The 57671-nt window shown below is 73.4% G+C and carries 45 protein-coding genes, 1 tRNA gene and 1 pseudogene (1 of these 47 running past the window's edge); 15 read left to right on the forward strand and 32 right to left on the reverse strand.

Features of this window, described 5'->3' with window-relative positions; all coding sequences use genetic code 11:
* Positions 1 to 36: 36 nt before the first annotated feature.
* Complete coding sequence (gene ggt / locus KUM39_RS14955) at positions 37 to 1827, reverse strand: gamma-glutamyltransferase (protein ID WP_217786118.1); 1791 nt, start codon at positions 1825 to 1827, stop codon at positions 37 to 39.
* Between the two features lie 147 nt (positions 1828 to 1974).
* Here ggt and KUM39_RS14960 point away from each other — a divergent pair, with 147 nt between their 5' ends.
* Positions 1975 to 2727 (forward strand): hypothetical protein, encoded by a 753-nt coding sequence (locus tag KUM39_RS14960; RefSeq protein ID WP_217786119.1) that lies wholly within the window; start codon positions 1975 to 1977, stop codon positions 2725 to 2727.
* Between the two features lie 239 nt (positions 2728 to 2966).
* Here KUM39_RS14960 and KUM39_RS14965 read toward each other — a convergent pair whose 3' ends face one another.
* The 8 genes from KUM39_RS14965 to pcaDC form a co-directional block, all read right to left on the reverse strand.
* Entirely contained in the window at positions 2967 to 3845 is an 879-nt protein-coding gene (locus KUM39_RS14965) for an amino acid ABC transporter permease (protein WP_217786120.1), read from the reverse strand.
* A complete protein-coding gene (locus KUM39_RS14970; protein WP_217786121.1) occupies positions 3842 to 4486 on the reverse strand; it encodes an amino acid ABC transporter permease in 645 nt (214 codons plus the stop codon). The genes KUM39_RS14965 and KUM39_RS14970 overlap by 4 nt, the downstream gene beginning before the upstream one ends.
* Positions 4487 to 4499: 13 nt before the next feature.
* A complete protein-coding gene (locus KUM39_RS14975) occupies positions 4500 to 5360 on the reverse strand; it encodes a glutamate ABC transporter substrate-binding protein (RefSeq protein ID WP_246620168.1) in 861 nt (286 codons plus the stop codon).
* A 131-nt stretch (positions 5361 to 5491) separates the two neighbouring features.
* Positions 5492 to 6235, reverse strand: a complete 744-nt coding sequence (locus KUM39_RS14980; RefSeq protein ID WP_217786123.1) for an amino acid ABC transporter ATP-binding protein — start codon at positions 6233 to 6235, stop codon at positions 5492 to 5494.
* 137 nt (positions 6236 to 6372) lie between these two features.
* Positions 6373 to 6789 (reverse strand): DUF6278 family protein, encoded by a 417-nt coding sequence (locus tag KUM39_RS14985; RefSeq protein ID WP_217786124.1) that lies wholly within the window; start codon positions 6787 to 6789, stop codon positions 6373 to 6375.
* 15 nt (positions 6790 to 6804) lie between these two features.
* The gene (locus tag KUM39_RS14990) at positions 6805 to 7584 is read right to left on the reverse strand and encodes an exodeoxyribonuclease III (RefSeq protein ID WP_217786125.1); all 780 of its coding nucleotides are present in this window, start codon (positions 7582 to 7584) and stop codon (positions 6805 to 6807) included.
* A 45-nt stretch (positions 7585 to 7629) separates the two neighbouring features.
* The gene (locus tag KUM39_RS14995) at positions 7630 to 8265 is read right to left on the reverse strand and encodes an MBL fold metallo-hydrolase (protein WP_217786126.1); all 636 of its coding nucleotides are present in this window, start codon (positions 8263 to 8265) and stop codon (positions 7630 to 7632) included.
* A 70-nt stretch (positions 8266 to 8335) separates the two neighbouring features.
* Positions 8336 to 9610: a bifunctional 3-oxoadipate enol-lactonase/4-carboxymuconolactone decarboxylase PcaDC gene (pcaDC, locus tag KUM39_RS15000; protein WP_217786191.1), complete on the reverse strand. Its 1275-nt coding sequence runs from the start codon at positions 9608 to 9610 to the stop codon at positions 8336 to 8338.
* A gap of 668 nt (positions 9611 to 10278) precedes the next feature.
* Between pcaDC and KUM39_RS15005 the strand changes: the two genes are divergently transcribed.
* The 5 genes and pseudogenes from KUM39_RS15005 to nrfD all read left to right on the forward strand — a co-directional run bounded on the left by KUM39_RS15005 (position 10279) and on the right by nrfD (position 20938).
* Positions 10279 to 13986 carry a S8 family serine peptidase gene (locus KUM39_RS15005; protein ID WP_246620162.1) on the forward strand — a complete coding sequence of 1236 codons (3708 nt, stop codon included), beginning with the start codon at positions 10279 to 10281 and terminating at the stop codon, positions 13984 to 13986.
* Positions 13987 to 14219: 233 nt separating this feature from the next.
* Positions 14220 to 15413, forward strand: coding sequence for a cysteine desulfurase family protein (locus KUM39_RS15010; protein WP_217786128.1), 1194 nt, complete (start codon positions 14220 to 14222; stop codon positions 15411 to 15413).
* Between the two features lie 88 nt (positions 15414 to 15501).
* Positions 15502 to 18726, forward strand: a pseudogene (gene fdh / locus KUM39_RS15020) (formate dehydrogenase); the annotation flags it as partial.
* Positions 18727 to 18803: 77 nt separating this feature from the next.
* Positions 18804 to 19826: a 4Fe-4S dicluster domain-containing protein gene (locus KUM39_RS15025; RefSeq protein WP_308288138.1), complete on the forward strand. Its 1023-nt coding sequence runs from the start codon at positions 18804 to 18806 to the stop codon at positions 19824 to 19826.
* On the forward strand, positions 19823 to 20938 hold the full coding sequence (gene nrfD, locus KUM39_RS15030; RefSeq protein WP_217786130.1) for an NrfD/PsrC family molybdoenzyme membrane anchor subunit: 1116 nt from the start codon (positions 19823 to 19825) through the stop codon (positions 20936 to 20938). Before KUM39_RS15025 ends, nrfD begins: the two co-directional genes overlap by 4 nt.
* Before the next feature lie 46 nt (positions 20939 to 20984).
* Here nrfD and KUM39_RS15035 read toward each other — a convergent pair.
* The 9 genes from KUM39_RS15035 to KUM39_RS15075 form a co-directional block, all read right to left on the reverse strand.
* A tRNA-Sec gene (locus KUM39_RS15035) sits at positions 20985 to 21077 on the reverse strand.
* Positions 21078 to 21129: 52 nt separating this feature from the next.
* The gene (locus KUM39_RS15040; RefSeq protein WP_217786131.1) at positions 21130 to 23187 is read right to left on the reverse strand and encodes an SWIM zinc finger family protein; all 2058 of its coding nucleotides are present in this window, start codon (positions 23185 to 23187) and stop codon (positions 21130 to 21132) included.
* Positions 23184 to 26060 carry an SCO1167/SCO6262 family helicase gene (locus KUM39_RS15045; RefSeq protein ID WP_217786132.1) on the reverse strand — a complete coding sequence of 959 codons (2877 nt, stop codon included), beginning with the start codon at positions 26058 to 26060 and terminating at the stop codon, positions 23184 to 23186. The genes KUM39_RS15040 and KUM39_RS15045 overlap by 4 nt, the downstream gene beginning before the upstream one ends.
* Before the next feature lie 160 nt (positions 26061 to 26220).
* Positions 26221 to 26820: a sugar kinase gene (locus tag KUM39_RS15050; protein ID WP_217786133.1), complete on the reverse strand. Its 600-nt coding sequence runs from the start codon at positions 26818 to 26820 to the stop codon at positions 26221 to 26223.
* Complete coding sequence (locus KUM39_RS15055; protein WP_217786134.1) at positions 26817 to 27962, reverse strand: ROK family glucokinase; 1146 nt, start codon at positions 27960 to 27962, stop codon at positions 26817 to 26819. The genes KUM39_RS15050 and KUM39_RS15055 overlap by 4 nt, the downstream gene beginning before the upstream one ends.
* Before the next feature lie 149 nt (positions 27963 to 28111).
* Complete coding sequence (locus tag KUM39_RS15060; RefSeq protein WP_246620164.1) at positions 28112 to 29011, reverse strand: ATP-binding cassette domain-containing protein; 900 nt, start codon at positions 29009 to 29011, stop codon at positions 28112 to 28114.
* Positions 29008 to 30048 (reverse strand): ABC transporter permease, encoded by a 1041-nt coding sequence (locus KUM39_RS15065; protein WP_217786135.1) that lies wholly within the window; start codon positions 30046 to 30048, stop codon positions 29008 to 29010. The genes KUM39_RS15060 and KUM39_RS15065 overlap by 4 nt, the downstream gene beginning before the upstream one ends.
* Entirely contained in the window at positions 30045 to 31046 is a 1002-nt protein-coding gene (locus tag KUM39_RS15070) for a sugar ABC transporter substrate-binding protein (protein ID WP_217786136.1), read from the reverse strand. The genes KUM39_RS15065 and KUM39_RS15070 overlap by 4 nt, the downstream gene beginning before the upstream one ends.
* A gap of 318 nt (positions 31047 to 31364) precedes the next feature.
* Positions 31365 to 32102, reverse strand: coding sequence for a GntR family transcriptional regulator (locus KUM39_RS15075; protein ID WP_217786195.1), 738 nt, complete (start codon positions 32100 to 32102; stop codon positions 31365 to 31367).
* Between the two features lie 129 nt (positions 32103 to 32231).
* Here KUM39_RS15075 and KUM39_RS15080 point away from each other — a divergent pair, with 129 nt between their 5' ends.
* Entirely contained in the window at positions 32232 to 33248 is a 1017-nt protein-coding gene (locus tag KUM39_RS15080) for a Gfo/Idh/MocA family protein (protein ID WP_217786137.1), read from the forward strand.
* A gap of 142 nt (positions 33249 to 33390) precedes the next feature.
* Here the strand turns inward: KUM39_RS15080 and KUM39_RS15085 are convergent, their stop codons facing one another.
* From KUM39_RS15085 to allB, 6 genes are all read right to left on the reverse strand, one after another.
* Positions 33391 to 34581 carry a cytochrome P450 family protein gene (locus KUM39_RS15085; protein ID WP_217786138.1) on the reverse strand — a complete coding sequence of 397 codons (1191 nt, stop codon included), beginning with the start codon at positions 34579 to 34581 and terminating at the stop codon, positions 33391 to 33393.
* A 241-nt stretch (positions 34582 to 34822) separates the two neighbouring features.
* A complete protein-coding gene (locus tag KUM39_RS15090; RefSeq protein WP_217786139.1) occupies positions 34823 to 35227 on the reverse strand; it encodes a guanyl-specific ribonuclease in 405 nt (134 codons plus the stop codon).
* 147 nt (positions 35228 to 35374) lie between these two features.
* A complete protein-coding gene (locus KUM39_RS15095; protein ID WP_217786140.1) occupies positions 35375 to 36001 on the reverse strand; it encodes a dihydrofolate reductase family protein in 627 nt (208 codons plus the stop codon).
* Positions 36002 to 36168: 167 nt separating this feature from the next.
* Positions 36169 to 36984: an AIM24 family protein gene (locus KUM39_RS15100; protein WP_217786141.1), complete on the reverse strand. Its 816-nt coding sequence runs from the start codon at positions 36982 to 36984 to the stop codon at positions 36169 to 36171.
* A 156-nt stretch (positions 36985 to 37140) separates the two neighbouring features.
* Positions 37141 to 38271 (reverse strand): allantoicase, encoded by a 1131-nt coding sequence (alc, locus tag KUM39_RS15105; RefSeq protein WP_217786142.1) that lies wholly within the window; start codon positions 38269 to 38271, stop codon positions 37141 to 37143.
* Between the two features lie 105 nt (positions 38272 to 38376).
* On the reverse strand, positions 38377 to 39714 hold the full coding sequence (gene allB, locus KUM39_RS15110) for an allantoinase AllB (protein WP_217786143.1): 1338 nt from the start codon (positions 39712 to 39714) through the stop codon (positions 38377 to 38379).
* Between the two features lie 420 nt (positions 39715 to 40134).
* Here allB and KUM39_RS15115 point away from each other — a divergent pair, with 420 nt between their 5' ends.
* Positions 40135 to 40926 carry an IclR family transcriptional regulator gene (locus tag KUM39_RS15115; protein WP_217786144.1) on the forward strand — a complete coding sequence of 264 codons (792 nt, stop codon included), beginning with the start codon at positions 40135 to 40137 and terminating at the stop codon, positions 40924 to 40926.
* A gap of 116 nt (positions 40927 to 41042) precedes the next feature.
* On the opposite strand, the gene KUM39_RS15120 is transcribed toward KUM39_RS15115, so the two are convergent.
* Positions 41043 to 41330, reverse strand: coding sequence for a DUF5955 family protein (locus KUM39_RS15120; protein WP_217786196.1), 288 nt, complete (start codon positions 41328 to 41330; stop codon positions 41043 to 41045).
* A 158-nt stretch (positions 41331 to 41488) separates the two neighbouring features.
* Between KUM39_RS15120 and KUM39_RS15125 the strand changes: the two genes are divergently transcribed.
* Together KUM39_RS15125 and aceB are read left to right on the forward strand one after the other, a co-directional pair.
* On the forward strand, positions 41489 to 42163 hold the full coding sequence (locus KUM39_RS15125; protein WP_217786145.1) for a nucleotidyltransferase family protein: 675 nt from the start codon (positions 41489 to 41491) through the stop codon (positions 42161 to 42163).
* Between the two features lie 224 nt (positions 42164 to 42387).
* On the forward strand, positions 42388 to 44013 hold the full coding sequence (gene aceB / locus KUM39_RS15130; protein ID WP_217786146.1) for a malate synthase A: 1626 nt from the start codon (positions 42388 to 42390) through the stop codon (positions 44011 to 44013).
* 23 nt (positions 44014 to 44036) lie between these two features.
* Here the strand turns inward: aceB and KUM39_RS15135 are convergent, their stop codons facing one another.
* The gene (locus KUM39_RS15135; protein WP_217786147.1) at positions 44037 to 44951 is read right to left on the reverse strand and encodes a HipA family kinase; all 915 of its coding nucleotides are present in this window, start codon (positions 44949 to 44951) and stop codon (positions 44037 to 44039) included.
* A 51-nt stretch (positions 44952 to 45002) separates the two neighbouring features.
* On the reverse strand, positions 45003 to 45635 hold the full coding sequence (locus KUM39_RS15140; RefSeq protein WP_217786148.1) for a TetR/AcrR family transcriptional regulator: 633 nt from the start codon (positions 45633 to 45635) through the stop codon (positions 45003 to 45005).
* A gap of 151 nt (positions 45636 to 45786) precedes the next feature.
* On the opposite strand from KUM39_RS15140, the gene KUM39_RS15145 reads away from it, so the two are divergent.
* Entirely contained in the window at positions 45787 to 46527 is a 741-nt protein-coding gene (locus KUM39_RS15145) for an SDR family NAD(P)-dependent oxidoreductase (protein WP_217786149.1), read from the forward strand.
* A gap of 120 nt (positions 46528 to 46647) precedes the next feature.
* Here KUM39_RS15145 and KUM39_RS15150 read toward each other — a convergent pair whose 3' ends face one another.
* The 4 genes from KUM39_RS15150 to KUM39_RS15165 form a co-directional block, all read right to left on the reverse strand.
* Positions 46648 to 47904, reverse strand: a complete 1257-nt coding sequence (locus KUM39_RS15150; protein ID WP_217786150.1) for a ferritin-like domain-containing protein — start codon at positions 47902 to 47904, stop codon at positions 46648 to 46650.
* The gene (locus KUM39_RS15155; RefSeq protein ID WP_217786151.1) at positions 47901 to 48758 is read right to left on the reverse strand and encodes a phosphate/phosphite/phosphonate ABC transporter substrate-binding protein; all 858 of its coding nucleotides are present in this window, start codon (positions 48756 to 48758) and stop codon (positions 47901 to 47903) included. The genes KUM39_RS15150 and KUM39_RS15155 overlap by 4 nt, the downstream gene beginning before the upstream one ends.
* The gene (locus KUM39_RS15160) at positions 48758 to 49900 is read right to left on the reverse strand and encodes an acyl-CoA dehydrogenase family protein (protein ID WP_308288139.1); all 1143 of its coding nucleotides are present in this window, start codon (positions 49898 to 49900) and stop codon (positions 48758 to 48760) included. The genes KUM39_RS15155 and KUM39_RS15160 overlap by 1 nt, the downstream gene beginning before the upstream one ends.
* 174 nt (positions 49901 to 50074) lie before the next feature.
* Positions 50075 to 51592, reverse strand: coding sequence for an IucA/IucC family protein (locus KUM39_RS15165; protein WP_217786153.1), 1518 nt, complete (start codon positions 51590 to 51592; stop codon positions 50075 to 50077).
* Positions 51593 to 51780: 188 nt separating this feature from the next.
* Between KUM39_RS15165 and KUM39_RS15170 the strand changes: the two genes are divergently transcribed.
* The 4 genes from KUM39_RS15170 (at position 51781) to KUM39_RS15185 (ending at position 56381) form a co-directional block, all read left to right on the forward strand.
* Entirely contained in the window at positions 51781 to 53418 is a 1638-nt protein-coding gene (locus KUM39_RS15170) for an IucA/IucC family protein (RefSeq protein ID WP_372455762.1), read from the forward strand.
* Positions 53419 to 53427: 9 nt separating this feature from the next.
* Positions 53428 to 54690, forward strand: a complete 1263-nt coding sequence (locus tag KUM39_RS15175; protein ID WP_217786154.1) for a VWA domain-containing protein — start codon at positions 53428 to 53430, stop codon at positions 54688 to 54690.
* Positions 54690 to 55511, forward strand: coding sequence for a hypothetical protein (locus KUM39_RS15180; RefSeq protein ID WP_217786155.1), 822 nt, complete (start codon positions 54690 to 54692; stop codon positions 55509 to 55511). Before KUM39_RS15175 ends, KUM39_RS15180 begins: the two co-directional genes overlap by 1 nt.
* Before the next feature lie 225 nt (positions 55512 to 55736).
* Positions 55737 to 56381 carry a hypothetical protein gene (locus tag KUM39_RS15185; protein ID WP_217786156.1) on the forward strand — a complete coding sequence of 215 codons (645 nt, stop codon included), beginning with the start codon at positions 55737 to 55739 and terminating at the stop codon, positions 56379 to 56381.
* Positions 56382 to 56618: 237 nt separating this feature from the next.
* On the opposite strand, the gene KUM39_RS15190 is transcribed toward KUM39_RS15185, so the two are convergent.
* Positions 56619 to 57671 carry the 3' portion of an 8-oxoguanine deaminase gene (locus KUM39_RS15190; RefSeq protein ID WP_217786157.1) on the reverse strand. The gene runs 327 nt beyond the window's last position, so 1053 of the gene's 1380 nt are visible here — the last part of the coding sequence; its start codon lies beyond the right edge, outside the window; it ends in the stop codon at positions 56619 to 56621.

Consider the following 57671-nt stretch of genomic DNA (forward strand, 5'->3'; position numbering starts at 1 on the left):
GCCCGCCAGCCGGTGGGCGCCGCTCGGCGCGTGCGCTCAGCGGGTCGGGTCCACCACCATCGCGGACCCGCCGCCCCGCCGGGTGGTCTCGGCGGCGGCCAGCCACTTGCCGCCGGGCAGCCGCTGGACGCCGGTGGCCGCGCCGATCTCGGGGTTCTCCGAGAAGGAGTGGCCGAGCGCTTCGAGGCGGGCGCGCAACGGGCTGTCGTAGAGGGCGGGTTCGAGTTCGGTCTTCGCCGCGTTGCGCTGGCTGGCGCGGGGTGCGGCGATGGCGTCCACGAGGCGCATGTGGCGGTCGAGGACGTTGGTGAGGGTCTGGAGGACGGTGGTGATGATGGTCGCGCCGCCGGGCGAGCCGAGCGCGAGGACCGGCCGGTGCTGCCGGTCCAGGACGATCGTCGGGGAGATCGAGGAGCGCGGGCGCTTTCCCGGACCGGGCAGGTTGGGGTCGTGGACGGCCGGGTCGGCGGGGGCGAAGGAGAAGTCGGTCAGCTCGTTGTTGAGCAGGAAGCCGCGCCCCGGCACGGTGATGCCGCTGCCGCCGGTCTGCTCGATGGTGAGCGTGTAGGAGACGACGTTGCCCCACTTGTCGGCGGTGGTCAGGTGGGTGGTGTTCTCGCCCTCGTAGGTCGTCGGCGCGGCCTTCCCCGCGGTGCCGCACGCGGCGGGGTGCCGGGGGTCGCCGGGGGCGAGCGGGCTGGTCAGCACGGAGGTCGGCTTGATCAGGCAGGCCCGCGAGTCCGCGAACCGCTGCGAGAGCAGGCCCTTGGTGGGGACGTCCTCGAAGGCGGGGTCACCGACCCAGCGCCCCCGGTCCGCGAACGCGATCCGGCTGGCCTCGATGTACCGGTGCAGGTACTGCGTCTCGCTCAGGCGTGAGAGGTCGCTGTCCTCAAGGATGTTGAGCGCTTCCCCGACCGTGGTCCCGCCGGAGGAGGACGGCGCGATGGAGTAGACGTTCAGGCCCCGGTACGACGTCTCGGTGGGCCGCTGGAGTTTGGCGCGGTAGGCGGCGAGGTCACGCGCGGAGAGCTTGCCGGGGCGGGCGTTCCAGCCCGAACCGGGGTCCACGGGCGGCTTGTTGACCGTGTTGACGATGTCCCGGCCGAGATCGCCCCGGTAGATCACGCCGACGCCCTCGCGGGCCAGTTCGGCGTAGGTCCGGGCCAGATCGGGGTTCTTGAAGGTGGAGCCCACCACCGGGAGCCGCCCGCCGGGCAGGAAGAGCTTCGCGGTGTCGGGGAAGAAACGGAACCGTGCCTCGTTGGACGCGGTCTGGGACCGGAACGTGTCGTCCACGGTGAAGCCGTCCCGCGCCAGCCGCTCGGCGGGCTTCAGTACGGTCCCCAGCCGCCGGGTGCCCCAGGAGTCGAGCGCGGTCCGCCAGGTGGCGGGGGTGCCGGGGGTGCCGACAGCGAGCCCGCTGGTGACGGCGTCCGCGAAGGCCAGCGGCTTGCCGTTCTCGGTGAACAGGTGCGCGTCCGCCGTGAGCGGCGCGGTCTCCCGGCCGTCCACGGTGTGCACGGTGCGGGTCCGGGCGTCGTAGTAGACGAAGTAGCCGCCCCCGCCGACCCCGGCCGAGTAGGGCTCGGTGACGCCGAGCGCGGCGGCCGTGGCGACGGCCGCGTCCACCGCGTTGCCGCCGTCGCGCAGCACCCGGATTCCGGCGGCGGTGGCATCGGCGTCCACGCTGGAGACGGCACCGCCGTAGCCGACGGCGACCGGTGATTTCGCCGGGCTCAAGGGCGGTGGCGCCCCCGCTCCCACCAAGGTCACGGCGGCAGCCACCGCGACCACCGCCAGTTTCCACGTCCCGGAGCGCTGCATGCGTACCTCCCCGTCGAAGCCGTCCGCGCAGCCTAGCCAGACCTCGGGAACCCCGACAGTACGCCTCGCGTTCCCCACCCCCCGCGCCGTCACACATCGAACACGAGTACGCCCGGGCGGCGGGTGGTGGCGCTAGGCTGCCCCGCCATGAACGACGACGTGCGGAACATCGTCCTGGGGGTCGCGGCGACCGGTGTCAGTGCCGCGCTCGGCTGGCTCGCCCGTACCTTCGTGTGGCGGCGCAGGCTCCGCCGCAAGCAGGCGTTCTTCGGGCTGCCCGAACACGCGGAGTCGCTGCTGGTGGTGAACCGGAACATGGGCGGACCGGAGCTGGCGGTGACGCGGAACGACGTGTTCGCGCTGCTGGAGCTGTCGGCGCTGATCAAGGACTGTCACGCGCACGCGCAGGTGGTGGCGCACGACGCCACCCGGCAGGGGTTCGGGGAGCGCACCGAGTTCTGCCTCGGCGGGCCCTCGTCCAATCGCCGGATGGCGGCGCATCTCTCCTCGCTGCTGCCGGGGGTGCGGGTCAACACGGAGGCGGAGTCCGGGCCGGACGTGGGCGCGTTCCGGATAGGCGGGCAGGACTACCGCATGGAGAGCGGCACCAGTGAGTACGTGCTGCTCGCCCGCCTCACCACCGGCGGGCGGCGCGACATGCGGCCGGTGTTCCTGTTCTGCGGGCAGCGGGCCATCACCAACCAGGCGGCGACCCGGTATCTGGCCCGCGAGCACGAACGGCTGGCGCGCAAGCACGGCACGGGGTCGTTCGTCCTGCTGCTGAAGGTGGTCAACTCGCAGGCGTACGGCCCGGACGTGGTCGAGCTGGTGGCGGACGTGACGCGGGCGGCGCGCACCCCGCTGCCGGAACCCGCGCCGGAAGGGGCGGTGGGCGCGTGACGGGAGGGGCGGTGGGCGCGTGAAGGGAGGAACCGGGGGCACATGACGGGAGGGGCGGGTGGTGCGTGGGAGCACAACCCGCCCGGCGGTAGCTGACCTCCCGCTCGCCTCCGGACGACCCGTCGTACGTGTCCGTCCCCGTGTGCGAGCGGTGATCTCCGGCAACCGCCGGACGAGCCTGGCCCGTAGGGCCTGCCCTTCGGATCTCGCCGGGGGTCGCAGGCCCTGGCCGCCGCCCGCTACGGTCGCGGTGCGGTGGGGGGTTCCCCACCCGGCAGCAGTGCCCCAGGACCGGCCTCGGCGACCGCCACGGCCTCCGTCTTGGGGCTGTGCCGCTCTCTGCGGGACACCCAGCCGGCGAACCACGAGAGCAGCATGCACATCCCGATGTAGATCGGCGAGATCACCATCACCACGGGGATGAACGGCAAATCGTAGTCGAGGTTCGACGCGATGAGCTTCCCGGCGTGGAGGAACTCCTCGTAGGTGATGAGGTAGCCGAGCGAGGTGTCCTTCAGCGCGACCACCAACTGGCTGATGATGGCGGGCAGCATCGCGCGGACCGCCTGCGGGACGAGGACGTGCGTCATGACCTGCGTCTTGCGCATCCCGAGCGCGAACGCGGCCTCCCGCTGGCCGCGTTCGACGGCGGCGACACCGGAGCGGAACACCTCGGCGAGCACCGAGCCGTTGTAGAGGGTGAGTCCCGCGACGAGCGCGACGAGCGGCTGGGCCTTGAGTGCCACGAAGATGAAGAAGATCATCACCAGGACGGGCATCGCGCGGAAGAACTCGACCACGGCGGTGGCCGCCCAGCGCACCCCGCGATGGTCCGACAGCCGTCCGGCGGCGAGGAGTCCGCCGAGCGCGAGGGAGAACACGGCGGCCAGCGCGAACGCCTTGAGGGTGTTGCCGAGCCCGCGCAGCAGCAGTTCCTGGATGCCGGTGTACTCGAACGGCATCCACTTGGTGTACGTGAACTGACCCGTCGAGAACAGCAGATACAGCAGCCAGGCGACGATCCCCGCGAGCACGGCGGTGGACAGCACGCCGTAGAGGAGGTGCCGTCTGCGGGTGAGCGGGCCGGGGACGTCGTAGAGCGCGGTGGCGTCGGTCATCGGGCGACCCCCCAGGTGCGTTCCAGGAAGTTGAACAGGGCGCTGATGGCGAGCGTGACGATCAGATAGCCGACCGCGATCCAGACGAACGTCCAGACGATGTTGTAGCCGAGTTCGCTGATCGTGCGGTAGGTGCCGAGGAGTTCGGTCACGCTGAACGCGCCCGCGATGGCGGAGTTCTTGGCGAGCGCGATGAGCGTGGAGCCGACCGGCGGGATGACGGAGCGGAACGCCTGCGGCAGCACGACCACGGAGAGCACCTGCCCGAAGGACATGCCGAGACTGCGGGCGGCCTCGCCCTGGCCGCGCGGCACGGTGTTGATGCCGGAGCGCAGCGCCTCGCAGATGAACGCCGAGGTGTAGCAGCCGAGGGCGAGGACCGCGAACAGCTTGAAGGGCAGCACCAGTCCGAACCGGGGCAGCCCCAGGAGCACCGCGAAGAACAGCAGCGTCAGCGGGGTGTTGCGCAGCACGGTCACCCACGCGGTGCCGAAGACGCGCAGCGAGCCGACCGGGGCGACCCGGAAGGACGCCATCAGGAAGCCGAGTGCCAGCGCCAGCAGGGAGGCGAACACGGTGAGTTCGACCGTGCCGAGGAAACCCTCCCAGAACACGGACCAGTTCTCTGTCAGTACGTTCATGCCGTCCTCGCGCTCAGGTGGCCGGGTAGCGGTCGATGGCGGGCGGGGTGGGCGCCGGGACACCGGACAGGCCGAGCGTCGCCTCGTACGCCCGTTTCCAGTCGCCGTTCTTCTCGCGGGCCGCGAGGGCGTCGTCCAGGGCGAAGCGCAGCGCGTCGTCGTCGCGCGGCACACCGATGCCGTACGGCTCCTGGGAGAACGGCCTGCCGACGACCTTGAGATCGTCGGGGGCCTTGGCCGCGTAGCCGATGAGGATGGCGTCGTCGGTGGTCACCGCGTCCACCTGATAGGTGAGCAGGTTGTCCACGCACACCGAGTACGTGTCGTAGGAGACGAGGACCGCCTTCGGGTAGTCGTCCTTGATCCGCTGGTACGGCGTCGAACCGGCCGCCGAGCAGACGCGTTTGCCCGCGAGGTCCTGCGGTCCGTGGATGTCGTTCTCGTCCGCGCGCACCAGCAGCGACTGGCCGGCCATGTAGTACGGCCCGGCGAAGCCGACGAGCTTCTTGCGGTTGTCGTTGATGGTGTAGGTGCCGACGTAGTAGTCGATCTGCCCGTTCTGCAGCGCGGTCTCGCGGTTCGCGGAGGCGATGGTGCGGAAGCGGATGCGCTCCGGGGGCAGGCCAAGGGAGGCGGACATCATCCGGGCGATCTCGATGTCGAACCCGGCGTACGCGCCCGTCGCCGGGTCCCGTTCGCCGAGGTAGGGCTGGTCCTCCTTGACGCCGACGGTGAAATGGCCGCGCTTCTTCGCCCGGCGCCAGGTCGGGGAGTCCGGGAGGCTGAAGTTCCGCGCCACCGCGTACTCGGGGAGCCGGTCGGCCGCCGGGCCCTTGGTGGGCGGGCTGCCGGGCTTGCCGCAGCCGGTGACCAGGGCGAGGAGGGCGAGGAGTACGGCGCAGAGGGCGGTGAGGGTCGTACGGCGAGGCCTGCGCGGGGGCGCGCCGGTGGCGCGGGACGTGCGGGACGTGCGGGCGGTACGGAACACGGGTCGCGCTCCCCCGGTCAGTGCTTGAGGATCTTGGACAGGAAGTCCTTGGCCCGCTCGCTGCGCGGCGCGGTGAAGAACTCCTCGGGGCTGCGGTCCTCCACCACGGTGCCGTCGGCCATGAACACGACGCGGTTGGCGGCGGAGCGGGCGAAGCCCATCTCGTGGGTGACGACGACCATCGTCATGCCGTCGCGGGCGAGCTGCCGCATGACCTCCAGCACCTCGTTGATCATCTCCGGGTCGAGGGCGGAGGTGGGTTCGTCGAACAGGAGCGCCTTGGGGTCCATCGCCAGGGCGCGGGCGATGGCGACGCGCTGCTGCTGGCCGCCGGAGAGCTGCGCCGGGTACTTGTCGGCCTGTGCGGCGAGGCCGACGCGGGCGAGGAGTTCACGGGAGCGCCGGTCGGCCTCGTCGCGCTTCCGGCCGCGCACCTTGACCTGGGCGAGGGAGACGTTCTGCAGAACGGTCTTGTGCGCGAAGAGGTTGAACGACTGGAAGACCATGCCGACTTCGGCACGGAGCCGGGCAAGTGCCCTGCCCTCGGCGGGCAGTGGGGTGCCGTCGATGAGGATCGTGCCGGATTCGACGGTCTCCAGCCGGTTGACCGTACGGCACAGCGTGGACTTGCCGGAGCCGGAGGGGCCGATGACGACGACCACCTCGCCCCTGCCGACCGTGAGGTCGATGTCGCGCAGGACGTGCAGCTCTCCGAAGTGCTTGTTGACGCCCCGCAGTTCGATCAACGGATCGACGGTCATCCCCTGCCCCACCCACTCTCCACCGGTGCTGTGCGGGCAGCAAACTATCGGGGCGGAAGCGGACTTGAGGGACGACACGCACCGGAACGCGGGTTACGGACATTAGCCGTATTTACGCTCCGGCTCCGCTCCCGGCGTCAGTCCTCGGCCAGTTCGGCGTAGAGCTGGGAGAGTTCGGGCACTCCGCCCGCCGCCCACTGCCGTCCGGGCTCGGTCACCTCGGCCTCGCGGCCGGAGGCGAGGCGTACGACGGGTTCGCCGTCCGGGCGGATCTCCCAGACGGCGCCGGGCACGGTGCGCACGACCACCGTGCCGAGATACAGCCCCGCGTCGGTGCCGAGCCAGGGCAGCGTCTCGGTGTCGTCCCGCCAGCGGGGCACCAGCTGGTCCAGCGCCTCCAGGGAGGCCGGGGTGTCGTCCAGCCGGACCCCGGCGCGCGCCGCCTGGTCGCGCAGCAGCTCGCACTCGGAGAGGAGTTCCGCGATGGACTCGGGATCGGCGGGCGGGCGCCTGGTCGCTGGGTGCCGGTCGCGGCCCGTGAACGGAATGCGCATGGGCTCAGCGTGGCATCACACGTCGAGATCGACCACCACCGGCGCGTGGTCGGAGGCGCCCTTGCCCTTGCGCTCCTCGCGGTCCACGTAGGCGTCCTTGGCGGCCGACGCGAACGCCTCGTTGCCGTAGACCAGGTCGATGCGCATGCCCCGGTTCTTGGGGAAGCAGAGCTGGCGGTAGTCCCAGTAGGTGTACGGGCGGTCGTACTTCAGGGGGCGCGGGACGACATCGGTGAGCCCGGTCTCCCGGAGGTCGGCCAGGGCGGCGCGCTCGGCGGGGGTGACATGGGTGAGGCCCTCGAAGGCGGCCGTGTCGTACACGTCCTCGTCGGTCGGCGCCACGTTGTAGTCGCCCAGGACGGCGAACGGGCGCCCGCCCGCCGCGTCACCGGCGACCGCGGTGCGCAGCGCGTCCAGCCACTGGAGTTTGTACGCGTAGTGCGGGTGGCCGACCTCGCGTCCGTTGGGGACATACACCGACCAGACGCGGACCGGGCCGCAGGTGGCGGAGACGGCGCGGGGCTCGGTGGCGCCCTCGTAGCCCGGGTCGCCGGGCAGGCCCCTGACCACGTCGTTCAGGCCGACGCGCGAGAGCACCGCCACGCCGTTCCACCGGCCGGTGGCGTTCACCGCCGCCTCGTACCCCAGCTCGCGCAGCTCGGCGGTGGGGAACTGCGCCTCGGCGACCTTGGCCTCCTGGAGGCAGAGCACGTCGGTGCCGCTGCTCTCCAGCCAGGCCAGCAGCCTCGGGAGGCGGGCGGTGATCGAGTTCACGTTCCAGGTGGCGATGCGCATGTGCTCCAACCTACCCGCCGGGTACGACAACCCCGGCGGCCCCGCTCACAGCGCCGCCGACTCCCCCGGCGCGAGCCGCAGGTGCTCGGCGCCGCTCAGGTTGCCGAGGTGGGTGTCGTACAGCGGGCGGGCCAGGTCGGCGAGCAGGGCGTCGTGCACGTCGTAGACCCGGACCGGCCGGACCTCGCGGACGTAGTCGATGACCTCCGCGATCTTGTTCCAGGGGGCCTGCACGGGCGCGAGCAGCGTCTCCACGGCGGTGTCCGGGACGGTGAGGGCGTCACCGGGGTGGAAGACCCGGCCGCCGCCGATCAGATAGCCGACGTTGGTGACGCGCGGGATGTCCGGGTGGATCACGGCGTGCAGCTCCCCGTGGACCTGCACGTCGAACCCGGCGGCGGTGAACGTGTCGCCGTTGCCGACGGTGTGCACCCGGCCGGGAAAGGCGGGCGCGATCCGCTCCGCGACCGAACGCGGCGCCCAGACCTCGGCGGCCGGACTCGCCTCCAGCGCGGTGCGCAGCCGACCCTCGTCGAAGTGGTCGGGGTGCTCGTGGGTCACGAGGACCGCCTCGGCGCCGAGCGCGGCGTCGGGTTCGGTGAAACCGCCGGGATCGAGCACGAGCGTCCGCCCGCCCCGCTCCAGCCGGACACAGGCGTGGGACATCTTGGTGAGCCTCATGCCGACCCATCCTGCCGGGTACGGGGCGGCCACGCCCCGTACCCCGTGCACCCCGACGCGCGCACCGCCCTCACTCCGCCGGAGTCGTCTCCTCCTGTATCACCCGCTGGGCCACCCGGAAGGCGCTGTTGGCGGCGGGGACGCCGCAGTAGACGGCGGCCTGGAGGAGGACCTCCTTGATCTCGGCCGGGGTGAGGCCGTTGCGGAGGGCGGCCCGGGTGTGGAAGGCGAGTTCGTCGAGGTGTCCGCCCGCGACCAGGGCGGTGAGGGTGACGCAGCTGCGCGCACGGCGGTCCAGGCCCGGGCGGTCCCAGATCTCGCCCCAGGCGTAGCGGGTGACGAACTCCTGGAAGTCGCCGGAGAACTCGTCGGCGGCGGCGAGCGCCCGGTCCACGTGGGCGTCCCCGAGGACCTCGCGGCGGACCTTGAGCCCGGCCTCGAACCGGTCGGGCGCGCCGCTCCGCGGGGGTACGACGGCCGGGGCGATCTCGGCGAGCGGCGCGAGCGGCATCGGCGAGGGTGCGACGGCGGGGAGGTGCGGGACGGCGGGCAGCGCGCTCTGCCCGGTGTCGTGCGGCTGCTGCCAGGCGGTGGAGAAGTGCCGGACCAGCAGGTCGGTGACGGCGCCGGGCTGCTCGACGGGGACGAGGTGCGAGGCACCGGGCACGACCGCGAGCCGGGCGTCGGGGATACCGGCGACCAGGGTGCGGGCCTGGGCCGGGCCGGTGAGCTGGTCGTCGGAGCCGACGAGGACCAGGGTGGGCACGCCGACGCGGCCGAGTTCCGAGCGGACGTCGAAGCCCGCGAGGGCCTCGCAGGCGGCGATGTAGCAGCCGGGGTCGGTGGTGCGGACCATCTGCACGGCCCACTCGGTGATGGCGGGCTGGGCGGCGGCGAACCCGCCGGTGAACCAGCGTTCGGGGGCGGTCCGGGCGATCGGGTCGAGCCCGTTGGTGCGGACGATCACCCCGCGCTGGCGGAACTCGTCGGGCGTACCGAACCGGGGCGAGGTGGCGACCAGCGCGAGGGACGCCATCCGCGCGGGCTGCCGCAGCGCGAGTTCCATGCCGACGGCGCCGCCGAGGGCGCAGCCCACGTAGCCGAAGCGCTGCACGCCGAGAGAGTCGAGGGTGGCGAGCAGCCGGTCGGCGATGTCGGAGACGGACCCGGCGGGGTGGGCGGGCGCGCCGCCGTGGCCGGGCAGGTCGTAGCGGAAGACCCGCCACTGCTTCATCAGCTCCGGCACCTGGCGGTCGAACATGTGCCAGGTGGTGCCGAGCGAGGGCCCGAGGACGAGCACGGGGAGGTGTTCCGGTCCGTCAAAGCGGTACTGCAGCGTTTCCATCCTGGCCTCGGTCACGGGTTCACACCTTCATCTGTCACGATCTGTCACACACCCCCACGAGACCTCCCCCTGCCTCCTCCGTCGGAAGCGGGCTCGCCACGTCCGCTTCACAACCCTCGCCACATCGGCACACCGCTTCCCCGTCGGCGGGGGTGCGGCACCCCGTTGACGGCGAGTGACCGTCGGCAGGACGCCCGAGCATCGTACAGAGGGAGTTCCGGCGGGCGTCCGGGTGCGCGGGGCGGCCGGTGGCCGGGAGGACCACGACGGCCGGGCGGCCTCCGCCGGTGCGGTGCGGAAGCCTCCGCCGAACAGTGGGGACGGCCGAGGCGACAGAGGCGGACGCCGGTCACCGCCGGTTCCGGGGACCGGTGCCGCGACCCGGACGGCCCGCGCACGCCCGACGGCTCCGGCCCTGTCCGCGGCCTGCCGGACCGGTCCGCAACACGACGGAAACGACGAGGCAACTTCCCTTTAAAAGAGCGCAGTTGACGCACCATCGGAGTCCGGACGCGACTCCGTGTGAGGTGGATCACCAACCCTCTCCGGCGGCGCTCCGCGCCCGTATGTTCGTCGCGACCGCCCGCCAGGGACCCCACGGGCCCCGCCGGGCGGCAGCCGTCCAGGGGACCACCGTCCCCACCTCGCCAACGGACACGGGAACCACATTGAACCCACGTCACAGACGCAGGCGCGGCCTGCTCGTCGCCGCGCTGTCCCTCCTCGCCCTCTCCACTCCCGCCCTCTCGGCCAGGGCGACCGCCGCCGCCACTCCGACGGGCGGCACACCGGCCGACGTGGCGCGCGTGCCGTCGGGCACCCACTCCGTCACCCTGATCACCGGGGACGTCGTGACCACGCGCGCCGAGGGGACCGGGGGCACCGTGTCGGTCACCGGCCCGGACGGCTCGGCCGCACGGGCCCGCGTCATTGAGGCCGGTGACCATCTGTACGTCTATCCCGACGCCGCCCTGCCGTACGTGGCCCGGAAGGTGCTGGACCGGCGCCTGTTCGACATCACCGGTCTCGTCGCGGACGGCTACGACGACTCCGGCCGGGACGGCCTTCCGCTGATCGTCTCCTACGACGGTGCCGCCTCCCTGTCGGCCGCGCGGAGGTCCCTGCCGGGAGCCACGGTGCGCCGCGCTCTGGACAGCGTGGACGGGGCGGCCCTCACCGCGTCGCGCTCACGTGCGGCCGACTTCTGGACCGCGCTCACCGCGCCCTCCACCGGCACCGCGCTCTCGCGCGGCACGGCCGCCTCCCCGCTGTTCAGCGGCGGGGTCACCCACGTCTGGCTCGACGGCCGGGTGCACGCCGACCTCGCCGAGAGCACCGCGCAGATCGGCGTCCCGGCCGCCAGGGCGGGCGGAAACACCGGGCGCGGTGTGGACGTGGCCGTGCTCGACAGCGGCGCCGACAGCCGTCACCCGGACCTGGCGACGGGGATCGTCGCGGCCCGGAGTTTCGTACCGGGCCAGGACGCGGAGGACCGCAACGGGCACGGCACGCACGTCGCCTCCACCATCGCGGGGACCGGTGCGGCCTCCGGCGGCCGGGAGCAGGGGGTGGCACCCGGCGCCTCGCTGCACATCGGGAAGGTGCTGGACGACACCGGGTCGGGGCAGGACTCCTGGGTGCTCGCCGGGATGGAGTGGGCGGCCGTGGACCAGCGGGCCGCGGTGATCAACATGAGCCTGGGGAGCGACACCCCCTCGGACGGCACGGACCCGGTGAGCGCGGCCGTCAACCGGCTCAGCGCGCAGACCGGGGCGCTGTTCGTGGTGGCGGCCGGGAACACCGGTACGCCCGGCTCGATCGGGGGGCCGGGTGCGGCCGACGCCGCGCTCACGGTCGGCGCGGTGGACGCCGATGACAACGTTGCCTTCTTCTCCAGCCAGGGCCCGCGCGTGGGCGACGGCGCGGTGAAGCCCGAGATCACCGCGCCCGGTGTGGACATCCTCGCGGCCCGCGCGCACCTGTCCCCGGAGGGCCAGGGGGACTACCTGACGCTCAGCGGCACGTCGATGGCGACCCCGCACGTCGCGGGCGTCGCCGCGCTCGCCGCCGCCGCGCATCCGGGGCTGACCGGCGGCGAGCTGCGCTCCCTGCTGACCAGTACCTCCGTCCGCACCCCTCACTACGACGCCTTCCAGGGCGGCAGCGGGCGGGTGGACGCCGCGGCGGCGGCACGCTCCTCGGTGTTCGCCACCGCCACCGCCTGGGCCGGGCACGAGGGCACCTCGCCCGTCACCCGCCCGCTGACGTACACCAACCTCTCCGCCGCCCCGGTCGTGCTCTCCCTCTCGGTGGACGCGCCCGGCGCTCCCGCCGGGCTCTTCCGGCTCCAGGCGGACCGGGTGACCGTCCCCGCGCACGGCACGGCACGGGCGACGCTCACCATCGACCCCTCCAGGGGTGCCGTCCGCGAACGGTTCAGCGGGCAGGTCGTCGCCGCGCGGGCGGACGGAACGGTCGCCGCGCACACCGCCGTCGGCCTGGGCGACGTCAACCACAAGCTCACGCTGGTCCTCAAGGACGGCGACGGCAGGCCCATGTCCGGCGTGGTGGAGGTGCTGGCGTCCGGCCGGTACGAGCCCGACTTCTACGTCGTGGACGAGACCGGCACCGCTCAGGCGTTCCTGCCGGACACCGTGTACTCGGTGCTCTCCTTCAAGGACGTCCGGGGCGCCCACGGTCCGCGCTCCCTCGGCATGGCGCTGCTCGGCGACCCGGACGTGACACTCGACCGCGACAGGACGGTCACCCTGGACGCCTCGAAGGTCACCCGGATCGACATGACGACTCCGCTGCCGACCGAGACCACGTACCAGCGGCTGGAGTACAACCGGTCGATGGGCGGCGCCCGCTGGCGGGACTTCATGGAGACGCAGACCGCGTACGACAGCCTGTGGGCGCAGCCGCAGGCCGGGCGCGTCTCCCACGGCGACTTCCACCTGGCCGCCCGCTGGCGCAAGGAGAAGCCGGGGCTCGCCGTCTCCACCCCGGCCGGTGCCTTCACCGACGTGCTCCGGCAGGGAGCCGTGACCCCGCTGCCCGAGGGCCGTCACCGGCTGCCGCTGCGGTACGCCGGCTCCGGCCGGTCCGCCGACTACACCGGGCTGGACGCCCGGGGCGCGGCGGTGGTCGTCCGGCGCGATCCCGGTGTGGGCGACGCGGCGCAGGCGGCGGCAGCGGCGCGGGCGGGCGCCCGGCTGATGCTGGTGGTGAACGACCAGCCGGGCCGACGGTTCACCGGCTACGGCGACGGGCCGGGGAAGCGGGCCGCCGTGGACGTGGGCCTGCTGAGCCCCGACGAGGGCGACCGGCTGGCACGGCAGGCCGCGGCGCGTGGCGCCGCGGTGACCGTGGATTCCTCGACGGCGAGCCCGTACGTGTACGACCTCATGCGCACCTGGCACAACGAGGTGCCGCGCGATCTGGTCGTCCGGGGTTCCGAGCGGAACCTGGCGCGGATCGACGAGGTCTTCGCCTCGCCGGACAGCACGCGGGGCGGCGGGGAGTTCCGCTTCGACTGGCCGTCGTACTCGCAGTGGGCGATCGGGACGACCATGCGGCTGCCGGTCAACTCCGGGCGCGTGGACTGGGTGTCCACGGACGGGGAGTACACGTGGGGCCAGGAGGCCTATGTGGACTCCCTGCTCTACGAGATCGCGCCCCGGACCTCGTACCGGCCGGGCGAACGGCGGGAGCAGCAGTGGTTCACGCCGGTGGCGCGCCCGTACCTCAACAACAACTACCACTCCCCGGCCCGCACCGGTGACCGGCTGTCCTTCGACATACCCGGCTACGGGGGCGGTGACCGGGTCGGTATGTCGATGGACTACGAGCGCGGTCGGCAGACCCTGACGCTGTACCAGGGCGGGGCGCGCATCGCCCAGGGCACCGGGACCGTCCTCGCCGCGACCGCGCCCTCCGCCGGACCGCTGCCGTACCGGCTGGTGGTGGACACCGGGCGGGACGCGTCGTTCAGCCCGTACTCGTCGGCCACGAGCACCGAGTGGACGTTCACCTCCGGTGCCCCGGGCGACGGCGGGCCGGGGGTCCTCCCGCTGCTCCAGGCGGACTGGCGGCTCGCCACGGACACGGCCGGCCGCGCGGCGCGCGACTCCCGCTTCCGGGTCGGCCTGGAGCACCCGGCCGGTGCGGTGGGCGCGGGCCGTCCGGAGGCGCCGGTGGTGGAGGTCTCGTACGACGACGGGCGCGGCTGGCAGCGGCTGCGGCCGGAGCACGACGGCGGGTTCCGGCTGGACGCGCCGCGCCGGACGTCGTTCGTGTCGCTGCGGGTCTCGGCGCGCGACTCGGCCGGGAACGGGATACGGCAGACGATCGTCCGGGCGGCGGGGCTGCGCTGACGGAAGGAGCGGCTCCGCTCGGGAGCCGTGCCCCGGCCCCGTCCGGACGGCTCTGGTGAGCGTCCGGACGGGGCCGCGCCGCGTCCGCGTCCGCGTACGACCGGGCGGGTTTCCATGACACATGCGTCGAAAATGTTCAAAACCCGCGAACGGGACACTCTGGCTACTGTGGCCGTGCCGCCACGGCGGGCTCCGTGACCCGCCTTCCCCACCCGAACGAATGCGATGACCCCATGAACGACCCGGTGAGCCCCATCCCGAAGGACGGTCCGGTGTATCTGGACCACAACGCCACCACCCCGGTCGATCCGCGGGTGGTGGACGCGCTGCTCCCCTTCCTGGCGGGCGGCTTCGGCAACCCGTCCAGCACGCACGCGTACGGCGCGGCGCCCCGCGCGGCCCTGGCGCGCGCCCGGCGGCAGGTGGCCGCGCTGATCGGGGCGGCACCGGAGGAGATCGTCCTCACCGGGTCGGGGTCGGAGGCGAACGCGCTGGCGCTGCGCGGCGCGCTGCTCGCGGCGGGCGCGGGCCGGAACCGGATCGTCACCCAGGCCACCGAGCACCCGGCCGTGCTCCAGACCTGCGCGGCGCTGCGCCGCCTGCACGGCGCGGACGTCACGGTGCTGCCGGTGGACGAGCGGGGCGTGCTGGACCCGGCCGTGCTCGCCGCCGCGCTGGACGGCCGTACGGCCGTGGTGTCGGTGATGGCGGCGAACAACGAGACCGGCACGCTCCAGCCGGTCGCGGAGCTGGCCCGGCTCGCGCACCGGCACGGCGCGCTGTTCCACTGCGACGCGGCGCAGGCGGCGGGCAAGGTCCCGCTGGACGCGCGGACGCTCGGCGCGGACCTGATGACGGTGGTCGGGCACAAGATGTACGCCCCGAAGGGCGTCGCCGCGCTGCGGGTGCGGGCCGGGGTCCGGCTGGAGCCGCTGCTGTACGGCGGCGGGCAGGAGGGCGGGCTGCGGGCCGGGACGGAGAACGTGGCGCTCGCGGTGGCCCTGGGCACGGCCGCCGGGCTGGCCGCGGCCGAGCTGGCGGACGGCGGGCCGGGTCGTGTCGGGGAGCTGCGCGACCGGCTGCACCGGGGGCTGACGCGGGCGCTGCCCGGCCGGGTCCGGCTGAACGGCTGCGACCACCGGCTGCCGAACACCCTGAACGTGAGCGTCGAGGGCGTGCTCGGTCACGAGCTGCTGGCGGAGGTGCCCCAGCTCGCCGCGTCCACCGGCTCGGCGTGCCACAGCGGGGAGGCCGAGCCGTCGCCGGTGCTGCGCGCGATGGGCCTGGACGACGCGCGGGCGCTGGGCGCCGTACGGCTGTCGCTGGGCCGCTGGACGTCGGAGGCGGACGTGGACCGGGCGGTCACCCTGCTGACCGGCGCGGTACGGGCCCTGGCGCCCCGAGCGTACGCCGGGGCGCGGAGGTAGGGGCGGAGAAGCGAGACGCGGACTTGCGGTCACACCGCCAGCCGGTAGCGTCAGGATGAACGACGGCTCTGGACGAGGGAGCGGGCGCATGGGCGTGAAGACGTGGCTGGACGCCTGGCCGGTGTACCGGCAGCTCACCGGCGAGGACCCGCTCGGCCGGGGCCGGGCCGCCCAGTCGAAGCGTTCGCGGACCCTGGAGTCGAAGACCGAGACCGCCGACCGCATGGTGCACTCGGTCTGCCCGTACTGCGCGGTGGGCTGCGCGCAGCGGGTGTTCGTCAAGGACGAGCAGGTCATCCAGATCGAGGGCAACCCCGACTCCCCCATCTCGCGCGGGCGGCTGTGCCCCAAGGGTTCGGCGAGCAAGCAACTGGTCACCGGCCCGCAGCGCGAGACCCATGTGCTCTACCGGCGTCCCTACGGCACCGACTGGGAGCCGCTGGACTTGGACACCGCCGTGGACATGGTGGTGGACCGGATGCTGGACGCCCGCCGCAAGGGCTGGCAGGACACCGACGACGAGGGCCGGAAGCTGCGCCGCACGCTCGGCATGGCGAGCCTCGGCGGTGCCGCGCTGGACAACGAGGAGAACTACCTCATCAAGAAGTTGTTCACCGCGCTCGGTGCCATCCAGATCGAGAACCAGGCCCGTATTTGACACTCCGCCACGGTTCCCGGTCTGGGAGCCTCGCTCGGCCGCGGCGGTGCCACGGACTACCTTCAGGACCTCGTCAACACCGACTGCATCATCATCATGGGCTCCAACATGGCGGAGGCCCATCCGGTCGGGTTCCAGTGGATCATCGAGGCGAAGCTGCGCGGCGCCAAGGTCATCCACATCGACCCCCGGTTTACCCGCACCAGCGCCCACGCCGACCAGCACGTCCCGATCCGCGCGGGCACGGACATCGCGTTCCTCGGCGGTGTGGTCAACCACATCCTCAGCAACGACCTGGACTTCCGTGAGTACGTCGCGGCGTACACCAACGCGCCGTATCTGGTGAGCGAGTCGTTCCAGGACACCGAGGACCTCGACGGCCTGTTCAGCGGCTACGACCCGCACACCGCGTCGTACGACGCCACGAGCTGGTCGTACGCCAACGTGAACTCCGAACCGCACCCCGGCCACGACGCCAAGGAGCGCTCCGACCCCTATCAGCATGGGGCGCGCGGGCCGTTCGTGGAGACGGCGGACGGCGGTATCGAGTCCGACCCGACGCTCCAGCACCCGCGCTGTGTCTTCCAGGTGCTCAAGCGGCACTTCTCCCGGTACACACCGGAGATGGTGGCGCGGATCTGCGGGGTGCCCGAGGAGACGTTCCTCCAGGTGTGCGACGCCTGGACGGCCAACTCCGGCCGGGAGCGCACCACTTCGCTGGTCTACAGCGTGGGCTGGACGCAGCACTCGGTGGGCGCGCAGTACATCCGCGCCGGGTCGATCGTGCAGTTGCTCACCGGCAACATCGGGCGGCCGGGTTCCGGGATCTTCGCGCTGCGCGGGCACGCCAGCATCCAGGGCTCCACGGACATCCCGACCCTGTTCAACCTGCTGCCGGGCTATCTGCCGATGCCCGACACCCGGCACGAGACGCTGTCCGACTATCTGGACGGTGTGCGCGGCCCCGAGCAGAAGGGCTTCTGGGGCAACTCCGACGCCTACATGGTGTCGCTGCTCAAGGAGTACTGGGGCGACGCGGCCACCGCGGAGAACGACTTCTGCTTCGACTACATGCCGCGCATCAACGGCGACCACAACACCTACCGCACGGCGATGGACATGCTCGCGGGCAAGGTGCACGGGTTCTTCCTGCTGGGTCAGAACCCGGCGGTCGGCTCGGCGCACGGCCGTCTCCAGCGGCTCGGCATGGCCAACCTGGACTGGCTGGTCGTCCGTGACCTGTCGATGATCGAGAGCGCCACGGTGTGGAAGGACTCGCCGGAGATCGAGACGGGCGAGATCGTCCCGGAGAAGTGCCGTACCGAGGTGTTCTTCTTCCCGGCGTCCTCGCACGTGGAGAAGGCGGGCACGTTCACCCAGACCCAGCGGATGCTCCAGTGGCGCGACCAGGCCGTGGAGCCGATCGGCGACCGGCGCTCCGAGCTGTGGTTCTTCCACCAGCTCGCGGTGCGGATCAAGGAGCGGCTGGCAGGTTCGACCGACGAGCGGGACCGCCCGGTCCTGGATCTGGCCTGGGACTACGAGGTGGAGGGCGACGAGCCGTCCCCGGCGGACGTACTGCGCCACATCAACGGCATCGACCTGACCACCGGCCGCACGGTGAACGGCTACCCGGAGCTGAAGGCCGACGGCTCCACCGCCTGCGGCTGCTGGATCTACAGCGGGGTGTACGCGAACGAGACCAACCAGGCCCGCCGCCGCGTCTCCCGCTTCGACTCCGGTCCCTACGACGCCGAGTGGGGCTGGACCTGGCCGCTGAACCGCCGCATCCTCTACAACCGGGCCTCCGCCGACCCCGAGGGACGGCCGTGGAGCGAGCGGAAGAAGCTCGTCTGGTGGGACGAGGAGTCCGGCCAGTGGACGGGCAACGACACGCCCGACTTCGAGCTGAAGAAGCCGCCCCACTACCGGGCCCCGGAGGGCTCCAGCGGTCCGACCGCGCTCAGCGGCAGCGACGCGTTCATCATGATGGCCGACGGCAAGGCGTGGCTGTACGCGCCCGCCGGTCTCGCGGACGGGCCGATGCCCACGCACTACGAGCCGCACGAGTCGCCGATGCGCAATCTGCTCTACGGCCAGCAGGGCAGCCCGGTGCGCAAGGTGTACGGGCGGCCCGACAACCCGTCCAACCCGGCGCCGCCCGAGGCCAACAGCGACGTGTTCCCGTTCGTGTTCACGGCCGCCCGGCTCACCGAGCACCACACGGCGGGCGCCATGAGCCGCCAGCTCCCGTACCTGGCGGAGCTGCAACCGGCGCTGTTCGTGGAGGTCTCCCCCGAGCTGGCACGGGAGCGCGGCCTGACCCATCTGGGCTGGGCGCACGTCATCACCAGCCGTACGGCGGTGGACGCGCGGGTCATGGTCACCGACCGGATGGCCCCCCTGCGCATCGACGGCCGGGTCGTGCACCAGGTGTGGATGCCGTACCACTGGGGTTCGGCCGGGCTCACCACGGGTGACGTGGTCAACGACCTGATCGGCGTGGTCGGTGACGGCAATGTGTTCATCCAGGAGAGCAAGGTGCTGACCTGCGACGTCCAGCCCGGACAGCGCCCGCGCGGCCCCGCCCTGCTGGCGTACGTGGAGGAGTACCGGCAGCGGGCCGGGATCACCGTGGAGACCGGTACCCGGATCGCCACGGCGGGCGGCCATCTGGAGCGCGCCCACATCGAACCGGACGAACCGGACGACGACCCGCCCGAGGAGGCGTCGTGACACGCGAGAACAGCTTCCACGGGCCGCTCGCCGACCCCGCCGGTGAGGCGGGGCACGAGGACCATCCGCCCCGGATGGGGTTCTTCACCGACACCTCGGTGTGCATCGGCTGCAAGGCGTGCGAGGTGGCCTGCAAGGAGTGGAACGCCGTACCCGAGGACGGCATCGAGCTGCTGGGCATGTCGTACGACAACACCGGCTCGCTGGGCGCCAGTTCGTGGCGGCACGTCGCCTTCATCGAGCAGCAGCGCCCGCTCGGCCACCAGGACGCGGGGCTCACGGACCTCCCCGTCGGGCCGTCCAGTACGGAGACCACCACCGAGGTCGTCGCGGAGGCGCTGGAGGCCACCGAGCGGGGCGGCGCCAACCTCGGCACCGCCCCGGTGGACCTGGGCTTCCCCTCGTTCGACCTGCCCGGCGCCGGGTCGGGGGTGGAGAACCGCACCCAGTTCCGCTGGCTGATGTCCTCCGACGTGTGCAAGCACTGCACGCACGCCGGGTGCCTGGACGTCTGCCCGACGGGTGCGCTGTTCCGCACCGAGTTCGGCACGGTCGTCGTCCAGCAGGACATCTGCAACGGCTGCGGGTACTGCGTCTCCGGCTGCCCGTACGGCGTGATCGACCGGCGTCCGGACGACGGGCGCGCCTGGAAGTGCACGATGTGCTACGACCGGCTGCGTGCCGACATGGAGCCCGCGTGCGCCAAGGCGTGCCCCACGGACTCCATCCAGTTCGGCCCGCTGGACGAGCTGCGCGAACGCGCCGACCGGCGGCTCGCGGACCTGCACGCGATCGGCGTGAGCGAGGCACAGCTCTACGGCCGCGATCCCGAGGACGGGGTCGGCGGCGACGGCGCGTTCTTCCTGCTGCTGGACGACCCCGAGGTGTACGGCTTCCCGCCGGACCCCGTGGTCCCGGCGCGCGACATCAAGTCGATGTGGCAGCACGCGGGCACGGCGGCGGCGATGATGGTGGCCGCCTCGGCGGCGGTGTTCCTCGGCGGGAGGCGGCGGCGATGAGCGGGGACGGCACGACGGACGAGGGGCGCACGGCACCCGGTGACGGCGCGGGGGGCGGTCCCGCGGGCAACCCGTCGCACAACGGCGGGAAGCACCGGCGCAGGAAGTACGGGCGCAATCGCGGCGACGACGGCAGCCGCGAGGAATCGATGGTGCCGAGGGCGGAGTTCCAGTCGTACTACGGGCGGCCGGTGCTGAAGCCGCCGGTGTGGGAGTGGAAGATCCCCGCGTACCTGTTCACCGGCGGGCTGTCCGCCGCGTCCACGATGCTGTCGGTCGGCGCGGACCTCACCGGGCGTCCGGGGCTGGCCCGCACCGGGCGGGTGGGCGGGGCCGCCGCGCTGGCTGCGAGCATGTACCTGCTGGTGGCCGACCTGGGGCGGCCGTTCCGGTTCCACCACATGATGCGGGTGGCGAAGCCGAGTTCACCGATGTCGGTGGGCACCTGGATTCTGATCGCCTACAGCCCCGGCAGCATGCTCGCGGCCACCGCCGAGCTGCTGCCCGCCTCGCTGCGCGGCACCCTGCCCGGCAGGCTGCTCCGATTCGCGGCCCGCCCGGCGGGCATGTCGGCGGCCGTGTTCGCGCCCGGCGTCGCCTCGTACACGGCGGTGCTGCTCGCGCAGACGGCGGTGCCCGCGTGGAACGACGCGCACCGCGAACTCCCCTTCGTCTTCACCGGCTCGGCGGCGGCCAGCGCGGCCGGACTCGGCATGGTGTGCGCCCCGCTGGAGGAGGCGGGCCCGGCCCGGCGGCTCGCCGCGATCGGCGCGGCCGTCGAGATCGTCGCGTCCCGCATGATCGACCGGCGTCCCGGCTTCGTCACCACCGCCTACACCACCGGCCACCCCCATCATCTGCGCAAGGCGTCCGAGTACCTCACCCTGGGCGGCGCCCTCACCGCCCTCACCCTGGCCCGCCGCAGCCGTGTCGCGGCGGCCGTCGGCGGCCTCGCGCTGATGGCGGGCAGTGTGTTCCAGCGCTTCGGCGTCTTCGAGGCGGGTGTCCACTCCACCAAGGACCCGGCGTACGTCGTGAAGCCGCAGCGGGAACGGCTGGACGCGCGCAAGCGCGAGGAGGCCGAGCGGGCGGCGGAGGCCTCGCAGGAGTAGCCGGGGGTGCTGCCCTGCGTTGCCCGGAGAGTGGTGATCCGGTCGGCGGAGACGGACGGGAATCGAACCCGCCTGCCCGAGTTGCTCGGACACCTCGGTTTTGAAGACCGGGAGGGCCACCAGGCTCCCTTACGTCTCCCCGCGCCGACCACGGCTCACCCGCCCATTGGAACGCCGACCGGACCGGCCCGTCAACGGGCCACGCCGGTGAGTGGTTCCAGCGCCGCCGCCGGGTCCGGGGTGGGGGCGCCCTGGGGCCACCAGGTCTCCTGGGCGGGGTCGGCTTCGTAGGCGTACCAGAGGTTGTCCCGGCCCAGGCGGAGCTGGAGGTGGCCGTCGGGGTGGGTGAGGCGGTTGCGCCAGGGGCGGAAGGCGGGCCAGGCGGCGGCGAGGAGAAGGGGGCGGGCGCGGTCGAAACGTCCGGCCGGGGGGTCCCAGGGGTCCTCCAGGACGGCCAGGCCCTCCGGGCCGCCCTGACGCCAGGCGGCGACCGCACGGGCCAGGTCGCCCGTGGTACGGCCGGTGGCGGCGGCGAGCGTGGCGTAGAGGGAGCGGGTCGCGGCGGTCAGCCCGGAGCCGGGGCGGGCGGCGGCCAGCCGGACCGCGTCCTGCCACAGCGTCATCCCGCCGACCGGGTCCCGGCCGGTCGTCAGCAGCGCGTGGGCGCGGGCGGCGGCGTCCGTGGCGAGCTGGTCCAGCGCGAACGGGTCGGGGCCGCCGGGGGACGCCGGGTACACCGGCGGCTGCTCCGGGTGCTTCGGGGCGGGCAACGGCCTGGGCAGCGGCGGGAGTTGACGCTGCGTGAACGCCTCGGCCGCGCGTACGCCCGGCAGGGTGCGGGGCGCTCCCTCGCGGGCGGCGCGGGCCGCGCGGGCCGCACTGCGGCGGGACAGCGCGTCCAGCAGCTCGCGCTCGCCCCGGCCGCGCAGCAGGAGCAGCACGAAGGGGTCGGCGTCCAGCAGGCGTGCCGTCTGGTAGCAGAGGGCCGCCGCGTGCTTGCAGGGGTGCCCGGAGTCGGGGCAACTGCAACGGGGGGACAGGTCACCGGGGCCGGGCAGCAGCGCCACGCCCCGGTCGGCGAGGGACGGGGGCAACTCCTTGTCCAGCAGCGCCGCGATGTCCCCCTCGCGGTCGGCCGCCGCGTCCAGGAACCGTTCCCACTCCGCGTCCTCCAGCGTGCGCAGCCGCACCTGCGTCCGGTACGGGCGCGGCCGGCTCCCGCGTACGTACGCCAGCACCGAACCCGGTGTCACGGTGATCGCGTCCACCTGGCCCTGGTCCGCGTAACTCCGGCCGCGCACCAGCCGCTTGGCGTCCAGCGCGCCGCCCTCCAGCGCCTCGGTCCACGCGTTGCCCCACCACGTCCGCGCGAACACCGCCGCGTCGGGCGTCGCCGGGCGCGGGCCGAACGCCGGGAAGGTACGGCGGAGTTCACCGTCCCGGTGCGGGGTGCCCATCGTGGCGGGCAGTTGGGGTGCGTGGGCGGGGAGCGGCCCGGGCGGCTCCGGTGGGGCGGACGGGGGCGGTGGGGCGGACGGGGCCGGTGGGGCGGACGGGGCGGGTGGGGGCGGTCCGTCGTCGAGGTCCCGGTTCTCGGGCGGGTCCGGCTCCTCGTCGGTCCACGTCGGCATGCGGAAGGCGTCCTTGAGGAACTGCCGCACCTCACGCACGGTTTCGGCCCGCGTCGGCGTCACGGGACGCGTACCGGGCGGTGCCTCCTCGGATGCGGAGTGGTCCGGCAGGGCCCTGGGCACCGGGTGCCCTGTCGCGCGGGCCGCTCGGCGCGTGGCGGCCACCCGCTCCGCCTGTTCCTCGGCCCGCCGCGCCTCCTGGCGAGCCGCCCGCAGCGCCTGCCGGGCGACGTCCGCGGGGCGGGGGGTGGGGGCGGCGGGTTCCTCGGCAGTGGATTCCTGGGCAGCGGAGGGTGAGTGGTCTTCGGGGGGTGAATGGTCGTCGAGGGGTGACGGCTCGGTGGTCTCCCCGTGTGCCTCACCGGCGGCGAGTCCGGCACGACCGGTGCGCTTCGGCTCGCCCGCCGCCGACCCCGACCACGGCTCCGCGCCGACTGCGGCGCCCGTCTCCCCCGGTGCTTCGGGTGCTTCGGGTGCGTCAGGTGCGTCGAGACCGGCCTCCGCCGCCTCGGGCCCGCCCGTATCGGCAGCATCGGCGGCGTTCCGCTCACGGGCCGCGCGCAGGGCGCGGCGAGCCGCGTCCGCGGGCCGGGGCGTTCCGGTGTCCTCGGTACTCACGGTGTCCTCCGGAGCGAGACGAGGTCGGACAGTTCGCGGTCGGTGAGTTCGGTCAGTGCCGCCTCTCCGTGGCCGAGGATCGCGTCCGCGAGGGCGCGTTTGGCGGCGAGCATCTCCGCGACACGGTCCTCGACGGTGCCCTCGGTGACCAGGCGGTGGACCTGGACGGGCTGGGTCTGGCCGATGCGGTAGGCGCGGTCGGTGGCCTGTTCCTCGACGGCCGGGTTCCACCAGCGGTCGAAGTGGACGACGTGCCCGGCGCGGGTGAGGTTGAGGCCGGTCCCGGCGGCCTTGAGGGAGAGGACGAGGACCGGGACCCGGCCGTCCTGGAAGCGGTCCACCATGTGCTCCCGCTCGGGGATCGGGGTGCCGCCGTGCAGGAGATCGACGGGGACCGCGCGGGCGGTCAGGTGGGCGGTGATCAGGCGGGCCATGCCCACGTACTGGGTGAAGACGAGGACCGAGCCGTCCTCGGCCAGCACGGTGTCCAACAGCTCGTCCAGCAGGGCGAGTTTGCCGGAGCGGGCGGCGAGCCGGTCGGCGGGGGCGGCGGTCTCCTTGAGGTAGAGCGCGGGGTGGTCGCAGACCTGTTTGAGGGCGCCGAGGAGTTTGAGGACGAGTCCCCGGCGGGCGATGCCCCGCGCGTCCTCGATGGCGAGCATGGACTCGCGCACCACCGCCTCGTACAGCGCGGCCTGTTCGCGGGTAAGCGGCACCGGGTGGTCGGTCTCGGTCTTGGGCGGGAGTTCGGGGACGATGCCGGGATCGGACTTGCGGCGGCGCAGCAGGAACGGCCGGACCAGCCGGGCGAGGCGTTCGACGGCCTCGGCGTCCTCCCCGTTCTCGGCGGCGCGGGCGTGCCGGGCGCGGAAGGAGGTCAGCGGGCCGAGCAGTCCGGGCGTGGTCCAGTCGAGCAGCGCCCACAGCTCGGAGAGGTTGTTCTCGACGGGGGTGCCGGTGAGGGCGACGCGGGCGGGCGCGGGCAGGGTGCGCAGCGCCTTGGCGGTCGCGGAGTACGGGTTCTTGACGTGCTGTGCCTCGTCGGCGACGACCATGCTCCAGGGCTGTTCCGCGAGCTGTGCGGCGGCGGAGCGCATGGTGCCGTAGGTGGTGAGGACGAAGCCGCCGGTGAGGCCGTCCAGGGTGCGGTCGGGGCCGTGGAAGCGGCGGACGGGGACACCGGGCGCGAAGCGGTTGATCTCGCGCTGCCAGTTGCCGAGCAGGGAGGCGGGGCAGACGACGAGGGTCGGCTCGGGGCGGTCGCGTCGCAGGTGGAGGGCGATGAGGGTGATCGTCTTGCCGAGGCCCATGTCGTCGGCGAGGCAGCCGCCGAGGCCGAGGGAGGTCATCAGGTCGAGCCAGGCCAGCCCGCGCAGTTGGTAGTCGCGGAGGGTGGCGGCGAGGCCGGGCGGGGGTTCGGCGGGGGCGAGCCCGGCGGTGAGGCGGTCGCGGAGGGCGGCGAGGGCACCGGCGGGGACGGCCTCGACGGTCTCGCCGTCCACCTCGGCGGTGCCGGTCAGCGCGACGGACAGCGCGTCCACCGGGTCGAGCAGGCCGAGTTCGCGTTTGCGGGCCTTGCGGACGAGCGCCGGATCGACCAGCACCCAGCGGTCCCGGAGCCGTACGACGGGCCGGTGCGCCTCCGCCAGGGTGTCCATCTCGGCCTCGGTGAGCGGGTCGCCGCCGAGCGCCAGCTCCCAGCGGAAGCGGAGCAGGTCCTCGCTCTCGAAGAACCCCGTGCCGTCGGTGGCCGAGCCGGGCGCGGAGCGGACCACGGCGACGGCGGTGAGGTCGCGGGCGAGGTCGCGCGGCCAGTGCACGGCGACCCCGGACGCGGCCAGCCGGGACGCCGCCGCGCCGAGCAGGTCACCGGCCTCCTCCTCGGAGAGCGCGAGGACGTCGGGCACGTCGAGTTCGGCCAGGCGTTCCAGCGGCGGCCACACACGGGCGGCGCGCCGGACCGCGAGGGCGGCGTCCACGCGGGCGCGCGGGCCGAACGCGGTGTCGGCGTCCCCGGCCCACAGGGCCGCCGCGTCGGCCACCAGGGTGGGGTCGGCGAGGCTGTGCACCTGGACGACGGCGGCTCCGGCCCGGCGGGCGTCCGTGTCGCCGGTGTCGAAGACCTGATCGGCGGCGAGGTCGAGGCGGAGCGAGATCCGGACGCCCGCGTCCATTCCGGCGGCGACCTCGGCGGCCCAGTCCCGCGCGCCGGGCAGGGCCTGCGCGGTGCGGGCGGCGAAGGGCCCGCCGGAGGTGTGCGGGGCGGCCGGGGTGCGGGGCAGGGTGTCCGCGACGGCGTCCAGGAAGGCGCGGACCAGCGCCTCGGGCTCGGGCAGCAGCAGCGGTCCGGGGCCGGGCAGCGGGACGGCGTGCCCCTCGGGCGGCAGGGCGGCGGCGATGGCGCGCAGGTGGGCGATGTCGTCGGGTTCCAGTGGCCCGGCGCGCCAGGCGTCGTGCCCGCTCGGGGTGAGACCGGGCAGCAGACGGCCCCGTGCGGCCAGGCGCAGCGCGTGCAGGGCGGCGGCGCCCCAGCAGGCGGTGGCCGGGTGGGCGGCCGGGTCGCGCCGGGCGCGGACCAGCAGGGGCAGGGCGTCGGCGACGGGCAGGGTCAGCGCGGGCACCCGGTGACGGCGTACGGCCGCGCCCCGGCGCCGTACGACGGTCAGCTCCTCGTGGCGCACGGAGTCGTCCGGGGTGGCGCCGGGGGCGGGGTCCGGCGGCGGGGTGCCCTCGGGGTCCCAGAAGGCCAGGCGGCCGTCGCGCGGGAGGGGGGCGGGCAGGAAGACGCACGCGAGCCGGAGCGGGACGGTGTCGGCGGCCGTCGCGTCCCCGGCCGGTCCGGCCGCGTGGACGACTGTCGTGTCCGTGCTCATACGCGTGGTCACCTCCCGCCCTCCGGTCGTGTCGTTCGTCTCCGACTTTAAGGGCGGGGTCTGACAACCGGCTCCGGCGGGCGCACCACGCCGGACGCGGGGGCCGGGGCACGGACCCGCGGGCACGGGCGCCGGAGTCGCGGCGGCTCCGCCGGAAGCCCTACGGCACCGTCCGCGAGACCACGTACACCATCGGGAACTTGGGGTCGGAGGTGTTGACCACGATGTCCTGGGTGGGGGCGGGGTTCTTGCGGGTGCGGGTGAGGCCGGACCAGGGGCCCTGGCCGGTGAACTCCCAGCCGGCGATCCTGCGGTCGCGTTCGGTGATGGGCAGGCCGCCCTTGTCGGGGTCGGCGGGCTTCAGGTCGGCGGAGCGCCTGCCGAGGGTGCCGAGGAAGCTCTCCAGGCCCGCGTCGTTGGTGCGGAACTGTGTGTAGAGGCGGCTGGTCTTCCAGTTGTTGGTCTCGTAGTACGCGACCCGGTCGGCGGGGTGCGGCACGGCGATCTGGTAGAGGCGGCGCTGCACCTTGGACGGCCAGCCCTCGGTGAGGCCGGTCGCGGAGTACTTCTTCTCCTTGTCCTTGCCGCTGTCGCGGCTCTGGTTCGCGGAGATGATCAGATAACCGGCCGGGATACCGATGAGCAGCACGATGATGATGAGGGTCAGCGCCCGGCGCTTCGCCTTGCGGCGCGGGTTCTCCGGCGGGCGGCCCGAGGGTTCACCGGGGGGCGGTGACTGGTGGGGCAGCGGGGCGGTCATGCGGTGTCCTGCCCCCGGCGTGCCTGGGCGTACCGCTCGTAGCGTTCGTGGCGCTCCACCCGGCGCCGCTTGGCGCGCCGGAACCGGCGGGCGACCAGCCGGGCGAGGTCGGCGGCGCCGACCATGCCCGCCTCGGGGCCGAGCTGGGCGCGGGTGATCCGGGCCTCGGGGCGGTAGCCGCGTCCGGTGAGGTGGCGCTTGAAGGCGTCGCGGGCGGGGCCGATCAGCAGGTCGTCGGCGGCCGAGACCCCGCCGCCGATGACGAAGCAGGACGGGTCGAGGGCGGCGGCGAGGTTGGCGATGCCGACCCCCAGCCACTGGCCGATGTCCTGGAGGAGTTCGACGCACATCGCGTCGCCCTCGCGGGCCAGCTCGGTGATCATCGGACCGGAGATGTCCTCGATGCTGCCCTTGACGTGCTCGATGATCCCGTACGCCACCGGGGAGTCCGCGGCCGCCAGCTCCTTCGCCTCGCGGACCAGCGCGTTGCCGGAGCTGTACTGCTCCCAGCAGCCCCGGTTGCCGCACGGGCAGCGGTGTCCGCCGGGGACGACCTGCATGTGCCCGAACTCACCGGCCACGCCGAACTTGCCGCGCTTGACCTGGCCGTCCTCCAGGATCGCGCCGCCGATGCCGGTGCCGAGGGTGATCATCACGAGGTGGTCCTCGTCGCGTCCGGCGCCGAAGCGCCACTCGGCCCAGGCGGCGGTGTTGGCGTCGTTGTCCACCAGGACCGGCACCGACAGGCGCCCGGCGAGGCGGTCGCGCAGCGGTTCGTTGCGCCAGGACAGGTGCGGGGCGAACAGGACGCGGTTGCGGTCGGCGTCCACCCACCCGGCCGCGCCGATGCCGACGGCGTGCACGTCGTGCCGGTCGGACAGGTCCAGGACCAGCTCGACGATGGTGTCCTCGACCACCTTGGGGCTCTTGGACTTGTCCGGGGTCTCCGTGCGGAGCTTCTCCAGGATGTTGCCGTCCGCGTCCACCACGCCCGCCATCACCTTGGTGCCGCCGATGTCGATGCCGACGGTCGGCACGCGGGGTGCGGTCAGGTGGGACCGGCGCTCGCGGGTGCCGACGGTGCGCAGGACCGGGGCCCGGCGGGAGCCGATGGGGGCGGTGAGGTCGCGGTAGGTGCTCATCGGCGTCGATTCTGCCTCACCCCGGTTACGGGCGTGGTGAGGGGCGGGGGCGGAGGACCGCCCCTCACCGCGCCCCCGCCCCGCCCGCGCGTCCCCGTGTGACGGGTGTGCCCGGTACGCCGAGTGCGCCCGCCGTACCCGTACGGCCGTCAGTCGCGGCCGAGTTCGTGGACGAGGGCGTCGAGGTCGGCGCCTCCGGCCATCTGCCGGGTCAGTTCGTCCAGGGTGATCCCGTCCCGTGTGTGATGGCCCACCATCGTGCCGCGCCGCAGCAGGACGAAGCGGTCGCCCACGAGGTGGGCGTGGTGCGGGTTGTGGGTGATGAGCACGACACCGAGGCCCTGGTCACGTGCGGCGGCCACATATTTGAGGACCACACCGGACTGCTTGACCCCCAGTGCGGCGGTGGGTTCGTCCAGGACGAGCACCTTGGCGCCGAAGTACACGGCACGGGCGATGGCGACGCACTGGCGCTCGCCGCCGGACAGCGTGCCGATGGGCTGGTCCACGTCGCGCAGGTCGATGCCCATGCGGAGCAGTTCGGCGCGGGTGGTGCGCCGCATGTGCTCGGTGTCGAGGCGCTTGAAGGGGCCGCTGCCCTTGCGGGGCTCGGAACCGAGGAAGAAGTTCCGCCACACCGGCATCAGCGGCACCACGGCGAGGTTCTGGTGGACCGTGGCGATGCCCAGGTCCAGCGCCTCGCGCGGCGAGCCGAGGCGGGTCTCCTCGCCGTCGATGCGCAGGGTGCCCGCGTCGTGCTGGTGCAGCCCGGCGATGATCTTGATCAGGGTGGACTTGCCCGCGCCGTTGTCCCCGAGCACGCAGGTGATCTCCCCGGCGTGCACCTCCAGACCGACACCCTCCAGGGCGCGGACGGTGCCGTAGCGCTTGGCGACACCGGTCAGTTCGACCAGCGGGACACGCTCCCCGGCACCGGAGGCACCGCCCGCGCTGCCCGCCGGAGTCTCCGCCGGGGTGCCCGCCGGAGCGCTCGGCCCGGACGCCGTCGCACGCCCGCTGCCGGTCGCCGCCTGCTTCGATTCCGTCATTTCGCGGCCTCCGCGCGCTTGCGCACCCAGTGGTTGAGCAGGGTGGCGAGGAGCAGCATGGCTCCCAGGAAGAACTTGAACCAGTCGGGGTTCCACTCGGCGAAGACGATGCCCTTGCTGGTCATGCCGAACAGCAGGGCGCCGACCGCCGAGCCGACCGCGCTGCCGTAGCCGCCGGTGATCAGGCAGCCGCCGATGACGGCCGCGATGATGTAGATCAGCTCGTTGCCGACGCCCTCACCGGACTGGACGGCGTCGAAGGAGAACAGCAGGTGCTGGCCGGAGATCCAGGCGCCGAACGCGACGCCCATGTAGAGGCCAATCCTGGTCCGGTTGACCGGGACGCCGACCGCGCGGGCCGCTTCCCGGTCGCCGCCGACCGCGAAGATCCAGTTCCCGGCACGGGTGCGCAGCAGAATCCAGGAGGCCAGCACGACCAGGCCGAGCCACCACAGCACGGTCACCTTGAGGTCCACCCCGCCGACGGTCAGCGTGGACGCGAACACGGCGCGGGCGCTCGGGAAGCCCTGCATGTCCGCGATGGACTTGGTGGAGACCGTGCCGTCGATCAGCTTGGTCAGGCCGAGGTTCAGCCCGGTCAGCATGAGGAACGTGCCGAGCGTGACGATGAAGCTGGGCAGTTTCGTCCGGGTCAGCACGAACCCGTTGAACGCGCCGACCGCCAGCGTGACCAGCAGCGAGACCCCGGCGCCGACCCAGGTGTTCGCGGTCATCTGGTAGCTGAACATCGAGGAGATCAGCGCCGACGAGGTGACCATGACACCCGCGGAGAGGTCGAACTCGCCGCCGATCATCAGCAGGGCCACGGGGACGGCCATGATCCCGATGGTCGAGGAGGCGTACAGCACAGTGCCGAGGCTGCTCGCGCGCAGGAAGCCGTCGGCGGTGCAGGCGAAGAAGACCAGCACCGCGAGGGCGCCGACGACCGAGCCCAGTTCGGGGCGGGCCAGCAGCTTCCGCAGCGGCGAGCCCTGCGGAATCCTTTCTTCGGGGACGGTGTCCAGGGCCGCGCTCACCGGGTGCCCCGCTGGGTGTACGCGGCGAGGGCGCCCGCCTGGTCCTTGGTGACGATCTGGGGCCCGGTCAGCACCGGACGGCCGCCGCCGAGGACGTCGGCGTTGTACTTGTAGAGCCACAGCAGGTCCACGGCCTCGTAGCCCTGGAGGTACGGCTGCTGATCGACGGCGAAACCGAGGGTGCCGTCCTTCAGCTCGGCGGCGACCTTGGCGTTCAGGTCGAAGGTGTCGATCTCGGCCTTGCTGCCCGCGTCCTGCTTCGCCTTGACGGCGGTGTCGGCGTACGGCGCGCCGAGGGTGACCACGGCGTCGATGGACTTGTCGGCCTGGAGCTTGGCCTCCACGGCGGACTGCACGTCGGGCATGTTGGTGCCGTTGACGTACAGCTTCCGCACGGTGCCCCCGAAGGTCTTGGCGACGCCGTCGCAGCGCTGCTCGTGGCCGACGTTGCCCTGCTCGTGCAGGACGCAGAGAACCTTCTTGCGGCCCCGCTTGTTCAGCTCGTCCCCGACCGCCTCACCGGCGACGGTCTCGTCCTGGCCGATGTGGGCGAGCGCGCCGAACGCCTTGGACTCGGCGGAGCCGGAGTTGACCGTGATCACCGGAATCCCGGCCTTCTCGGCGCGGGCCACCGACGCCTTCAGCGCGGCGGGCTTGGCGAGGGTGACGATGATGCCGTCCACCTTCTTGTCCACCGCCGCGTCCACGAGCTGGGCCTGCTGCTGGGCCTCGTCGTCGTGGGAGTAGAGGAAGTTGACGTTGTCCTTCACGGCGGCCTGCTTGGCTCCGCTCTGGACGATGTCCCAGAAGGTGTCGCCGTCCCCGGAGTGCGTGATCATCGCGAAGGTCCAGCGGGGCGTGTTCACCGCCGCCCTGCCCTGGGCGGCGGCGTTGCGGGCGTCCTCGGCCCGTTTGCCGCCGGTGCTGCTGCAACCGGCCAGCGAGAGGCCGAGCGCCCCCGCCACCGCGATGCCTACCCAGGTCCGAAACCGTGCCACGAGGCCGTGCCCTTCTTGCGTGTCCTGCGCCGTGCTCTGCGCTGAGGTCTGCCGTCCGGCGCGCTGCCGCGCCGGGCCGCCGGTGCTCCGACGTGCGAGAGGGGCGGGTGGTCCGTCACCGGCGTGTGCCGACGGCGTCCTCACCTGCCCCGAACACTTCAGTATCGAACACGGGGAACACCCCTGACACGGGCGGGGATGCCCAGGTCAGCGGCTTGTCAGGACATGCGGACGAAGCGGTACGTGGCACAGGAGGCACCGGGACCGGTCAACTGGCGGACACGGCAGGGGAGTTGCCGCCCCGCGCGCCCGGCACCCTCAGGGGCGTACCAGCAGCTGGAACTCGAACGAGTAGCGGGCCGGACGGTACGTGTGGTCGCCGTACTCGACCGCGCGCCCGGTGTCGTCGTACGTCGTGCGGCGCATCGTGAGCAGCGGGGCGCCCTCGGGCTCGGTGAGCCGGTCGGCCTCGGCGGCGGTGGCGCCGCGCGCGCCGATGGACTGGCGGGCGCTGTGCAGGGTGATCCCGGCGGAGCGCATCATCCGGTATAGCCCGGTCGCCTCCAACTGGCCGGTGTCCAGGTCCAGCAGGCCCGGCGGCAGGTGGTTGACGAGGTAGGCCATCGGTTCGCCGTGCGCGAGCCGGAGCCGTTCGACACGGTGCACGTCGCTGCCCTCGGGAACGGCGAGCGCGGCGGCGACCTCGGCACCGGCGGACACCACCGTGTTGACCAGCACCTTGGTCGCGGGGCGCTGCCCGGCCGCCTCCAGGTCGTCGTAGAGGCTGCTGAGCTCCAGGGGGCGCTTGACCTGGCTGTGCACGACCTGGGTGCCGACGCCCCGGCGGCGCACCAGCAGCCCCTTGTCCACCAGGGACTGGATGGCCTGGCGGACGGTGGGCCGGGACAGACCGAGCCGGGCGGCGAGTTCGATCTCGTTGCCGAGCAGGCTGCCGGGTGTGAGGGTGCCGTGCTCGATGGCGGCTTCGAGCTGCTGGGAGAGCTGGAAGTACAGCGGCACCGGCGAGCTGCGGTCCACCCGGAGTTCGAGCGGCACGGACGGGTCCACGTCTGGTTTCGGCACGGGCCCGAGCGTAGCCGCGTGACCGGTTGACGGGAAGTTGTGCCGTCCGGTTGTCCGGACATTTGCATTGACAAGGTTGTGCGACGCACCACACTGTGTTCCATGCGCATCGGGGTCATCGGGACGGGCCGCATCGGCACCATTCACGCGAACACATTGAGCCGTCACCGTGAGGTGGGGTCACTGATCCTCACGGACCGCGATCCGGCACGGGCCCAGGAGCTGGCCAACCGGCTGGGCGAGACGGCCGCGCCGGGCGAGGACGAGATCTTCCGCTGGGGCGTGGACGCGGTGGTGATCACCACGGCGACGGCGGCGCACGCGGAACTGATCGGCCGGGCCGCGCGGTCCGGGCTGCCGGTCTTCTGCGAGAAGCCCATCGCCCTGGACCTGACCGGCACGTTACAGGCGCTCGCCGAGGTGGAGGCCGCCGGGACGGTCCTCCAGATGGGGTTCCAGCGGCGGTTCGACGCGGGGTACGAGGGTGCGCGGGAGGCGGTGCGCTCGGGGCGGCTCGGCCGCCTGCACGCCGTACGGGCGCTGACCGCCGACCAGTCACCGCCGCCCGCTTCCTGGCTGCCGCTGTCGGGCGGGCTGTTCCGGGACACGCTGGTCCACGACCTGGACGCGGTGCGCTGGGTGACCGGGCGCGAGGTGGTGGACGTGTACGCGGCCGGTTCGGACGGCGGCACCGCGATGTTCCGCGAGGCGGGGGACGTCGCCACCGGGGCGGCCCTGCTCACCCTGGACGACGGCACCCTCGCCACGGCGACGGCGGCCCGGACCAACGGCGCGGGCTACGACGTGCGCATGGAGCTGGCGGGCGAGCGGGACACGGTCGTCGTGGGCCTGGACGACCGCACACCGCTCGCCTCCACCGAGCCGACCGGCCCCCCGCCCGCGAACAAGCCGTGGACCGGCTTCCTGGAACGCTTCGGTCCCGCGTACGAGGCGGAGCTGTTCGCGTTCGTCGAGGTGGTCCGGGGCGAACGCGCCAACCCGTGCGACGGCCACGAAGCGCTCCAGGCCCTCCGGATCGCGGAGGCCTGCGAGATCTCACGCCGGGAGCGCCGCGCGGTGCACCTCGCGGAGATCGCGGGGAGAGGGCGGGGACAGTAGCCCCGGTGCGCCGCCCCCGGAACCCCGGCCGTCCCCGGAACCCCGGCCGTCCCGGAGACCACGGCAGCGGCACCCTCCTGAGCGCCGTCACCATCCCCCGAAGCCGAGCGCCCCGACCACCACCCCGGAGCGGAGCGCGTCCTCACCACCGCACCGGCAGTCTGCGCACTCCCCGCATCAGCATGCCCGGCAGCCAGTCCTCGGCCGGGCCGTCGAGGGCGAGGCCGGGGGCGCGGTCGAGCAGGCCGCGGAGGGCGATGCGGCCCTCAAGGCGGGCCAGGGGTGCGCCCAGGCAGAAGTGGATGCCGTGCCCGAAGGCGAGGTGGCCCCGCGTGTCGCGCCGGATGTCGAAGCGGTGCGGGTCGGGGTAGCGGGTGTCGTCGCGCTGGGCGGCGCTGAGTCCGACGACCACCGGCTCACCGGGCGCGATGAGGGTACCGGCGATCTCCATCGGCTCCGCCGCGTACCGGAAGGTGCCGCTCTCCACCGGGCCCTCGTAGCGCAGCATCTCCTCGACGGCGTTGTCGAGGAGGCCCATGTCGGCGCGCAGGTCGGCGAGCTGGCCGGGGTGGGTGAGGAGGGCGAGGACACCGTTGCCGATGAGGTTGACGGTGGTCTCGTGACCGGCGACGAGCAGCAGGAAGGCCATGCCGCGCAGTTCGGCGGCGGAGAGGCGGTCGCCGTCCTCGGCGGTGGTGCGGATCAGGTCGCTCAGCAGGTCGCCGGAGGGGCCTGAGGCGCGCTTGTCCTCGATCAGTTCGGTCAGATACTCCCCGAGCCGGGTGGTCGCCGCGTACGCCGTCTCCTCGCCGGTGGGGGCGACGACCTCGGTGGAGAGCGCGCGGAACTCGGCGCGGTCCAGGTCGGGCACGCCGAGGAGTTCACAGATGACGGTGATGGGCAGCGGATAGGCGAGGGACTCGATGAGGTCGGCGCTGCCGCGCGGGATCATCGCGTCCAGCAGGTCGTCGGTGATGCGCTGGACGCGGGGCCGCAGCAGTTCGACGCGGCGCATCGTGAACCCGCGGGCCACCAGGCCGCGCAGCCGGGTGTGCTGGGGCGGGTCGGTGCCGAGGAGGGACTTGCCGATCATCTCCTCGTCGGGGAAGGTCAAGCCGATCCGGGTGCCGTCCTTGGCGAGCCGGGGATCGGCCAGCGCGGCGCGCGCCTCGTCGTACCCGACGACGAGCCAGGTCCAGTACTCCGGGAGCGAGCCGGGCAGCCGGACCCGGTGCACGGGCCCCTGTTCGCGCAGTCGCGCGTACACGGGGTGGGGGTCGAGGCGGAACGCGTCCCCGAACTCCTCCAGGTCGATCACCGCTTGCCTGTCCATCGTCCTCCGTCTTCCTTCCGGACTCCCCCGAGGCCGCGCCTGGCGCCTCGCTGCCCGATCAACGACCGGAGAGGCCGTCAGGTGCCCGGAATGCGGAGAAAACACCCCGCCCCGCGACCCGTGGTGCTGTGGGGGGTGGTCGCGGGGCGGGGTCGGCACGGTACGGCGGCCGGGTGGGGCCGGTCGCCGGACGCGACGCCGGGTGCGAGGTGCGCCCGGCGTCAGGGACGCGGTCGGCCGGTCAGCAGCCGAAGTCGATCAGATCGAACGTCTCGTAGTGGTCGCCGGTGTAGTAGTCCTCCTGGGACTCCTCACCGGTGACGATCCGGCGGGCGCCGCGGGTCGAGGACCCCGGCGTGATGACGGTGTACTCGTGGTAGTAGCCGTTCGACTGCGAGGGCAGCACGCCTTCGCGGTTCTCGAAGACGACGCCGTCCTGGTCGTAGGGGAACGGGCCGCCCTGGTCGATCAGGTCCAGGGTGTCGTGCGCCTGCGCGGGCAGCTGGCCGTAACAGATGCTGCCGACGGAGGCGGCCGAGTCGGTGGCCGCCTGCGCCGAGACGGCGGTGACGGTGCCACCGGCGAAGAGGGCCGAGACGAGGGCCGCGGCGGTGACGATGCGGTGTGCGCGTGGGGGGATCCTCATGGGCATCATGATGATGCGCGTAGACGTTGGCATGTCAACGTCAACGCCGAACCTTCGCCCGTCGCGCCCGATTGCTTCGCGGGAGCTCGACCTCCCTCACCGCGTCCCCACATCCCCCGCACGGCCGGGGGGTTGCGGAGCACCGGGTCACTGGTCCTCGGGGGGTCCGAAGGAGCCGAACTCCGGTTCGCCCGCGAGGTCGTAGCTCTGGAGGGAGACCCCGGTGGAGCTGACCAGACCGGCCGTGTGCCGGAAGCGCGTCGGGGTGGTGCCCTCGGGGAAGAGGCGGAAGCCGGAGCCGAGGACCACGGGGAACGTCAGCAGATGCAGGGTGTCGAGCAGCCGCAGTTCGATCAGGGTGCGGACCAGGGCGCCGCTGCCGTGGATCTGGAGTTCGCCGTCGGTGCGTTCCTTGAGCGCGGCGACCTCCTTGCCGACGTCGCCGCCGAGCACCGTGGTGCCGGACCAGTCGGCGGAGCGCAGGGTGCTGGAGACGACGTACTTCGGGAGGCTGTTGAGCGGGGCGGCGACCGGGTTGGCCGGGTCGGTCACCTTCGGCCAGTACCCGGCGAAGATGTCGTAGGTGCGGCGGCCGAGGAGGAAGCCGGAGGCGCGGCCGAACAGCCCGGTGATGAAGCCGCCGAAGTCCTCGTCCCCGAACGGAAACGTCCAGCCGCCCTGGGTGAACCCGCCGCGCGGGTCCTCCTCGGGGCCGCCGGGCGCCTGATACACGCCGTCGAGGGAGACGAAGAGGGTGGAGACGAGCTTGCCCATGAGGGGTGCCTTCTTCCGGGTGCGGGGTCCTCGGTCATCAGCTCAGACCCCGCCCGGACGCGCAACTCATCGGTCGGACGGAAGCGGACGCCACCGGTCGGACGGAAGCGGAAGCCACCGGTCGGACGGAGGCGGAAGCCACCGGCCCGGCCGAGGACGCTCGCCGGTCAGCCCGTGTGGGTGGAGAAGAGTCCTCCGGTCGGCCCCTGCTTGTCGCCGCCCTGCGCCTTCTTCAGCGCGTTGGCCAGGCCCTCGATGGTGAGGGACTGGAGGATGACCCGGCCATTGCCCTCCAGGGTGGCCAGGGACAGGCCCTCGCCGCCGAAGACCGCGTTCATCAGCCCCTGCCGGTTGAGACCGCCGACGCGCTGCACGCCGTACTGGATGCCCTCCTCGAAGGCGACCACGCAGCCGGTGTCCACCTCGATCCGGCCGCCGAAGTCCGCCGGGTTTAGGTCGATGAAGTTGCCCGCGCCCGCGATGATCACCGTGCCGTACCCGGTGAACTTCTCCAGGACGAAGCCCTCACCGCCGCTCATGCCAGTGCGGGCGCCCGCGAACGCGATGCCGAAGTCCACGCTGGACTCGGCGGCCACGAAGGCGTCCTTCTCCGCGAACCAGGCGCGTCTGCCGTCCAGTTCGAGCGCGCGCATCTCGCCGGGCAGCACCCCGGCGAAGCCGACCGTGCCCTCACCGCCCTGCGCGGTGAAGTACTGGAACGCGAGGGACTCGCCCGCCAGCATGCGCTGGCCGACCTGCATGGCGGTGCCCATCGCCTGGCGGAGCATGCCGCCCATGCCGCCGCCCGAGCCGTCCTGCTGTCGGCCACCGCTGCCGGACGGCCCGGACAACCGGGTCTCCATCGACACGTTGGCCGTCTTGAACAGGAACTTTCCCGCCTCGCAGTAGACGGTCTGACCGGCGGTCAGGTTGACGACCGCCATCTGCATGGCGTTGCCGACGATCTCTTGCTGAAGGGTCACACCGGGGAGAACGCTCGACGGCCGCCTCACAGTTCCGGACACGGCCGGATTCCGTGCCGCGTTCGCCACGAGCGGACGCGGCACGGAAGGGGTCGCACGGCGTCGGGAGGCGTCGCACGGCGTCGGGAGGGGGCCCCATCGGGGTGCCGCTCCCCCTCAGCCGCCCAGTTCCCGGTACCGCCGGGACAGTTCCGCCGCGCCCGCCTCCGTGGGCGTGCCGATGAGGCGGAGGCGGGAGACACCGCCGTCCGGGTAGATGTCGAGGCGCGCATGGGTGCCGACGACCGGTTCCGGGAGCACGAAACGGTGGTCGGTGTCGGGCTGGAGCCGGGTGCGCGGGAGGACTTCGGTCCAGGGGCCGTCCGCGCCGTCCCGGACCGAGAGGGCGGCCCACCCGGCGCTGTTGCCCTTGAGGTGGGCCGTGTCGATCTCGACCGCGCGGACGAGCGCCTGCGCGGCCAGCCGGTAGCTGATCCAGTCGTTCCCCCGGTCGCGGCGGCGCCGGGTCTCCCAGCCGTCGGCCATCGAGCGGGAGCGGCCGGGCCGGATGGTGTTGGCGGCCGGGGAGTAGAAGAGGTCCGAGGCGTCCTCGACCCGGCCGCCGTGCTCCAGCGCCACGACGTCGAAGGTGCCGAGCACCGCGAGCCAGGCGGGGTCCGGCACGATCTCGCCGTGCACCCGCAGCCGGGCGATCCCGCCGTCCGGATGCTGGTTGAGCCGCAGGTGCGTGAAGCGCTGCTCGGCGGTGACCACGAACCCGTTGGCCGCGTGGCCGCCGACCGGGGTACGCGGCACGAGCGTCGTCCATGTCACGCCGTCGCCGAGGAGTTCGGCGGGCGAGGGGGTGCCGGGCACGGAGGCGGCCTCCACGGAGACGGCCTGCGGGTGGTTGCCCCGGAAGTGCGCGGTGTCCACGACGATCCCCCGGACCACACCGGGCGCGCCGAGCCGGATCAGCGCCCAGTCGTGATCGTCCTCGGCGGGCCACGGGTGCTCGGCGGAGACGCCACGCCTGCGGCGGGTCTCCCAGCCGTCCATGATCTTGCCCTTGTGGCCGAAGTGCTCGGGGTCGAACTCGGCGCGTCCGGGCAGCAACAGGTTCTCGCGCTGCGCGAAGAACTCGTCATTGGCGGCGACGACGGCCCCGCCGAGCCCCCGGTCCGCGAGGTCGGGGTACCGGGTGAAGGGGAAATCGGCGGTGCGATGGTCCGCGTACGGGTCGCCGCCCGCGTAGGGCTGCGCGTCGCCGGTGAATCGGGCCGGGCTCGGCTCGTGCTGCGCCGTCACGGTGATCGGGTTCCTCTCGGGTTCGGGATACGAGACGGGAGGTGGAAGTGTGGTATGGAGTAAGGGAGTTGGCGCCCCGGACCGGCTCCGCGCAGCCCCATCCGCCTACCTCGGGCGTTCGAGCAGGGTTCCCTTCGGGTCGGTGAACTCGCCGTCCGCGTAGATGCGTTGACCGCGCAGCCAGGTGGACTTCACCACGCCGTACAGCGTCTTCCCGGCGTACGCGGTGACGCGGTTGCGGTGCTGGAGCCCGGCCGGATCGACGGTGAAGGTCTCCTCGGGGGCGAGGACGGCGAAGTCGGCGTCACGACCCGCCTCGATGGCGCCCTTGGCCGGCAGTCCGGCGAGGGCGGCGGTCCGGGCGGACATCCAGCCGACCACGTCCGCCAGGTCGTGCCCGCGCCGCCGGGCCTCGGTCCAGACGGCGGACAGACTGAGCTGGAGGCCGGAGATGCCGCCCCAGGCGGTGGCGAAATCACGGGTCTTGAGGTCGGCGGTGGAGGGCGAGTGGTCGGTGACGACGCAGTCGATCACCCCGTCGGCGAGCGCCCGCCAGAGCAGGTCCTGGTTGGCGGCCTCCCGGATGGGCGGACAGCACTTGAACTCGCTTGCCCCGTCCGGGACTTCCTCCGCCGTGAGGGTGAGGTAGTGCGGGCAGGTCTCCACGGTGAGCCGCACCCCGTCCGCGCGGGCGGCGGCGATCAGCGGGAGGGCGTCGCTGGAGGACAGGTGCAGGATGTGCACGCGGGCATCGAACCGCCGTGCCTGCTCGATCAGTTGGGCGATGGCGGTGTCCTCGGCGCCCCGCGGCCGGGAGGCGAGGAAGTCGGCGTAGCGCGGGCCGCCCTGTCGCGGGGCGGCGTCCAGGTGGCGCGGGTCCTCGGCGTGTGCGATCAGCAGGCCGCCGAATCCGGCGATCTCCCCCAGTGCGCAGGCGAGTTGGGCTTGGTCGAGCGGCGGGAACTCGTCCACGCCGGACGGCGAGAGGAACGCCTTGAAGCCGAACACCCCGGCGTCGTGCAGCGGCCGCAGCTCCTTGGTGTTGTCGGGCAGTGCGCCACCCCAGAAGCCGACGTCGATGTGGGCCTTGGGGCGGGCGGTCTCCTGCTTGATCCGCAGATGCTCGACGGTCGTGGTGGGCGGCAGGGAGTTGAGGGGCATGTCCACGAGCGTGGTAATGCCCCCGGCCGCCGCCGCGCGGGTCGCGGTCCAGAACCCCTCCCACTCGGCGCGGCCGGGGTCGTTGACGTGCACATGGGTGTCCACCAGGCCGGGCATCAGCACCCGGTCTCCCACGTCCTCAAGGCGCGCGCCCGCCGGGACCTCCGCGTCGTGCGGCAGTACGGCGGTGATCCGGCCCCCGGCGACCGCGACCGAGGCGGCCCGCGTGCCCTCGGGGGTGAGGACGCGGGTCGAGCGCAGCACCAGTTCGGCGTCGGTCACCGGGGGCACCTCTCGTCGGCCGTTTCCTGTCCGGGAAACGGGATGTACATCCACGTAACGGACTTCAACGTTCTGTTGAAGGAGTCTTCACTCCCGCCCTCCCCGCGTCAAGGGGCGCACTCGGGGGTGGCGCGGGGTGTGCGCGGGTCTGGACGCTTCCGCAAAGCGGAATTAACATTCCGGCAAGCAGAACGAAACGTGGGCTTCCTGGCCGCACCGCACACGGCCGGACCGGAGCGGACCGAAGGGAAACCCGAGCGGCCCGGAGCGGAACGAAGCGAAGCGGTGGGTCGGAACCCGCCGAACCGGACCCCGCACCGCCTGCGGATTCGCGTCCTCCGTGCGCACTTCCGGCCCGGGGGTGCCCTGCGGCCGCCGGGTAGGCTGCTGCCCTCCCCGCCAGCCCCGAAAGGAACGCGCGTGCCGACCTCCAGCGCCAGCGCCAACGACCCCGCCAAGCCCGCCGCCGGTGGGGTCCAGTCCCTGGAGCGCGCCTTCGATCTGCTGGAGCGGATGGCGGACGCGGGCGGCGAGGTCGGGCTGAGCGAGCTGTCCGCGACCAGCGGGCTTCCGCTGCCCACCATCCACCGGCTGATGCGCACCCTGGTGGCCTGCGGTTACGTACGCCAGCAGCCGAACCGGCGGTACGCGCTCGGCCCGCGCCTGATCCGGCTCGGGGAGTCCTCCGCCCGGCTGCTCGGCACCTGGGCGCGGCCGTATCTGGCCCGGCTGGTGGAGGAGACCGGCGAGACCGCGAACATGGCCCTGCTGGACGGCGACGAGATCGTCTACGTGGCGCAGGTGCCCTCCAAGCACTCGATGCGGATGTTCACCGAGGTCGGGCGCCGGGTGCTGCCGCACTCCACCGGCGTCGGCAAGGCGCTGCTCGCCACCGTTCCGGACGACGAGGTCCGCGCCCTGCTGGCCCGGACCGGGATGCCCGCCGCCACCGAGAAGACCATCACCACCCCGGACGGCTTCCTCGCCGCCCTCGCGGAGGTACGCCGCGCCGGGTACGCCGTGGACGACAACGAGCAGGAGATCGGCGTCCGTTGCCTCGCCGTCTCCGTCCCCGACTCCCCCACCGCCGCCGCCATCTCCATCTCCGGCCCGGCCGGGCGCGTCACGGACGCGGCGACGGAGAAGATCGTCCCGGCCCTGCGGGGCATCGCGGCAGAACTGTCCCGGGCACTCGCGAGCACGGGAGCCTGATTCGGCCGGTTCGGCGCGACGGCGGATCGGCGTACGGCGACAGATCGGCGTACGGCGGCGGATCGGCGTACGAGGTACGACGCGTCGGCGCGCCGACCGACCCCGCACCCGCCCCGCTACACCCCCGGCGGTACGCCGAACAGGTCCACCGCGCCGCGCACGTCCCGCAGGCCGGGGGCCAGTGCGCTGACCGAGCCGAGGGCAGCGGTGACGCGGAGCAACGAGGCACGCAGGCGCGGGGTTTCGAGGGTGCCGGTCGTTGTCATGGCGGCGAGAGCGGCGAGTTCGTCCTCGGCTGTCGCCCGGTCGGGGAACTCGGCCGGTATGGCGGCCAGTTCACGTCGCAGCCTGGACACGGCGGTCCGCAGTCCGGTCACACGCGGGTCCTCCCCGCTGTCGGCCAACGGCCGCTGGTCCACGCTCCGCAACTCAAGCCCTCCCCAGGCACGGCGTCGTGCGCGGGCCAGTAAACGCCACGGCGTCCGGCCGCGCTACGGGGCCTGCCGAAATTCAGCCCCTCGGAGGCGGACGGGCGGGGCCCGTACCGGGTAGGCAGGACGGCATGACGGACGAGCGGGACCAGTACGAAGAGCGGGGCCGGCGCACGGAGCACGAGGGGCGGCGGGAGCGGCCCGGCGCGGCGGCGCGGCGTCCCGAGGTCGCGGGGCTGCTGCTCGCCGCCGGGGGCGGGCGGCGGCTCGGGGGGCGTCCGAAGGCGCTGTTGGAGCACCGGGGGCGGTTGCTGGTGGAGCGGGCGGCCGGGGCGCTGTGGGCGGCCGGGTGCGGCACGGTGCACGTGGTGCTGGGCGCGGGCGCGGAGGAGGTGCGCGGGCGGGCGCGGCTGGACGGCTGCGTCCTGGTCGGGAACCCCGGCTGGGCCGACGGCATGGGCTCCTCGCTGCGCGCCGGGCTGGCCTCGCTGGCCGGTACGGGGGCGCGGGCGGCGCTGGTGAGCCTGGTCGATCAGCCGGGCATCGGCGCCGACGCGCTGTCTCGGGTGTGCGCCGCGTACACGGGTGCGTCCTCGCTGGTGTCGGCCGCCTACGCCGGTGAGCGCGGCCATCCGGTGCTGTTCGGGTCGGACCACTGGGCCGGGATCGCGGCTTCCGCGACCGGCGACCGGGGGGCGCGGGCGTATCTGCGGGAGCACGCGGGGGCGCTCACGCTGGTGGAGTGCGCGGACGTGGCGGAGCCGTACGACATCGACACCGAGGCGGATCTGGAACGGCTGGAGTGAGCCCGCCGGGCGGGTGAAGCACCTGCCCGGACCCCCGGGTGCCGCGGGTGGCACCCCGCGGCACCGTTCCCGACCCGAAGCGCCCCGGCATCAACAAACCATTGAAGTTCCACGATGAGGAAACTACTATCCACCAGTCAGAAGCGCCGGGCGGCACAAACGGGGCCGATCCCCCCTCACCGCGGTCCGGCACCCGGTGCCACCGCTGAAGGAAGTGACCGCTCATGTCCGCACCAGCGCCGTCCCCGCTGGCCATCGTCGCTGCCGAGCCGCTGCCCCGGCAGGAGGAGGTCCTGACCGAGGCGGCGCTCGCCTTCCTCGCGGAGCTGCACCACCGGTTCACCCCGCGCCGCGACGAACTCCTCGTCCGCCGCGCCGAGCGCCGGGCGGAGATCGCCCGCACCTCGACCCTGGACTTCCTGCCGGAGACAGCCGCGATCCGGGCGGACGACTCCTGGCGGGTGGCGCCCGCGCCGCCCGCGCTGGAGGACCGGCGGGTGGAGATCACCGGCCCGACCGACCGCAGGATGACGATCAACGCGCTCAACTCCGGCGCGAAGGTGTGGCTCGCGGACTTCGAGGACGCCTCCGCGCCCACCTGGGAGAACGTGATCACCGGCCAGCTCAACCTGATCGACGCCCACCGCCGCGCCATCGACTTCACCGACCCCGCCTCCGGCAAGTCGTACGCGCTGCGTCCCGACGCGGAGCTGGCCACGGTCGTCACCCGCCCGCGCGGCTGGCACCTGAACGAGCGCCACCTCACCGACGCCGACGGGGTCCAGGTGCCCGGCGCGCTGGTGGACTTCGGGCTGTACTTCTTCCACAACGCCCGCCGCCTGCTGGAGTCGGGCAAGGGCCCCTACTTCTACCTGCCGAAGACCGAGTCCCACCTCGAAGCCCGGCTGTGGAACGAGGTGTTCGTCTTCGCGCAGGACCACCTCGGCATCCCGCGGGGCACGATCCGGGCCACCGTCCTCATCGAGACGATCACGGCCGCGTACGAGATGGACGAGATCCTCTACGAACTCCGCGACCACGCCTCGGGGTTGAACGCGGGCCGCTGGGACTATCTGTTCTCCATCGTGAAGAACTTCCGGGACGGCGGACCCAGGTTCGTGCTGCCGGACCGCAACGCGGTCACGATGACGGCGCCGTTCATGCGGGCGTACACCGAACTCCTCGTCCGCACCTGCCACAAGCGGGGCGCGCACGCGATCGGGGGCATGGCCGCGTTCATCCCCTCGCGCCGGGACGCCGAGGTGAACAGGGTGGCGTTCGAGAAGGTCCGCGCCGACAAGGACCGCGAGGCGGGCGACGGCTTCGACGGCTCCTGGGTGGCGCACCCCGATCTGGTGCCGATCGCCCTGGAGTCCTTCGACCGGGTCCTCGGGGACCGGCCGCACCAGAAGGACCGGCTGCGCGAGGACATCCACGTGGCGGCCGCCGAGCTGATCGCCGTGGACTCCCTGCACGCGCGGCCCACCTACCCCGGCCTGGTCAACGCCGTGCAGGTCGGCATCCGTTACATCGAGGCATGGCTGCGCGGGCTCGGTGCGGTCGCCATCTTCAACCTCATGGAGGACGCGGCTACGGCCGAGATCTCCCGCTCGCAGATCTGGCAGTGGATCAACGCGGGCGTCGAGTTCGAGAACGGCGAGAAGGCCACACCGGACCTGGCCCGCGAGGTGGCCGCCGCCGAACTGGACGCCATCCGAGAGGAGTTGGGCGAGGAGGCGTTCGCCGCCGGCAACTGGCGGCAGGCCCACGACCTGCTGCTCCAGGTGGCGCTGGACGAGGACTACGCCGATTTCCTCACCCTCCCGGCGTACGAGCGCCTGAAGGGCTGAACTCCACTTCTTCCGGAGCGGTTTCAGCCCAGGTGGGCCGACCAGTCCTGTTCGGCGGGCGGCTTGCCGTGCAGGTCGGGCACGTGCCGCAGCCAGGCCGGACGGCCGCGCCGGGTGCGCTCGGAGCGGGCGGCCTCCTCGGCGGCCAGCTCCTCGCGGCCGGGGAAGTCGCCGGGCAGCCAGCGCTCCGACTGCCCGGCGCGGGCGAGGAGATGGCCCGCGTAGGCGGCGCGGGCGTCGTCGGGTGCGGCGAACCGGTCGTCCCCGGCCAGCCAGGCGTCCGGCACCTCGGCGAGCACCGACCGCAGCAGCTCCCCGGTCACGCGGGGCGCCAACTCGGCGTCGGCGGCCCGCACATCGGGGCCGTACTGGCCGAGCGCGTGGTGCCGGAAGTCGTAGGCGCGGGTGGGGTCGGCGGTGTCCCAGCGGTGGTGGAAGACGAGGGCCGCGCCGTGGTCGATGAGCCACAGCCGGGGCGGCACGGTGCCGAGCGTCGGCCACACCATCAGGTTCGAACTGTGCACCGTCCGGTCCACGTTGGCGGTCAGCGCGTCGAACCAGACGATCCGGCCCGCCTCCAGCGGGTCCACGGGAAAGGTCCGGGCCACCTCGGGGGTGAAGTCGCGGGCACCCGGCAGATAGTCCATGCCCAGGTTGATCCCCGCGCTCGCGGCGTGCAGGTCCCGGACCTCCTGGTGCGGTTCGTCGTCGGCCACCGCCGGATCGAAGCGGACCAGCACCAGCTCCGGGAACCGCAGCCCGAGCGCCCGCGCCAGCTCCCCCACCACCACCTCGGCCACCAGCGCCTTGCGCCCCTGCGCCGACCCGGTGAACTTAACGACGTACGTCCCGAGATCGTCGGCCTCCACGACAGCGGGCACGGAACCGCCCGAGCGCAGCGGCTCGACATAGCGGGTGGCGGTGACCGTTCTCAACATGGTTCTCCGTAAGTCGTCAGGCGGCCAGGGGGCCGGGACCGGCGCGACGTGTCAGACGCCGTCGGCGAGCCTGGCCATGACCTCGTGCATCTGCTGCGGCGTCATCGGATCCGCGCCGAGCGGCGTACGGGCGGCCTGGGCGCGCAGACCGTCGAGCAGGAAGGCGACACCGCGGCGCCAGGCGTCGGGCGCGACGTCCGCCGCCGCACCGGCGAGCAGAGCGTTCGTGGCGAAGGCGAAGAGCAGGTCCTCGCGAGTGAAGTCCGGCCGGAGGACGCCGTCCGCCCGTGCCCGTCCGATGACCCGCTCCGCGGCGTCCTGCGCGCGACGGCAGACGGCCATCAGTCGCTCGGCGCGGGGATAGCGCCCGCCGACGACGTCAGCGAGCGCACGGTCACCGGCCTGGAGTTCGCAGATCGTCTCCACGTAGTAGGTGAATCCGGCCCAGCTGTCCGAGTGCGCCAGGGCGCGATCGGCGACGTCGTCGAGGCATTTCGCCGCCATGTCTGCCACTACCTCGTCGATGAGCTCCTCCCGGCTGCCGAAGAGGTTGTAGAGGGTGCCGTGGCTCACGCCCGCCTGGCGTGCGATCTCCTTCAACGACACCTGGAGTCCGCGCGTCCGGAAGAGGCCGGCGGCTGCCGCCCGCAGTTTCTCCGTGTTACGCCGGGCGTCGGCCCTCATCCGGTCCCTCCTGTTGTCGCGGCTGCTCGAACAACATGGTCGCACCCCGCCCAGGACTGATATTGACACACTGGTCAACTTAACTGGTACGGTCGGCTCAGGAAACTGACCATCGGGTCAAGTAATTGGACGAACGACAGGGAGCAGCACCATGTCCCAAGTGATCGCCGTCTTCGGCGCGGGTAGCGGGCTCGGCGCGGCCGTGGCCCGGCGCTTCGGCCGGGAAGGGTTCCGGGTCGCACTCGTGGCTCGGCGCAGGGACCGCCTGGTCACCCTCGCCAAGGAACTCGCCGAGGAGGGTGTGGAAGCGGACGTCTTCCCCGCCGACCTGTCCCAACCTTCCGAGATTCCGGCGCTCGTCCAGGCGATCAGGGACCGCTTCGGGCGGATCGACGTGGTCGAGTACGGGCCCATCGGAGGTGATCTGCGCCTGGTTCCGGCGGCCGAGCTGGACTCGGCCCGGCTGTCCGATCTGCTCCCGCTGCTGCTGCTCACGCCGGTCGAGGTGGTCCGGGCCGTGCTCCCGGAGTGGGTCGGGCGTGGCGACGGCGCCTTCCTGCTGACCCAGGGCTACTCGGCCGCCCATCCCTTCCCCCAGCTGAGCGGCCCCGGCCCGGTGATGGCGGCGGCCCGGAACTACCTCTTCTCCCTCAACGAGGAGCTGGCCCCGACGGGCGTGTACGCCGGCACCCTGACCATCGCCTCCTCCATCGCCCGCAGCGAGATGGGCGAGGCGGAGCGGGTACGCGCGGCCAATGAACCGGCGGACGGACCGCTGTTCCCGTTCGTGGACCCTGACGAACTGGCCGACCGGTACTGGGACATGTACGTGCGCCGTGACCAGGTGGAGTCCTTCCACCCCGAATCGCTGACCCCGCTCGTCACGAGGTGACCCGGGCTCCGCCAGGCTTCCGCGCCGTGGCTGACGGCGGGCGTCGTCCGACCGGTGGGCGGCCCGGCGTGGGCGGCCCGGCGTGGGCGGCCCGCGCGGAGAAACCCGGCGGGGACGGTGTCACATGAAGTTCCTCGTATGCAACGCCGACAGTTCCGCCGCCTCGTCGTCCGGGAAGCCCAGGCGGGAGAGGCGGTGGCGGCGGCCGTCGTCCATGTCGGTCTGGAGGCGGGCGACGGCCTGCCAGCCGCGCCGGATGTCCTCGGGTGCCCAGGAACCGGCGGCGAGCAGGACCAGGGAGTCGAAGACGTCCCGGTTCAGTCCGGCGGTGCCGATCAACGCGTCGTGCCGTCGCTCGACCGCCGCGCGGAGCCGCCCGTGCAGCCGGGGATCGACGCCCGCGCGGTGTTCAAGGTGGCCGACGCCGAACGCCACGTGCCGGGCCTCGTCCTGGCGGACCAGGTGGCTGATACGCCGGGTGACCGGGTCGGGGGCGTGCCGTTCCAGGAAGGACAGCAGGTTGAGGAAGCTGCCCTCGCCGAGCACGGAGAGCAGGAAAGAGGCGATGGAGAAGTCGGGTTCGGTGAGCAGCGTGGCCAGGGAGGCCCGGCCGCCCGCCGAGGAGGTGCCCATCCCGCCGCCGGTCAGCAGGGCCCGCCGGGTGAAGACCTCCACGTGCCGGGCCTCGTCGGCGGCCTGGACGGCGAGGAGTTGCAGCACCTCGCGGAAGTGCGGGTGGACCTGGACCAGCAGCCGCCCCGGCACGACCAGCGCGGCCTGCTCGTTCTCCACCAGGTAGGTCATGACCTGGACGACGGCCGCCTCGATCTCGTCGGGCAGCGTGAACGGCTCGTCCCAGTCCACGGCGGTGTACGGGTCCCACTGCCCGGCGGTCGCCTGCCGGTACAGCCGGGGCGCGAGGTCGGTCCAGGCCACGTCCCGGTCCACCACCGCGAACGGGACATCGGGCCCGCCCGCCTCCACCAGCGCCCCGCGCGCCGCGAGCCCCCAGTGCAGCGGCGCCCGCTCGGCCATCCGCTCCGGTTCCGGTCCCCCGGCCCGCGCCGCGCCGCTCAGCCGGGCGTCCGCGAGGGCGCCCGGCCGTACGTACGCCACGACCGGCGCGCCACCGGTGTCCGCCCCGCGCCCCGCGTCCCGGCTCCCGGTACCGGCGGCCCGCACCTCGTGTCCCTCGTGGCGGCACCAGGCGGTCAGGTGGGGCAGCAGGGCGGGGTCGGTACCGGCCACCTCGACAGCGGCGCCCCTCGGTGTCCCCCGCAGCGCGCGGGCCAGGAGCAGATGCGCGCCCTGCTCGAAGCCCAGCGTGCCGAGGTCGAGCCGGGTGGTGCCGGGTGCCGGGGGGCCGACGGTGGTCATGGCAGGTAGCCGTCTGCCGTGACCCGGCCGTCGCCGTCGTAGAAACCGGTCATGTCCACGGCCTCGGTGAGCTGCCCGAAGCCGGTCTCCCGGCCGGGCAGCCACTGGGTGAGCCCCTCCAGGTCGAGCAGCCGCCGCACGACGGGGTCCTCGTACGACATGGAGAGCAGCAGCTCGGTGAGGCGCCCGGCGCGGTCCGCGTCGAGGGACGGTCCCGCGGCGAGGACGCAGTGGTCGAACGGGTCGGTGCGGGCGAGCAGCCGGGTCCCGCCGGGCGGCAGGGTGCCCTCCTGGCCGAAGAGCAGGTGGTTGGTGTCGATCATGCAGGCGGCGTCGGCGGCGCCCGCCATCAGGGCGCGGGCCGCGTCCCGTTCGCCGCCGATGTGGTCGCCGTGCAGGCCGACCCCGGTGTCGTGGCGGAGCACCTCGAAGTCGGTGCCGGGGGTCAGCCCGAGGGCGGCCAGATGGCGCAGCGGGATCAGGGTGGACTGCGGGGAGTCCACCGCGCCGACCGCGATGGTGCGGCCCTTGAGGTCGGCGGGCGTGTGGACGGCGCTGTCGGAGCGGACCACGATCACGGAGGTCAGGTCGCGGTCGGTGTCCCGCATGACCAGGGGACGGGTCTCCACCCCGGCCGCCGAGGCCAGGCGGCGGGTGCGCAGCCAGGCCAGCGGGGAGTGCCAGGCGGCGTCGATCCGCCCGGCGGCCAGATCCTCGGCCTGCCGCTCGTAGTGGGCGTAGAGGACGTAGTCGAAGGGCAGGCCCTGGTCGCGCAGCCAGGCGCGGAAGCCGGTCCAGATGGTGACGACCTTGGGGTCGTAGGCGACGGCCCCGAGCAGGATCTCCTCCCGCATCACGCCTCCTCGAAGAGCGGCAGGCCGAGCTGGGCACGGCCGCAGAAGTCGTGCAGGGCCTCGGTGGTGGGGGCCATCACGCGGGCGGCGAGCGCGTCGCGGAAGCGGCGCTCCACGCCCGTCTCGCGGCGGAACGCGGCACCGCCGCACAGCCGCATGACGCCGTCCGCGACCTCGGCGGCGGTCTCGGCGGCGAGCGCCTTGATCTGGAGCACGCGCAGGGTGGCCTCGGGACGGCCGCTCTCCATCGCGGCGAAGGTGGCCTCCAGGGTGGCGCGCAGCGCGTCGGCGCGCAGCCGCAGCGCGGCGAACTGGTTGCGGGCCAGGGGCTGTTGGGCCAGCGTCTGGTCCAGGTGCTCAAGGCGGGTCTCGCGCAGGTGGGTGGCGGCCCGGTCGAGCAGCGCCTCGGTGACACCGAGCGAGAAGGCGCCGCTCAGCACGAGGAAACAGGGCAGCACGATCTCCAGGGCGGTGGCCAGGCCCTGCCCGTCGGCGCCGAGCAGCGCGTCGGCGGAGATCTCGACGCCCTGCGCGGACATGGGGCTGGAGGCGTTGCCGCGCAGCCCGAACCCGTCGTAGGCGCCGCGCACTTCGAGGCCGGTGCTGCCGCCGGGCACCAGCCACAGGGACATCGGGCCGTCGGCGGCCAGCGGCTTGCTGGACCAGACGTAGCTGTCGGCCTCGCCCGCCGAGGTGACCCAGGACTTCTGCGCGTCCAGCAGGACGCCGTCCGCGCCGCCGGGACGCGCGGTGCCGACCGGCGCCCAGAAGTGGCTGCGCGAGCCGCGCTCGGAGAAGGCCAGGGTGCTCAGATGGTGACCGGCGGCGATCTCGCGCCGTACGTCGTCGGAGGCGTGCCGGTCCAGCACGGTGACGGCGGAGTAGTGCATGAGCAGGACCATCGCGGTCGAGCCGCAGGTACCGGCGAGCCGTTCGATGACCTGCGCGGCCTCGCGCAGCCCGGCTCCGGCGCCGCCGACCTCCGCGCTGCTCAGCAGGCCGAGCAGACCGACCTCGCCGAGCGCGCGGACGCCCTCGCGGGGGAAGCGGCCGTCGCGGTCCACCCCGTCCGCCATCGGCCGTACGACTTCGTCCACCACGGCGTCGAAACCGTTGTCCAGGAGGGTCGGAGAGTCCGCCACAGTCGTCCGCACGATTTCGCCCCTTGCATTGGGATTGATTTAAGGATGACACCTTTCGGCCGACAGTGAAGCAGTTGCCGGGAACCTGTGGACGGAGCACGCGCCCCTGCGGCAAAGGAGTGATGATCAGGCGAATGGGTGGGGTGCCCGGTCCGGCGGGCGTCGGCCGGACGCTCAGCTCCCGGCCAGCGGGTTCGGCAGCGGCAGGTAGCGGGCGGCGGCGCCGTCCGCGCCGGTCCAGCGCAGCAGCAGGTTCGTCTTGCCGGGCAGGGTGGGGGCGGCGAGCAGGGCCGGGATCTCGGGCAGCGGGTGCCGGGCGAGTTCGCGGCGGGCGGCGGGCCAGGGGTCGAAGCCGGGATGGGCCTCCGCGAGAGCGGCGGCGATCTCCCCGAGGTGATTGACGACCAGGCAGTAGACCAGGCGTTCCCAGCCCGCCTCCCGGCTCACCTCGGGCAGCACCTTGACGCCCTCCGCGTCCCGGAACAGCGCCCGCACCGGTGTCCCGGTGGCGTCCACGGCGACCAGCGTGTTCTGCAGATGCGCCTCCACGACGACCCCGTGCCGGTCGAACACCGCCAGCGCGGACGGGACGACCTGCCGCAGATACGCCGTCCACCAGGCGCCCGGGTCGGTGGTCACGGCGAGCGGGCTGCCGTCGAAGCCCTCCGCGAGCCCGGCCGCGAGCAGCGGGGTGGCGCCCGGCGAGAGCTGGCCGCGCAGTCCGCCCCGGACCAGTACGGCGAGCTCCTCGAAGGCGAACCGGGCGGTGCGGTAGCCGAGATCGCCCAGCCAGGCGGCGGACGGCCCGGCGCCCGGCGCACGCCCGACGGCGGCGAACGCGTCGCGCGCGGCCGTGTCATTGCGGCGCAACCGGAGCAGGTCGTGCCGCCACAGACGCCGGATGTCGTTGGTGATCCGCACGTCCAGGCTGAACTTCAGGAACAGGTCGCGCCGGGGTTCGTACACCGTGCGCACGGCGGCCGTCGGCCAGGTGTCGAAGCCGGTGGTGCCGAGCCGGACCAGGCGGCCGTCCGCGAACGCGGCGTCCAGGGCCGGGCCGAGCAGGGCGAGCTGCCAGGGGTGGGCGGGCAGCGGCAGGTAGCCGGGCGGGGCGGTGCCGAGCGCGTCCAGGGCGCGGGTGTCGCCCTCCTCCACGGCCTCGTCGGCGCGCACCCCGAGCAGCGTCAGCGGGAATCGGGCGTACGCCTCCGGCGCGTACGGCAGCCAGGCCGCCGCCGGTCCGCCACCGCGCGCCTTGGGCGCCGGGTGCTGCGGGTGCCCGGTGATCAGGGACTGCTCGGAGCGCAGATACGGGTCCTCGGGCGGGGTGGCGTGTTCGCGGGCGGTGAGCAGCGCGGCGACCACCTCCCGGCTGTCGAGCATCTCGGCGGGCAGGTCGTCGTTGGAGTGGCCGGTGTGCCGCCGCAGCTCCTCCGCGACCAGTTTGACCAGCTCGGAGTGGCCGAGGCGGTGCCAGGCGCCGTCGGCGTGCACCTCCGGGTCCGCGGGCCGCCTGCCGGGGCGGACCCGCAGCAGACGGCCGGTACCGGGCAGCCGGTACGTGTTCCCGTCCGCGCCGGGCACGGGGGTGGCGACCTCCCGCAGCAGGCAGTTCAGCAGGGGGGCGGCGGCGTACGCGTCGGCGCGCTGTCCGACCGCGTCGGCGGGAGGCTTGAGGTCCACGCGTTCCATTTCGTTCCTGGTCCGGGGCGGGTGGTGCGTCGTCCGGGGCCGGAGCTGGTCCGACGGCTCTCCGGCGACGCGGCGGAGGTACGCCGGAGCGCCCCAAGCGATCAGTATGTCTGTCGTCCCGTGTGTCTGTCGTATGTGTGTCGTCCTGTCCATCGTGCCCCGAGCAGTCCGTTCCCGAGGAGCCGATCTTGAACCACTCCACCGCCGCCGAGGAAATGATGGCCGCCGAGCTGGCCGCCGTGCGGCCCGGTCTGCTGCCGCGCTGGCGGGCGGAGCTGCCGGGTGCGCGGGCGGCGGTGCTGACCCGGCTGTGGCGGGCGCTGGCCCACGAGCCGCTGCCGTGGATCACCGCCCGGACGCGCGGCACGTACGCGCTCGCGCTGCGTCTGGCCGACGGCCGGACCCTCCACGGCCCGCACGCCGACCCGTACGCGACCGCCGCGTACGTCACCTCGGTACGGCTGGACCGGGAGCGGTACGAGGACGCGGCGCGGCTGATGACGGAGCTGGGGGTGCCGCACGCGGCGGGGTTCTCGGCGGAACTCGCGGACAGTGCCGCCTCGTTGGCGCTGTCCAGGGCGGGGGCGGGGGGCGCTTCCGGGGTGGGGGGCGTGACGAGAGGTGCTTCGCCGGGTGTCACGGGTGACGTTTCGCCGGGTGTCACGGGTGGCGTTTCGCCGGGTGTCACGGGTGGCGCTTCGGGCGATGCCTCCGGTGCCGACAAGTGGCCGGACCGGGACTGGGAGTGGGAGCAGCGGGTGGTGGACGGTCACCCGTATCACCCCAACTGCCGTTCCCGGCCGGGTTTCTCGGTCGCGGACCAGCTCGCCTACGGCCCGGAGCACCGGCCGGTGGTGGGGCTGGGCCTGGTGGAGGTGGCCGAGTCGGCGTGCCTGATGTCGGGGAGCTGGCCGGACGAACTCCGTTCCAGTGAGCGGCTGTTGGTGCCCGTGCATCCCTGGCAGGCCGACCATGTGCTGGGGCGGCGGGCCGTGCCGTGGCGGGCGGCGCATCCCCTGATGTCGCTGCGCACCCTGGCACTGCCGGGCGGGCCGCATGTGAAGACCGCGCTCAGTGCCCGGCTCACCTCCTCGGTGCGGGACATCTCGCCCTACTCGGTGCGGGCGTCCGCCGTGCTGTCCGACTTCGCCGCCGAACTGGCGGACCGGACGGGCGGGTTGCTGCACACCACCCGGACCACGGGCGCGGTGTGCGACCACTCGGCCGACCTGGCGGCGCTGCTGCGGGAGTCCCCGGAGGAGTACACGGGTCCGGGCGAGCGGGTGCTGCCGGTGGCGGCGCTGTCCGGCACCGCTCTGTCCCAGTCCCCGTACTGGATGGCCGAGTTCACCCGGCTCGCCCTCACCGTGGGACTGGGTCTACTGGATCTCGGGGTGGCACTGGAGGCGCACGGGCAGAACCTGCTGGTGGTGCTCGGTCCGGACAACTCCCCGCTGCGGCTGGTCTATCGGGACCTCGCGGACATCCGGATCTCCCCCGCCCGGCTGGCCGGGCACGGCATCACCCCGCCGCCGCTGACCGGACGGCTGATCACGGACGACGAACCCGCCCTGCGCGCCAAGCTGTTCGGCTCGCTGATCGGGGGCGCGCTCGCCGCGACGGCGGGCTCCGGCGCCGCCCTCGGTACGGCGCTGAAGGCCGCGCTGCCCGCGCTGCCGGACACGGCGGACCTCGACGCACTGTGCCGAGGACCGCTGCCCGTCAAGGCGTTGACGCTGATGAGGCTGTCCCCGGACACCCCAGGCGACCAGTGGGCCACGCTGCCCAACCCGCTCGTTTTGGAGCCCGGCGCGTGTGATCAATAAGATCCGCCGATGATCAGAAGACAACGGACGGCGGCGGGCGTCCTCGCTCTGCTCGCCGCCCTGACGGCCGGTCTCGCGGCTCCCGTCCCGGCGGCGGCCGACGAGACGGCGCAGCCCGCTCCGAAGGTCGAACTCGTCCTGGACGTCAGCGGTTCCATGCGCACCCGCGACATCGACGGCGGCACCCGGATGGCGGCGGCGAAGCAGGCGTTCAACGAGGTGCTCGACGCCACCCCGGAGGAGGTCCAGCTCGGTATCCGCACTCTGGGCGCCAACTACCGTGGCGACGACCGGCGTACGGGCTGCCAGGACACCGAGCAGCTCTACCCGGTCGGGCCGCTCGACCGGACGGGGGCGAAGACGGCGGTCGCCACGCTCCAGCCCACCGGCTGGACGCCCATCGGCCCGGCGATCCAGAAGGCGGCGGCCGACCTGGGCGGCGGTGACGGCACCCGCCGTATCGTCCTGATCAGCGACGGCGAGGACACCTGCCAGCCGCTCGACCCGTGCGAGGTCGCCCGCGAGATAGCCGCCAAGGGCATCGGGCTGACCATCGACACGCTCGGCCTGGTGCCCGACGCCAAGACCCGCGACCAGCTCAGCTGCATCGCGGACGCGACCGGCGGGACGTACACCTCCGTCCAGCACAAGGAGGAACTGTCCGATCGCGTCGGCCAGTTGGTGGACCGGGCCGCCGATCCCGTGGTGACACCGGTGGCGGCGCGGGGCACGGCCGGGTGCGCCGACGCGCCCGCGCTGAAGTCCGGCCTCTACACGGACCGCGTGGACCTCGGCCGTGAGCGCTGGTACAAGGTGGACGTCCCGGCGGGCCGCGAGCTGCGCGCCTCGGTGAGCGTCGCCGACGACCGCGCGGTGACCCCCAACTACGGTGTGCTGCTGCGTGCGGTGACCACGCACGGCCGCGAGATCGTGCGCGGCGAGTCGTCCGGCACCGGCCGCACCGACGTGGCCTCCACCGGGCTGCGCTACCCCCGCCCGGAGAGCGACGACGACAACGCCCCCGCCGAGACGGTCTGTCTCCAGGTGACCGACTCCTTCTCGGCCGCGCCCGGCGTGAAGACCACGCCCGGTCTGCCGCTGGAACTGACCGTGGACGTGGTCAGCGGCACCCACCAGGCGTCCGACGTGGCCTCGTTCGGCCTCGGACGCGGCTGGTGGCTGCTCGGCGTACTGGTACTGGCCGGCTTCCTCGCCGGTCTGATCTGGGGCTGGCTCTCCCGCTGGCGGGTCGCGGTCTGGAGGACCAACTGATGCGTACCGTACGGACATTGGGCGCTGCTCTGCTGCTGATCGGGCTGGCCGCCGCACCGGCCGCCGCCGACTCCACACCGTCACCGGGCGCCTCCGGGGACACCAAGGCGCCGACCCGGGCGGGTACGTCGTTCCGCACCGCGACCGAACTGGACCAGGGCCAGCGGGCCACCGCGTCCGGCTCCACCGGTGACTACCTGTACTGGTCGTTCCCGGCGGACACCGGTCAGCGCCCGACCGTCGAGGCGACGGTACGGCTGCCTCGGGCGCACGGCGCGCAGACCTGGCAGCTCGACGTGTACGACGGTCTGCGCCGCCGCCAGGCGTGCCAGTACGGCGCCGCCACCCGCGCGGCCGGGCAGGACACCTCATCGGTCGCCCTGACCTGCGTGCTGCGCACGGTGCGCGGCTGGTCCGAGCCGTGGGCCAACGACCCGCTGCCGGGCACCTATTACGTCCGGCTGACCGTGGTGGACCTGCCCCCCGCCGACCTCGGCCTTCCCGTTCGCACCGAGGTGCGGGTCGGCTCCAAGGACGTGGGCGGCCCGGCCGCCGTGGACGGCTCACTCGGCAAGCCGCTGGTGCCGGGCATCGCCACGCGGCGGTCCTCCGGGTCGGACGACACGGCCTCGGACTCCGGCGGCGCCAGGTCCGCCGTCCTCTCCGCCATCGAACCCGACGACGGCTGGTCCTCCGGCTGGTGGTCCGACCGCTGGGTCTGGACAGCCGTCGGCGGCCTGCTGGCAGCCCTCGCGGGCATCGGCGGCTACGCGCTGACGCGCGGCGCGGGGCGGCCCTCGCGGGTGCCGCCGGGGGTATAGCGGCGCGGTACACGGAGCGACAACGGGCGGGCGGACTCGAAGGGGTCCGCCCGTTTCCGTGTGCGGGGCGGGGGCTCCTGCGGAGGGCGGGCAGGAAACCCGGTCGTGTGACCCGGTTGTCGGACCCGGCCCCTACTCTTCGAAGGTGGGCCGCCCGTCCGGCAGACCCACGGGGAACAGCGGACCCACCGAGGGCAAGGGTGCGCGGAGGGAGGCGGAGGTGCTGTGACCGGCGCTCTGACCGCTGCTCAGCGGCGGGTGGTGGAGGGGGCCGACCCGGTCAGCGGGCGGCTGCGGAGCGGGACCCCGGCGCAGTGCGCGGCGCTGGTGAAGCGGGGGCTGGCGTTCCGGCATCCGAGACCGCCGCACGATCACTTCCTGACGCCCGCCGGACACCGGTTGCGCGAGGCGCCCGAGGCGGACGCGGCGCCCCCGGCACCGGCGCCCGCTCCGGTCCCGGCCTCCGACGTCTTCGCCGCGCGGATCGGCGGTGAGGAGGCGGCTCCGGCGGCCGGTCCGGCGCGGCTGCGGGAGGTGCGGGGTGCCTGGCAGGGGCTGGTGGAGCTGCGGCGGATGACGAATCAGGGGGGCGCCATCGACCGGCCGTGCGGCTGGGAGCGTACGCATCTGGTGCGGGCCGCCGCACTGGCGCTGGAGGCCGCAGGACACCACCCGGCCGGGCCGGACGGCACCGACGGCTACCGGGTACGGACGACCGCGCAGCCCGAGGCGGTCGCCGTGTACGCCCCGGACGCGGAGACACTCGGCGCCTGCGCGGCCACGTTGGAGCGCGCGGGCTGGCAGGCCGGGGAGTACACGGAGCCTCGGTCGCGTGTCCGGCACCTGCTGGCCTCCCCGCGCCGGGCGTGAGGGAGGGGGCGCGAACCGGGGTCGCACTCGGTGTGCGGTACGTCCCGTACGCGGGAGGGAACGTGGCTCGGCGGCCCGGGGGACGGAGTGTGTCCCCGGGCGGGCCGTTCGCGGACGGAGGTGGCCGTTCCGGGGCGTGTGTGGAGCGCGCCCCGGAACCGCCGCCGCGGCCCCCGCTCGGGTCCGCGGCCCACCGGCAGCGAGCCGTCTCTCCCCGCCGGAGTCCGCCGGGCGGGCTCAGCCGCCGGTGGCGATGTGCGCGAGGCGGCGCGCCTGGTCGCGGGTGGCGCGGGCGATGGCGTCCTCGTCCACGGTGAGCAGCCGTCCGTCCTCGACGATCTGCCGTCCATGCACGAAGGACGCGGTGACCGGGGCCGGAGCACCGAGGACCAGCGCGGCCACCGGGTCGGCGATGGAGGCGTGGGCGAGGGTGTCCATCCGCCACAGCACCAGGTCGGCGAGTTTCCCGGCCTCCAGCGAGCCGGTGTCGTCGGCCCGGCCGAGGACGCGTGCCCCGCCGTGCGTGGCGAGCCGCAGGGCCTGCCGGGCGTTCAGCGCGCGTTCCCGGTGCGGGCCGAGCCGGTTGACGAGGAGGGCGTTGCGCAGTTCGGTGTGGAGTTCGCCGGACTCGTTGGAGGCGGTGCCGTCCACGCCGAGGCCGACCGGCACCCCGGCGGCGAGCATGTCGGGGACGCGCGCGATACCGGCGGCGAGGCGGGCGTTGGACGACGGGCAGTGCGCGACGCCGGTCCCGGTGCGGGCGAACGCGGCGATGTCGGAGTCGTTCATGTGGACGCAGTGCGCCATCCACACGTCCGCGCCGAGCCAGCCGGTGGACTCGAAGTAGTCGGTCGGCCCCCTGCCGAACAGCTCGTGGCAGAACTTCTCCTCCTCCACGGTCTCCGACCCGTGGGTGTGCAGCCGTACGCCGAGCCGACGCGCCAACTCGGCGCCCTGCTTGAGCAGTTCGGTGGAGACGGAGAACGGGGAGCAGGGCGCGACGGCGATCTGGGTCATCGCGTCGGAGGAGGGGTCGTGGTGGGCGCGTACGGTCTCCTCGGTGGCGGCGAGCGCACCGTCCAGGCTCTCGACGGCGAAGTCCGGGGGCAGTCCGCCGTCCGACTCGCCCCGGTCCATCGAGCCGCGCGCGAGGGTGAAGCGGACGCCGGTCTCACGGGCGGCGCGGATGATCGCGCCGGACAGGTCGCCGGAGCCGCGCGGGAAGACGTAGTGGTGGTCCATCGCGGTGGTGACACCGCCCCGCGCCATCATCGCCAGGGACCCCTGGGC

Source organism: Streptomyces corallincola, assembly GCF_019104725.1.
GTDB lineage: Bacteria > Actinomycetota > Actinomycetes > Streptomycetales > Streptomycetaceae > Streptomyces > Streptomyces corallincola.

What these genes read in the sequence shown, in the direction of transcription:
- KUM39_RS15145 (WP_217786149.1), top strand. Translation starts at nt 45,787, where the DNA reads ATGTCCCAAGTGATCGCCGTCTTCGGCGCGGGTAGCGGGCTCGGCGCG.
- KUM39_RS15085 (WP_217786138.1), bottom strand. Translation starts at nt 34,581, where the DNA reads ATGGACAGGCAAGCGGTGATCGACCTGGAGGAGTTCGGGGACGCGTTC.
- KUM39_RS14990 (WP_217786125.1), bottom strand. Translation starts at nt 7,584, where the DNA reads ATGCGCATCGCCACCTGGAACGTGAACTCGATCACCGCCCGCCTCCCG.
- KUM39_RS15165 (WP_217786153.1), bottom strand. Translation starts at nt 51,592, where the DNA reads ATGGAACGCGTGGACCTCAAGCCTCCCGCCGACGCGGTCGGACAGCGC.
- KUM39_RS15135 (WP_217786147.1), bottom strand. Translation starts at nt 44,951, where the DNA reads ATGTTGAGAACGGTCACCGCCACCCGCTATGTCGAGCCGCTGCGCTCG.
- pcaDC (WP_217786191.1), bottom strand. Translation starts at nt 9,610, where the DNA reads ATGGAAACGCTGCAGTACCGCTTTGACGGACCGGAACACCTCCCCGTG.
- KUM39_RS14960 (WP_217786119.1), top strand. Translation starts at nt 1,975, where the DNA reads ATGAACGACGACGTGCGGAACATCGTCCTGGGGGTCGCGGCGACCGGT.
- KUM39_RS15080 (WP_217786137.1), top strand. Translation starts at nt 32,232, where the DNA reads ATGCGCATCGGGGTCATCGGGACGGGCCGCATCGGCACCATTCACGCG.
- KUM39_RS15090 (WP_217786139.1), bottom strand. Translation starts at nt 35,227, where the DNA reads ATGAGGATCCCCCCACGCGCACACCGCATCGTCACCGCCGCGGCCCTC.
- aceB (WP_217786146.1), top strand. Translation starts at nt 42,388, where the DNA reads ATGTCCGCACCAGCGCCGTCCCCGCTGGCCATCGTCGCTGCCGAGCCG.
- KUM39_RS14995 (WP_217786126.1), bottom strand. Translation starts at nt 8,265, where the DNA reads ATGAGGCTCACCAAGATGTCCCACGCCTGTGTCCGGCTGGAGCGGGGC.
- KUM39_RS15010 (WP_217786128.1), top strand. Translation starts at nt 14,220, where the DNA reads ATGAACGACCCGGTGAGCCCCATCCCGAAGGACGGTCCGGTGTATCTG.
- KUM39_RS14970 (WP_217786121.1), bottom strand. Translation starts at nt 4,486, where the DNA reads ATGAACGTACTGACAGAGAACTGGTCCGTGTTCTGGGAGGGTTTCCTC.
- KUM39_RS15150 (WP_217786150.1), bottom strand. Translation starts at nt 47,904, where the DNA reads ATGACCACCGTCGGCCCCCCGGCACCCGGCACCACCCGGCTCGACCTC.
- KUM39_RS14985 (WP_217786124.1), bottom strand. Translation starts at nt 6,789, where the DNA reads ATGCGCATTCCGTTCACGGGCCGCGACCGGCACCCAGCGACCAGGCGC.
- KUM39_RS15050 (WP_217786133.1), bottom strand. Translation starts at nt 26,820, where the DNA reads ATGACCGCCCCGCTGCCCCACCAGTCACCGCCCCCCGGTGAACCCTCG.
- KUM39_RS15045 (WP_217786132.1), bottom strand. Translation starts at nt 26,060, where the DNA reads ATGAGCACGGACACGACAGTCGTCCACGCGGCCGGACCGGCCGGGGAC.
- KUM39_RS15175 (WP_217786154.1), top strand. Translation starts at nt 53,428, where the DNA reads ATGATCAGAAGACAACGGACGGCGGCGGGCGTCCTCGCTCTGCTCGCC.
- KUM39_RS14980 (WP_217786123.1), bottom strand. Translation starts at nt 6,235, where the DNA reads ATGACCGTCGATCCGTTGATCGAACTGCGGGGCGTCAACAAGCACTTC.
- KUM39_RS15140 (WP_217786148.1), bottom strand. Translation starts at nt 45,635, where the DNA reads ATGAGGGCCGACGCCCGGCGTAACACGGAGAAACTGCGGGCGGCAGCC.
- ggt (WP_217786118.1), bottom strand. Translation starts at nt 1,827, where the DNA reads ATGCAGCGCTCCGGGACGTGGAAACTGGCGGTGGTCGCGGTGGCTGCC.
- KUM39_RS15060 (WP_246620164.1), bottom strand. Translation starts at nt 29,011, where the DNA reads ATGACGGAATCGAAGCAGGCGGCGACCGGCAGCGGGCGTGCGACGGCG.
- KUM39_RS14965 (WP_217786120.1), bottom strand. Translation starts at nt 3,845, where the DNA reads ATGACCGACGCCACCGCGCTCTACGACGTCCCCGGCCCGCTCACCCGC.
- KUM39_RS15180 (WP_217786155.1), top strand. Translation starts at nt 54,690, where the DNA reads ATGCGTACCGTACGGACATTGGGCGCTGCTCTGCTGCTGATCGGGCTG.
- KUM39_RS15125 (WP_217786145.1), top strand. Translation starts at nt 41,489, where the DNA reads ATGACGGACGAGCGGGACCAGTACGAAGAGCGGGGCCGGCGCACGGAG.
- KUM39_RS15055 (WP_217786134.1), bottom strand. Translation starts at nt 27,962, where the DNA reads ATGAGCACCTACCGCGACCTCACCGCCCCCATCGGCTCCCGCCGGGCC.
- KUM39_RS15095 (WP_217786140.1), bottom strand. Translation starts at nt 36,001, where the DNA reads ATGGGCAAGCTCGTCTCCACCCTCTTCGTCTCCCTCGACGGCGTGTAT.
- nrfD (WP_217786130.1), top strand. Translation starts at nt 19,823, where the DNA reads ATGAGCGGGGACGGCACGACGGACGAGGGGCGCACGGCACCCGGTGAC.
- KUM39_RS15155 (WP_217786151.1), bottom strand. Translation starts at nt 48,758, where the DNA reads ATGCGGGAGGAGATCCTGCTCGGGGCCGTCGCCTACGACCCCAAGGTC.